53 protein-coding genes and 1 tRNA gene (1 of these 54 only partly in view) are annotated in these 56,355 nt (G+C 65.2%); 32 read left to right on the top strand and 22 right to left on the bottom strand.

What is annotated here, in order from left to right; all coding sequences use genetic code 11:
• The 7 genes from fghA to AC3WN8_RS08470 form a co-directional block, all read left to right on the top strand.
• Positions 1–720, top strand: partial view of an S-formylglutathione hydrolase gene (gene fghA / locus AC3WN8_RS08500; protein WP_492668969.1) — the 3' portion only. It extends 129 nt beyond the left edge of the window; the window shows 720 of its 849 coding nt (coding positions 130–849); its start codon lies beyond the left edge, outside the window; its stop codon occupies positions 718–720.
• Between the two features lie 161 nt (positions 721–881).
• Positions 882–1,787, top strand: coding sequence for a LysR family transcriptional regulator (locus AC3WN8_RS08495; protein WP_492668968.1), 906 nt, complete (start codon positions 882–884; stop codon positions 1,785–1,787).
• A 70-nt stretch (positions 1,788–1,857) separates the two neighbouring features.
• The gene (locus tag AC3WN8_RS08490) at positions 1,858–2,301 is read left to right on the top strand and encodes an NAD(P)H-dependent oxidoreductase subunit E (RefSeq protein ID WP_492668967.1); all 444 of its coding nucleotides are present in this window, start codon (positions 1,858–1,860) and stop codon (positions 2,299–2,301) included.
• A complete protein-coding gene (locus AC3WN8_RS08485) occupies positions 2,301–3,785 on the top strand; it encodes a formate dehydrogenase beta subunit (RefSeq protein ID WP_492668966.1) in 1,485 nt (494 codons plus the stop codon). The genes AC3WN8_RS08490 and AC3WN8_RS08485 overlap by 1 nt, the downstream gene beginning before the upstream one ends.
• Positions 3,782–4,324, top strand: coding sequence for a molybdenum cofactor guanylyltransferase (gene mobA, locus AC3WN8_RS08480; RefSeq protein ID WP_492668965.1), 543 nt, complete (start codon positions 3,782–3,784; stop codon positions 4,322–4,324). Before AC3WN8_RS08485 ends, mobA begins: the two co-directional genes overlap by 4 nt.
• Complete coding sequence (gene fdhF / locus AC3WN8_RS08475; protein ID WP_492668964.1) at positions 4,321–7,167, top strand: formate dehydrogenase subunit alpha; 2,847 nt, start codon at positions 4,321–4,323, stop codon at positions 7,165–7,167. The genes mobA and fdhF overlap by 4 nt, the downstream gene beginning before the upstream one ends.
• Positions 7,164–7,439, top strand: coding sequence for a formate dehydrogenase subunit delta (locus tag AC3WN8_RS08470; protein ID WP_492668963.1), 276 nt, complete (start codon positions 7,164–7,166; stop codon positions 7,437–7,439). Before fdhF ends, AC3WN8_RS08470 begins: the two co-directional genes overlap by 4 nt.
• A gap of 1 nt (position 7,440) precedes the next feature.
• On the opposite strand, the gene AC3WN8_RS08465 is transcribed toward AC3WN8_RS08470, so the two are convergent.
• The 6 genes from AC3WN8_RS08465 to sdhC form a co-directional block, all read right to left on the bottom strand.
• Complete coding sequence (locus AC3WN8_RS08465) at positions 7,441–7,770, bottom strand: type II toxin-antitoxin system RelE/ParE family toxin (protein WP_492668962.1); 330 nt, start codon at positions 7,768–7,770, stop codon at positions 7,441–7,443.
• Positions 7,767–7,997, bottom strand: coding sequence for a type II toxin-antitoxin system ParD family antitoxin (locus AC3WN8_RS08460; protein ID WP_492668998.1), 231 nt, complete (start codon positions 7,995–7,997; stop codon positions 7,767–7,769). The genes AC3WN8_RS08465 and AC3WN8_RS08460 overlap by 4 nt, the downstream gene beginning before the upstream one ends.
• Positions 7,998–8,079: 82 nt before the next feature.
• The gene (locus tag AC3WN8_RS08455; protein WP_492668961.1) at positions 8,080–8,631 is read right to left on the bottom strand and encodes a glutathione peroxidase; all 552 of its coding nucleotides are present in this window, start codon (positions 8,629–8,631) and stop codon (positions 8,080–8,082) included.
• Positions 8,632–8,695: 64 nt separating this feature from the next.
• Entirely contained in the window at positions 8,696–10,483 is a 1,788-nt protein-coding gene (gene sdhA / locus AC3WN8_RS08450; RefSeq protein ID WP_492668960.1) for a succinate dehydrogenase flavoprotein subunit, read from the bottom strand.
• Complete coding sequence (gene sdhD, locus AC3WN8_RS08445; RefSeq protein ID WP_492668959.1) at positions 10,483–10,872, bottom strand: succinate dehydrogenase, hydrophobic membrane anchor protein; 390 nt, start codon at positions 10,870–10,872, stop codon at positions 10,483–10,485. The genes sdhA and sdhD overlap by 1 nt, the downstream gene beginning before the upstream one ends.
• Entirely contained in the window at positions 10,872–11,267 is a 396-nt protein-coding gene (gene sdhC, locus AC3WN8_RS08440) for a succinate dehydrogenase, cytochrome b556 subunit (protein WP_492668958.1), read from the bottom strand. Before sdhC ends, sdhD begins: the two co-directional genes overlap by 1 nt.
• A gap of 145 nt (positions 11,268–11,412) precedes the next feature.
• Here sdhC and AC3WN8_RS08435 point away from each other — a divergent pair, with 145 nt between their 5' ends.
• The 3 genes from AC3WN8_RS08435 to AC3WN8_RS08425 all read left to right on the top strand — a co-directional run bounded on the left by AC3WN8_RS08435 (position 11,413) and on the right by AC3WN8_RS08425 (position 14,507).
• Positions 11,413–12,759 carry a methyl-accepting chemotaxis protein gene (locus AC3WN8_RS08435; RefSeq protein WP_492668957.1) on the top strand — a complete coding sequence of 449 codons (1,347 nt, stop codon included), beginning with the start codon at positions 11,413–11,415 and terminating at the stop codon, positions 12,757–12,759.
• 154 nt (positions 12,760–12,913) lie between these two features.
• A complete protein-coding gene (locus AC3WN8_RS08430) occupies positions 12,914–13,603 on the top strand; it encodes an SDR family NAD(P)-dependent oxidoreductase (protein WP_492668956.1) in 690 nt (229 codons plus the stop codon).
• Positions 13,593–14,507 (top strand): 50S ribosomal protein L11 methyltransferase, encoded by a 915-nt coding sequence (locus AC3WN8_RS08425; RefSeq protein WP_492668955.1) that lies wholly within the window; start codon positions 13,593–13,595, stop codon positions 14,505–14,507. The genes AC3WN8_RS08430 and AC3WN8_RS08425 overlap by 11 nt, the downstream gene beginning before the upstream one ends.
• Before the next feature lie 166 nt (positions 14,508–14,673).
• Here the strand turns inward: AC3WN8_RS08425 and AC3WN8_RS08420 are convergent, their stop codons facing one another.
• From AC3WN8_RS08420 to AC3WN8_RS08395, 6 genes are all read right to left on the bottom strand, one after another.
• Positions 14,674–15,849: a low temperature requirement protein A gene (locus AC3WN8_RS08420; RefSeq protein ID WP_492668954.1), complete on the bottom strand. Its 1,176-nt coding sequence runs from the start codon at positions 15,847–15,849 to the stop codon at positions 14,674–14,676.
• Position 15,850: 1 nt separating this feature from the next.
• A complete protein-coding gene (locus AC3WN8_RS08415; protein ID WP_492668953.1) occupies positions 15,851–16,228 on the bottom strand; it encodes a hypothetical protein in 378 nt (125 codons plus the stop codon).
• A 66-nt stretch (positions 16,229–16,294) separates the two neighbouring features.
• A complete protein-coding gene (locus AC3WN8_RS08410) occupies positions 16,295–16,921 on the bottom strand; it encodes a PilZ domain-containing protein (protein WP_492668952.1) in 627 nt (208 codons plus the stop codon).
• A gap of 183 nt (positions 16,922–17,104) precedes the next feature.
• Positions 17,105–19,213 (bottom strand): NAD-dependent DNA ligase LigA, encoded by a 2,109-nt coding sequence (gene ligA / locus AC3WN8_RS08405; RefSeq protein WP_492668951.1) that lies wholly within the window; start codon positions 19,211–19,213, stop codon positions 17,105–17,107.
• Positions 19,210–20,874 (bottom strand): DNA repair protein RecN, encoded by a 1,665-nt coding sequence (gene recN, locus AC3WN8_RS08400; protein ID WP_492668950.1) that lies wholly within the window; start codon positions 20,872–20,874, stop codon positions 19,210–19,212. The genes ligA and recN overlap by 4 nt, the downstream gene beginning before the upstream one ends.
• A gap of 82 nt (positions 20,875–20,956) precedes the next feature.
• The gene (locus AC3WN8_RS08395; protein WP_492668949.1) at positions 20,957–21,739 is read right to left on the bottom strand and encodes an outer membrane protein assembly factor BamD; all 783 of its coding nucleotides are present in this window, start codon (positions 21,737–21,739) and stop codon (positions 20,957–20,959) included.
• A gap of 154 nt (positions 21,740–21,893) precedes the next feature.
• On the opposite strand from AC3WN8_RS08395, the gene AC3WN8_RS08390 reads away from it, so the two are divergent.
• The gene (locus AC3WN8_RS08390) at positions 21,894–22,730 is read left to right on the top strand and encodes a class I mannose-6-phosphate isomerase (protein WP_492668948.1); all 837 of its coding nucleotides are present in this window, start codon (positions 21,894–21,896) and stop codon (positions 22,728–22,730) included.
• A gap of 35 nt (positions 22,731–22,765) precedes the next feature.
• The gene (locus tag AC3WN8_RS08385) at positions 22,766–23,935 is read left to right on the top strand and encodes a glycosyltransferase (protein ID WP_492668947.1); all 1,170 of its coding nucleotides are present in this window, start codon (positions 22,766–22,768) and stop codon (positions 23,933–23,935) included.
• Positions 23,936–23,947: 12 nt separating this feature from the next.
• Here AC3WN8_RS08385 and AC3WN8_RS08380 read toward each other — a convergent pair whose 3' ends face one another.
• From AC3WN8_RS08380 to yajC, 4 genes are all read right to left on the bottom strand, one after another.
• A complete protein-coding gene (locus tag AC3WN8_RS08380; protein WP_492668946.1) occupies positions 23,948–24,325 on the bottom strand; it encodes an Mth938-like domain-containing protein in 378 nt (125 codons plus the stop codon).
• Positions 24,322–25,299 (bottom strand): protein translocase subunit SecF, encoded by a 978-nt coding sequence (gene secF / locus AC3WN8_RS08375; protein WP_492668945.1) that lies wholly within the window; start codon positions 25,297–25,299, stop codon positions 24,322–24,324. Before secF ends, AC3WN8_RS08380 begins: the two co-directional genes overlap by 4 nt.
• Before the next feature lie 91 nt (positions 25,300–25,390).
• A complete protein-coding gene (secD, locus tag AC3WN8_RS08370) occupies positions 25,391–26,980 on the bottom strand; it encodes a protein translocase subunit SecD (protein ID WP_492668944.1) in 1,590 nt (529 codons plus the stop codon).
• A gap of 7 nt (positions 26,981–26,987) precedes the next feature.
• On the bottom strand, positions 26,988–27,332 hold the full coding sequence (yajC, locus tag AC3WN8_RS08365) for a preprotein translocase subunit YajC (RefSeq protein ID WP_492668943.1): 345 nt from the start codon (positions 27,330–27,332) through the stop codon (positions 26,988–26,990).
• A gap of 161 nt (positions 27,333–27,493) precedes the next feature.
• On the opposite strand from yajC, the gene AC3WN8_RS08360 reads away from it, so the two are divergent.
• A tRNA-Pro gene (locus AC3WN8_RS08360) sits at positions 27,494–27,570 on the top strand.
• Positions 27,571–27,670: 100 nt separating this feature from the next.
• The gene (locus AC3WN8_RS08355) at positions 27,671–29,557 is read left to right on the top strand and encodes an ABC-F family ATP-binding cassette domain-containing protein (RefSeq protein ID WP_492668942.1); all 1,887 of its coding nucleotides are present in this window, start codon (positions 27,671–27,673) and stop codon (positions 29,555–29,557) included.
• 50 nt (positions 29,558–29,607) lie between these two features.
• On the opposite strand, the gene AC3WN8_RS08350 is transcribed toward AC3WN8_RS08355, so the two are convergent.
• The gene (locus tag AC3WN8_RS08350; protein WP_492668941.1) at positions 29,608–30,024 is read right to left on the bottom strand and encodes a response regulator; all 417 of its coding nucleotides are present in this window, start codon (positions 30,022–30,024) and stop codon (positions 29,608–29,610) included.
• A gap of 186 nt (positions 30,025–30,210) precedes the next feature.
• Here AC3WN8_RS08350 and hslV point away from each other — a divergent pair, with 186 nt between their 5' ends.
• The 5 genes from hslV to AC3WN8_RS08325 all read left to right on the top strand — a co-directional run bounded on the left by hslV (position 30,211) and on the right by AC3WN8_RS08325 (position 33,778).
• A complete protein-coding gene (gene hslV / locus AC3WN8_RS08345) occupies positions 30,211–30,762 on the top strand; it encodes an ATP-dependent protease subunit HslV (protein WP_492668940.1) in 552 nt (183 codons plus the stop codon).
• 76 nt (positions 30,763–30,838) lie between these two features.
• The gene (gene hslU / locus AC3WN8_RS08340; RefSeq protein ID WP_492668939.1) at positions 30,839–32,140 is read left to right on the top strand and encodes an ATP-dependent protease ATPase subunit HslU; all 1,302 of its coding nucleotides are present in this window, start codon (positions 30,839–30,841) and stop codon (positions 32,138–32,140) included.
• Positions 32,141–32,312: 172 nt separating this feature from the next.
• The gene (locus tag AC3WN8_RS08335; protein ID WP_492668938.1) at positions 32,313–32,708 is read left to right on the top strand and encodes a nuclear transport factor 2 family protein; all 396 of its coding nucleotides are present in this window, start codon (positions 32,313–32,315) and stop codon (positions 32,706–32,708) included.
• A gap of 49 nt (positions 32,709–32,757) precedes the next feature.
• Entirely contained in the window at positions 32,758–33,366 is a 609-nt protein-coding gene (locus AC3WN8_RS08330; RefSeq protein WP_492668937.1) for a hypothetical protein, read from the top strand.
• 10 nt (positions 33,367–33,376) lie between these two features.
• Positions 33,377–33,778, top strand: coding sequence for a GFA family protein (locus tag AC3WN8_RS08325; RefSeq protein ID WP_492668936.1), 402 nt, complete (start codon positions 33,377–33,379; stop codon positions 33,776–33,778).
• Between the two features lie 138 nt (positions 33,779–33,916).
• Here the strand turns inward: AC3WN8_RS08325 and AC3WN8_RS08320 are convergent, their stop codons facing one another.
• Complete coding sequence (locus tag AC3WN8_RS08320) at positions 33,917–36,838, bottom strand: M16 family metallopeptidase (RefSeq protein ID WP_492668935.1); 2,922 nt, start codon at positions 36,836–36,838, stop codon at positions 33,917–33,919.
• Positions 36,839–36,924: 86 nt separating this feature from the next.
• Entirely contained in the window at positions 36,925–38,259 is a 1,335-nt protein-coding gene (locus AC3WN8_RS08315) for a DEAD/DEAH box helicase (protein ID WP_492668934.1), read from the bottom strand.
• A 412-nt stretch (positions 38,260–38,671) separates the two neighbouring features.
• On the opposite strand from AC3WN8_RS08315, the gene AC3WN8_RS08310 reads away from it, so the two are divergent.
• From AC3WN8_RS08310 to AC3WN8_RS08250, 13 genes are all read left to right on the top strand, one after another.
• Positions 38,672–39,973, top strand: a complete 1,302-nt coding sequence (locus tag AC3WN8_RS08310) for a M20/M25/M40 family metallo-hydrolase (RefSeq protein ID WP_492668933.1) — start codon at positions 38,672–38,674, stop codon at positions 39,971–39,973.
• Positions 39,974–40,038: 65 nt separating this feature from the next.
• Positions 40,039–40,740 carry a glutamine amidotransferase gene (locus AC3WN8_RS08305; protein ID WP_492668932.1) on the top strand — a complete coding sequence of 234 codons (702 nt, stop codon included), beginning with the start codon at positions 40,039–40,041 and terminating at the stop codon, positions 40,738–40,740.
• 71 nt (positions 40,741–40,811) lie between these two features.
• Positions 40,812–41,384, top strand: a complete 573-nt coding sequence (locus AC3WN8_RS08300) for a NifU family protein (protein WP_492668997.1) — start codon at positions 40,812–40,814, stop codon at positions 41,382–41,384.
• Positions 41,385–41,425: 41 nt separating this feature from the next.
• Complete coding sequence (locus tag AC3WN8_RS08295) at positions 41,426–42,019, top strand: malonic semialdehyde reductase (protein ID WP_492668931.1); 594 nt, start codon at positions 41,426–41,428, stop codon at positions 42,017–42,019.
• A gap of 15 nt (positions 42,020–42,034) precedes the next feature.
• Positions 42,035–42,646, top strand: a complete 612-nt coding sequence (tsaB, locus tag AC3WN8_RS08290) for a tRNA (adenosine(37)-N6)-threonylcarbamoyltransferase complex dimerization subunit type 1 TsaB (protein WP_492668930.1) — start codon at positions 42,035–42,037, stop codon at positions 42,644–42,646.
• Positions 42,643–43,128, top strand: a complete 486-nt coding sequence (gene rimI, locus AC3WN8_RS08285; protein WP_492668929.1) for a ribosomal protein S18-alanine N-acetyltransferase — start codon at positions 42,643–42,645, stop codon at positions 43,126–43,128. The genes tsaB and rimI overlap by 4 nt, the downstream gene beginning before the upstream one ends.
• 107 nt (positions 43,129–43,235) lie before the next feature.
• The gene (locus AC3WN8_RS08280; protein WP_492668928.1) at positions 43,236–43,649 is read left to right on the top strand and encodes a Ros/MucR family transcriptional regulator; all 414 of its coding nucleotides are present in this window, start codon (positions 43,236–43,238) and stop codon (positions 43,647–43,649) included.
• Between the two features lie 112 nt (positions 43,650–43,761).
• A complete protein-coding gene (locus AC3WN8_RS08275; protein WP_492668927.1) occupies positions 43,762–44,184 on the top strand; it encodes a Fur family transcriptional regulator in 423 nt (140 codons plus the stop codon).
• Complete coding sequence (locus AC3WN8_RS08270) at positions 44,156–44,917, top strand: lysophospholipid acyltransferase family protein (protein WP_492668926.1); 762 nt, start codon at positions 44,156–44,158, stop codon at positions 44,915–44,917. The genes AC3WN8_RS08275 and AC3WN8_RS08270 overlap by 29 nt, the downstream gene beginning before the upstream one ends.
• A 23-nt stretch (positions 44,918–44,940) precedes the next feature.
• Positions 44,941–46,272 carry a tRNA (N6-isopentenyl adenosine(37)-C2)-methylthiotransferase MiaB gene (gene miaB / locus AC3WN8_RS08265; protein ID WP_492668925.1) on the top strand — a complete coding sequence of 444 codons (1,332 nt, stop codon included), beginning with the start codon at positions 44,941–44,943 and terminating at the stop codon, positions 46,270–46,272.
• A 160-nt stretch (positions 46,273–46,432) separates the two neighbouring features.
• Positions 46,433–47,428, top strand: a complete 996-nt coding sequence (locus AC3WN8_RS08260; RefSeq protein ID WP_492668924.1) for a PhoH family protein — start codon at positions 46,433–46,435, stop codon at positions 47,426–47,428.
• The gene (gene ybeY / locus AC3WN8_RS08255; RefSeq protein ID WP_492668923.1) at positions 47,428–47,931 is read left to right on the top strand and encodes an rRNA maturation RNase YbeY; all 504 of its coding nucleotides are present in this window, start codon (positions 47,428–47,430) and stop codon (positions 47,929–47,931) included. The genes AC3WN8_RS08260 and ybeY overlap by 1 nt, the downstream gene beginning before the upstream one ends.
• Before the next feature lie 12 nt (positions 47,932–47,943).
• The gene (locus tag AC3WN8_RS08250; RefSeq protein WP_492668922.1) at positions 47,944–48,846 is read left to right on the top strand and encodes a hemolysin family protein; all 903 of its coding nucleotides are present in this window, start codon (positions 47,944–47,946) and stop codon (positions 48,844–48,846) included.
• 149 nt (positions 48,847–48,995) lie between these two features.
• Here AC3WN8_RS08250 and AC3WN8_RS08245 read toward each other — a convergent pair whose 3' ends face one another.
• The 3 genes from AC3WN8_RS08245 to AC3WN8_RS08235 all read right to left on the bottom strand — a co-directional run bounded on the left by AC3WN8_RS08245 (position 48,996) and on the right by AC3WN8_RS08235 (position 56,336).
• Positions 48,996–51,719 (bottom strand): TonB-dependent receptor domain-containing protein, encoded by a 2,724-nt coding sequence (locus tag AC3WN8_RS08245; protein WP_492668921.1) that lies wholly within the window; start codon positions 51,717–51,719, stop codon positions 48,996–48,998.
• A gap of 629 nt (positions 51,720–52,348) precedes the next feature.
• Entirely contained in the window at positions 52,349–54,085 is a 1,737-nt protein-coding gene (locus AC3WN8_RS08240) for a tetratricopeptide repeat-containing sulfotransferase family protein (protein WP_492668920.1), read from the bottom strand.
• Between the two features lie 19 nt (positions 54,086–54,104).
• The gene (locus AC3WN8_RS08235) at positions 54,105–56,336 is read right to left on the bottom strand and encodes a TonB-dependent siderophore receptor (protein ID WP_492668919.1); all 2,232 of its coding nucleotides are present in this window, start codon (positions 56,334–56,336) and stop codon (positions 54,105–54,107) included.
• Between the last annotated feature and the right edge of the window lie 19 nt (positions 56,337–56,355).

The following is a 56,355-nucleotide window of genomic DNA, read 5'->3' as shown; positions in this document are numbered from 1 at the left end:
GGCGCGAAGCTGCCGGTGCTCTGGTATCTCTCGGGACTCACCTGCACCCATGCCAATGTCATGGAGAAGGGCGAGTATCGCCGGGCGGCGGCGGAGCTCGGCGTCATCATCGTCTGTCCGGACACCTCGCCGCGCGGCGACGACGTGCCCGACGACGAAGGCTATGATTTCGGCAAGGGCGCCGGCTTCTACGTCGACGCCACCGCCGAGCCGTGGCGGACCAATTACCGCATGTATTCCTATGTCACCGAGGAGCTTCCCGCGATCATCGCGGCGAATTTCCCCGCCGATATGGCGCGTCAGGCGATCACCGGCCATTCGATGGGCGGGCATGGCGCGCTGACCATCGCGCTCAAGCATCCCGATCGCTATCGCAGCGTCTCCGCCTTCGCGCCGATCAGCGCGCCGCTAGACTGTCCCTGGGGGCACAAGGCGCTGGGCGGTTATCTGGGCGACGACCGCACAAGCTGGCGCGCCTATGATGCGACCGCGCTGATCGCGGATGGCGCGCGCATATCCGAGATCCTCGTCGATCAGGGTGCCGCCGACACTTTCCTCGTCGAGCAGCTGAAGCCCGAACTGCTGCAGGCCGCGTGCGAAAAGGCGGGAATCCCGCTGACGCTGCGCATGCAGCCGGGTTACGACCACAGCTATTATTTCATCTCGACCTTCATGGACGATCATATCCGCTGGCATGCGGAGCGGCTGTTCGCGGGATAGCTTCAACCCACACCGCGTCATTCCGGCGAAAGCCGGAATCTCGTTTTTCCGATCACCGCGGCAAAAGAAGAAGTGAGATTCCGGCTTTCGCCGGAATGACGAAATATATGGTCTGCGTTCGCGGGAATGACATGGGGTGGGCGTTGGTCTAGTCCCCGGTCATGCAGCTTCGCTTCCTCGACTATTTCGTCGCGCTTGCCCGCGAGAAGCATTTCGCGCGGGCGGCGGAAAGCTGTCATGTCACCCAGCCGACACTCTCGGCCGGCATTGCTTCGCTGGAGGAAATGCTCGGCAAGCGGCTGGTGGTGCGCGACCGGCGCTTTATCGACCTGACGCCGGAGGGGCATGCGATCCTGCCCTTTGCGCGTCAGCTGCTCGCCGATCATGAAGGACTGCGCCGCGCGATCGACGCGCCGGCCGGGCCGTTACGCGGCGAGCTCCGGATCGGATCGATCCCGGCAGCGATGCCGTGCATCGGCCATCTGATGCGTGCGCTCCACGCCCAGCATCCCCGGCTGCAGGTGACGATCCGATCGCTCACCTCGCGAGAAATCGAGCGCGCCCTGCTCGACTATGAGCTGGAAGCGGGGCTCACCTATCTCCACGACGAGCCGCCGACCCAGGTGCGCGCGGTGCCGCTCTATTCGGAGCGCTACATGTTCGCGACACGCACCGATTCGCCGCTCGGCGCCAAACAGGCGGTAACGTGGCGCGAAGTCGCGGCGGCGCCGCTCTGCCTGCTTCATCAGGGCATGCAGAATCGCCGCATCCTCGACGCGCATCTCGCCCGGCTCGGCCTTGGCATCGCGCCGATCGCGACCGCCGATTCCTATGTCGCGCTGCTGTCGATGGTCGCGCACGGCGGATTGTCGAGCATCGTCACCGACAGCCATGCCGAATTCGTCGCGGGCGATCCCGAGCTCCGCGTGATAGAGATCGTCGATCCGGCACCCCCCAACAGCATCGGCCTGATCGTGCTCGACCGCGAGCCGCTTTCGCCGCTGGCGAGAGCCGCGCTGGCCGTCGCGGAATCGATCGAGTTGCTGACGCCGTTGCGCACGGTTTGATAGACATGATCTATCAAGGATAGCAGCTCTCGATTTGACCTTTGCCGCGATATGCGTGACCGCTTGAGCCATGAAACTGCCAAGCAACGCAGCCACGCCAGAGGATGTCAGAACGATCGTGCGCCGCCACGCGCATCGCGAAGGCGCGCTGCTGCCGATCCTGCATGCCATCCAGGCCGATCATGGCTGGATCGACGAAACCGCGATCCGCACGGTCGCGCATGAAATGAACCTGACCCGAGCCGAAGTGCATGGTGTGGTCAGCTTCTATCATGATTTCCGCACCCGTCCCGAGCCGCGCCCCGTGCTCAAATTATGCCGCGCCGAGGCCTGCCAGGCGCGCGGATCCGAACCGCTCGCCAGCTGGGCCGAAACCATGGCGGGCGATCGCATCGCGATCGAGCCCGTCTATTGCCTGGGTCTGTGCAGCGTCGGCCCCAATGCGATGCTGGACGGCGATGTCCATGCCCGGCTCGACCAGGCATCGCTCGGCGCGCTGATCGAGGCATTGTGATGCGGATCCTGATCTCCGACGACGCGCTTGCGATCGCCTGTGGCGCCGATCGCGTCGCCACCGCCTTTTCGCGCGCCGCCCCCGATGCCGAGATCGTCCGGGTCTCGAGCTGGGGCATGCATTGGCTCGAACCGCTGGTCGAGATCGAGATCGACGGGGTGCGGACCGGCTACGGCCCCGTCGCACCGGCCGATGTCCAGGCGATCCTGGATGGCGGCGCCGACACGATCCGGATCGGCGACGTCGCGGCGCATCCCTTCATCGCCGGCCAGACCCGGCTGACCTTCGCGCGCGCGGGCAGGACACGGCCGCTTTCGCTCGACGATTATGAAGCGACGGGCGGATGGGCCGGGCTGCGCGCCGCACAGGCGATGACGCCGGGCGAGATCGTCGAGACCGTCACGGCATCGGGGCTGCGCGGGCGCGGCGGCGCGGGTTTCCCCGCGGGGATCAAATGGAAGACGGTGCTCGATGCGCCGGGTGACCGGAAATATATCGTCTGCAATGCCGATGAAGGCGATAGCGGCACCTTTGCCGATCGCATGCTGATCGAGGGCGATCCCTATGTGCTGATCGAGGGCATGGCGATCGCCGGGCTTGCGACCGGCGCGGACACCGGCTTCGTCTATCTCCGTTCCGAATATCCGCATGCCATCGCCAAGCTCGAGGCGGCCGTGGCGCGCAGCCGGTCGATCGTCGCGCCGTTTACGATCGAAGTCCGCGTCGGCGCGGGCGCCTATGTCTGCGGCGAGGAAACATCCTTGCTCAATTCGCTGGAAGGCAAGCGCGGCGAGGTCCGCGCCAAGCCGCCGCTGCCGGCGCATGAAGGGCTGTTCGGGCGCCCGACCGTCATCAACAACGTCCTGACGCTTGCCGCCGTGCCTTTCGTGCTTGCCGAAGGGCCGCAGGCCTATGCCGATTACGGCATGGGGCGCTCGCGCGGGACCATGCCGATCCAGCTTGCCGGCAATATCCGCCATGGCGGCCTGTTCGAGACCGCATTCGGCATCACGCTCGGCGAATTGGTCGATACGATCGGCGGCGGCACCGCAAGCGGCCGGCCGGTACGCGCGGTACAAGTCGGCGGTCCGCTCGGCGCCTATTTCCCGCCGGCCTTGTTCGATACCCCATTCGACTATGAGGCCTTTGCGGCACGCGACGGGCTGATCGGCCATGGCGGAGTGACCGTGTTCGACGACAGTGTCGACATGGCGGCGCAGGCGCGCTTTGCAATGGCGTTCTGCGCGGTCGAAAGCTGCGGCAAATGCACGCCCTGTCGCCTGGGCTCGACGCGCGGAGTCGAGACGATCGACCGGATCGTCGCGAACGAGAACAGGCTGGCCAATATCGCGCTGGTCGAGGAATTGTGCGAGACGATGAAGTTCGGTTCGCTCTGCGCGCTCGGCGGTTTCACGCCCTATCCCGTGCTCAGCGCACTCCATCATTTCCCCGAGGATTTCGGATTGAAGGAAGCGGCCGAATGACGCGTGGCCGGACCCTGGGCGCAATCATCGCCGGCGGCCAATCGCGCCGGTTCGGCAGCGACAAGGCGCTCGCCGCGCTCGACGGCACGCCCCTGCTCGATCATGTCGCCGGCGCACTGGGTGCGCAGACCGACGCGCTGGTCGTGGTCGGGCGCGACTGGCCGGGGCTGTGCGCGATACCCGACCGGCCCGAACCCGATCAGGGCCCGCTGGGCGGGCTGTGCGCCGCGCTCCACCATGCGCGCGACCATGGCTTCGAAACCGTGCTGACCGCGGGATGCGACATATTGCCGCTGCCGACGAACCTGCCGGCGCTGCTTGGCGCGGCCAATGCCGTGGCGAAAGGCCAGCCGCTGATCGGGCTGTGGCAGGCGAGCCTTGCCGACGCGCTCCACCAGTATCTCGCCACGCAGGACGACCGCACGATGCGTGGCTGGATCGCGATATCGGGTGCGCGAACCGTCGCGCTCGATACCGCCTTCCACAATTTCAATACACCCGAGGATCTCGCCTCCTACCGTCAGGATCGGGCAGCATGACCTATTCTCGCCAGACCGATTTCGGCACGCCCGAATCCCACTCAGACCGGACGGTGACGCTCACCATCGACGGCCGCGCCGTCACCGTGCCCGCGGGCACCACGGTGATGCGCGCCGCCGCCGAGATCGGCACCGCGATCCCCAAGCTGTGCGCGACCGATTCGCTCAAGCAGTTCGGATCCTGCCGGCTCTGCCTGGTCGAGATCGACGGCGCGCGCGGCACCCCGGCATCGTGCACCACGCCGGCGGCGGAGGGCATGACCGTCCATACCCAGACGCCCAGGCTGCAGAAGCTGCGCAAGGGCGTGATGGAGCTCTATATCTCCGATCACCCGCTCGATTGCCTGACCTGCGCGGCCAATGGCGATTGCGAGCTTCAGGATCAGGCGGGCGCGGTGGGCTTGCGCGACGTGCGCTACGGCTATCAGGGCGAGAATCACCTTGGCCAGACCAAGGATCATTCAAATCCTTATTTCGACTTCGATTCCTCGAAATGCATCGTCTGTTCGCGCTGCGTGCGCGCCTGCGAAGAGGTGCAGGGCACCTTCGCGCTGACCATCCAGGGCCGCGGCTTCGGATCGCAGGTTTCGGCGGGAACCGCGGCCGACGATTTCCTCTCCTCCGAATGCGTTTCCTGCGGCGCCTGCGTCCAGGCCTGCCCGACCGCGACGCTGAGCGAGAAGATGCTGGTCGAGATCGGCACGCCCGAACGCTCGGTCGTCACCACCTGCGCCTATTGCGGCGTCGGCTGCACCTTCCGCGCCGAGATGCGCGGCGAGCAGCTCGTCCGCATGGTGCCGTGGAAGGACGGCAAGGCCAATCGCGGCCATAGCTGCGTCAAGGGGCGCTTCGCCTGGGGCTATGCCCAGCATGAGGAGCGCATCACCAAGCCCATGATCCGCGCCAGCATCGACCAGCCCTGGCAGGAAGTGAGCTGGGAACAGGCCTTTGCCCATGCCGCATCCGAACTGAAGCGAATCCAGGCCAAATATGGCCAGCGTTCGATCGGCGGCATCACCTCCAGCCGCTGCACCAATGAGGAGACCTTCCTCGTCCAGAAGCTGATCCGCGCCGGATTCGGCAACAACAATGTCGATACCTGCGCCCGCGTCTGCCACTCGCCGACCGGCTATGGTCTCAAGACCACGTTCGGCACCTCCGCCGGCACGCAGGATTTCGACAGCGTCGAACATACCGATGTGATGCTGGTGATCGGCGCGAACCCGACCGACGCGCATCCCGTATTCGGCAGCCGGATGAAGAAAAGGCTGCGCGAAGGCGCGAAGCTGATCGTCATCGATCCGCGCCGGATCGACCTTGTCCGCTCGCCGCATGTCGAGGCCGCGCATCATCTGCCGCTGCGGCCCGGCACCAATGTCGCGGTGCTGACCGCGCTGGCGCACGTCATCGTCACCGAGGGGCTGGCCGACGAAGCCTTTATCCGCGAGCGCTGCGACTGGGACGAATATCGGGACTGGGCCGATTTCGTCTCGAACGAGAAGAACAGCCCCGAAACGCTGGCGCCGGTCACGCTGGTCGACCCCGCAGAGCTGCGCGCAGCGGCCCGGCTCTACGCCACGGGCGGCAACGGCGCGATCTATTACGGACTGGGCGTCACCGAGCACAGCCAGGGTTCTTCCACCGTGATGGCGATCGCCAATCTCGCCATGGCGACGGGCAATATCGGCCGGCCCGGCGTGGGCGTGAATCCCCTGCGCGGACAGAACAACGTCCAGGGCGCATGCGACATGGGCAGCTTCCCGCACGAATTGTCGGGCTATCGCCACATCTCCGACGGCGCGACGCGGGCACTGTTCGAAGACGACTGGGGCGTCAGCCTCGATGCGGAGCCTGGCCTGCGCATCCCCAACATGCTCGATGCCGCCGTCGATGGCAGTTTCAAGGCGATCTATATCCAGGGCGAAGACATCCTCCAGTCCGACCCCGATACGCGCCACGTCTCCGCCGGCCTCGCCGCGATGGAATGCGTCATCGTCCAGGACCTGTTCCTCAACGAGACCGCCAATTACGCGCATATCTTCCTGCCGGGCTCCACCTTCCTCGAAAAGGACGGCACCTTCACCAATGCCGAGCGCCGCATCCAGCCGGTCCGCAAGGTGATGTCGCCATTGAACGGCTATGCCGACTGGGAAGTGACCCAGGAACTGGCGCGGGCCATGGGGCTCGACTGGAACTACACCCATCCCAGCGAGATCATGGACGAGGTCGCGCGGCTGACGCCGAGCTTCGCGGGGGTCAGCTTCAAACGGCTCGACGAAGCCGGATCGCTGCAATGGCCGGTCAACGAAGCGGCGCCCGAGGGCACGCCGACGATGCACATCGACGGTTTCGTGCGCGGCAAGGGCAAGTTCGTCGTCACCGACTATGTGCCGACCGACGAGAAGACCGGCCCGCGTTTCCCCCTGCTGCTCACCACCGGCCGCATCCTCAGCCATTACAATGTCGGCGCACAGACGCGGCGGACCGCGAACACCGCCTGGCACCCCGAGGACCGGCTGGAGATCCATCCGGTCGATGCCGAGGATCGTGGGCTCACCGACGGCGCCTGGGTGCGGCTCGCCAGCCGTTCGGGCGAAACCACCCTGCGCACGCAGGTGACCGACCGCGTCGCGCCGGGCGTGGTCTACACCACTTTCCACCACCCCGCGACGCAGGCGAATGTGGTCACGACCGACTTCTCCGACTGGGCGACCAATTGCCCGGAGTACAAGGTGACCGCGGTGCAGGTGACCCCGTCCAACGGCCCGACCGACTGGCAGGAGGGCTATGAGGCGCTGTCCGAACGCTCGCGCCGCATCGCCCCGCTGGAGGCCGCCGAGTGAACGGTCAGGAACGCCTGATCTACATGGCCAACCAGATCGCCCGGAATTTCGGCGCGATGCGTCACGAGCATGCGGTGGCCGCCGTGGCCGACCATATCCGAATGTTCTGGGACCCGCGCATGAAGGCGAAGGTGTTTGCGGACGGCGCCGGACTGGTGCCCGTCGCGGCTGCCGCGATCGACATGCTGAAGGCGGGGGTGGATCCGGGACACCAGACCCATGCCACCGAATTCAACGCAGTGGACGAAAGCGGCGGCTCGGACGCCGGGTAGATTATTCCGTCAAACCCACCAGCGCCCACCAATTACGTGCCGCATGAAGGACACGTATGATCGAAACCGCTCCCGCACCCTTGGGCTGGTAGAAGATCAGAATGTTCTGAAATCCGCGTATGCGCCATTTGCGCAGGCCCGATAATCTCGGGTGGCGAGACTCGACCGGCGTACCGATACCGCCCGATACGCCCAGGCCGGTAAAGTCGGCATCGATGGCGGTCAGGAAGCGTTCGGCAACGTCCAGCCCCGCCTCATCGCGCAGCCATCGATAATGTTCGGCAATATCGCGTCGCGCGGCGGCGCGTACGAAAATCGAAACCGCAGTCAAATGCGGCCCGCTGCCTCACGACGGATATCGTCCAGATCGGTGTGCGACCATTCGGTTTCGGGAGAGGCTAGTCCCTCGAGCAGCATGGTTTCAAGGCGATCGCTTGCCTTGCGCCGTTCGTCTTCGCGAATGAGTTCGCGAACATATTCGCTCACACTGCCATGCCGCCCCTCGGCGACCTGCGCTTCGACAAACGCTCTGAGCGGGCCCGGCAAAGAGATGTTCATGCTGTCCACTACCCAAAATTAGGTGCAGTGGCAGGAAATGGCAAGCCGGACACTGGCTTGCCATTTGCGTGTTGGGCCAGCGTTACTCGCTCTTCGCCAGCTCCGCCTCAATCGCCGCGACCAGCGCTGCATCGTCGGGGGCGGTCGTCGGGGCGAAGCGGGCGGCGACTTCGCCGTCGCGGCCGATCAGGAACTTCTCGAAATTCCACAGTATTTCGGGCTCGGGATTGGGCGTCATGCCATATCCGCGCAGCTTCTCGCGAAACGCCTCGGGATCGCCGGCGGCGCTCGGCGCCGCTTCGGTGAGCGCTGCGTAAAGCGGATGCTTGTCGGCGCCAGTCACCTGCATCTTGGCGAACATCGGGAAATCCACGCCGAAATTGGTCGTGCAGAAATCGGCGATCTCGTCGTTGGTCCCCGGCTCCTGCGCGCCGAAGTCGTTGGCGGGAAAGCCGGTCACGACCAGCCCCTGGTCGCGATATTTGGCGTAAAGCGCCTCCAGCCCCTCATATTGCGGGGTGAGCCCGCATTTGGACGCGACATTGACCGCGAGCACGACCCGCCCCGCATAATCGGCGAGCGACGCGTCGGCGCCGGCAATGGTCTTGAGCGGGATATCCTGAATTGCGGTCATACTGCTCTCCTTCGATGTGTCGGCGCGACAACGAAAAGGGGCTCCCGAAGGAGCCCCGATCCGATCAGTAAACCCGCGCCTTGGGTTTGATATATTCGGCCTCGTCGGTCAGCGTATATTCGTGGACCGGGCGATAATCGAGCGATACGGCGCCCTTGTCGAACCAGCTGATCGTGTGCTTCATCCAGTTGGCGTCGTCGCGATCGGGGTGATCCTCGTGCATGTGCGCGCCGCGGCTTTCCTTGCGGTTGGCGGCCGAATGCATCGTCACCACGGCCTGAGGCAGCATGTTGTCGAGCTCCAGCGTCTCGACCAGGTCGGTGTTCCAGATCAGCGAGCGATCGGTGACGCCGATATCCTGCAGATTGGCATAGACCTTGTCGATCAGGCCCTGGCCCTCGCGCAGCAATTCGGTGTCGCGGAACACCGCGCAATGCCGCTGCATGGTGTGCTGCATGTCGAGGCGGATCTTCGCCGTCGGCGTGCCGCCCGCGGCATTGCGATAGCGATCGAGGCGGCCCAGCGCCTTCTCGTCCGCCTCGGCATTGATCTTGCCGTGCGAGCTGTTCGGCTTGATCAGCTCCGCGATGCGGAAGCCGGTCGCGCGGCCAAACACCACCAGATCGATCAGCGAGTTGGAACCGAGGCGATTGGCGCCATGGACCGAAACGCACGCCGCTTCGCCCACCGCGAACAGGCCGGGGACGACGCTGTCGGGATTGCCGTCCTTCAGCGTCACGACCTCGCCGTGATAGTTACAGGGGATGCCGCCCATATTGTAGTGGACTGTCGGGGTCACAGGCAGCGGCTGGCGCGTCAGGTCGACGCCGGCGAAGATCTTGCCGGTCTCGGTGATGCCGGGCAGCCGTTCCGCCAGCACCGCGGGATCGATGTGATCCAGGTGCAGGAAGATATGGTCCTTGTTCTTGCCGACGCCGCGGCCTTCGCGCATCTCCATCGCCATCGAGCGCGCGACCACGTCGCGGCTGGCGAGATCCTTGGCGGAGGGGGCATAGCGCTCCATGAAGCGCTCGCCCTCGGAATTGGTGAGATAGCCGCCTTCGCCGCGCGCACCCTCGGTGATCAGCACGCCCGCGCCGTAGATGCCGGTCGGGTGGAACTGGACGAATTCCATGTCCTGGAGCGGCAGGCCGGCGCGCAGCACCATGCCGCCACCGTCGCCGGTGCAGGTGTGCGCCGAGGTCGCCGAGAAATAGGTGCGGCCCGAGCCGCCCGTCGCCAGCACGACGGCGTGGCTGCGGAAGCGGTGGATCGATCCGTCCTCCATGCAGAGCGCGATCACGCCCTTGCACTCGCCGCCCTCCATGATGAGGTCGAGCGCGAAATATTCGATGAAGAAGTCCGCGTCATACTTCAGGCTCTGCTGATAGAGCGCGTGGAGCATGGCGTGACCGGTCCGGTCGGCCGCGGCGCAAGTGCGCTGGACCGGCGGGCCGGCGCCCATATTCTGCATGTGGCCGCCGAACGGACGCTGATAGATCTTGCCCTCTTCGGTGCGGCTGAACGGCACGCCGGCATGTTCGAGCTCGATCACCGCGGCCGGCGCCTCACGCACCATATATTCGATCGCATCCTGGTCGCCGAGCCAGTCGGATCCCTTGACGGTGTCGTACATATGCCAGGTCCAGTGATCCGGACCCATATTGCCCAGGCTGGCGGCGATGCCGCCCTGTGCCGCCACGGTGTGCGACCGGGTCGGGAACACCTTGGTGATGCAGGCGGTCTTCAGGCCCTTTTCGGCGATGCCCATGGTGGCGCGCAGGCCGGAGCCGCCGGCGCCCACGACCACGGCGTCGTACACATGGTCGATGATCTTATAGGCTTGCGTCATCAGGCGGGGGCTCCACCGAAAGCGATGCGGGCAACGGAGAAGACGCCGAGCGCGGCGCCGCCGATCGCGTAGAAGTTGAGAAGAACGATGCTCAGGACCCTGAGCGCATCGTCATGGACATAATCCTCGATCATCACCTGCATGCCGATGCGCAGATGCCAGAAGACGCAGATGATCAGCAGAATCATCGGCACCGCCGCAAGCGGGCTGGACAGCCATGCGACGATCGCGCCGTAATCGAAGCCGGGAAGCCGGATCAGCGAGAAGATGAACCACAGGACGAGGACGAGATTGCCGAGCGCGGTCATGCGCTGGATCAGCCAGTGATGCGATCCGTGCCTTGCCGAGCCGAGGCCGCGAACGCGGCCGATTCCGGTGCCGCTACCCATTAGAGGCCCCTCCCGAGAATGATCATCCACAATCCGATCGTGGCGAGGACCGCACCGACGAAGACGCCGATCGACCACATCTTGTTCGACTGCAACTCATAGCCGGCACCGGTATCGAGTACGAAATGGCGCAGGCCCGAAAAGAGATGCTGGAAAAAGGCCCAGCTCAGGCCGATCGCGACGACATAGCCCGGCCACCAGGTCGCCCAGCTCATGAAGGTCTCATAGGCCTCCGGTCCGCTTGCGGCGGCGGCCAGCCACCAGACCAGGCCGATCGCGCCGACGACGGCCAGGCCGTTGCCCGTCACGCGGTGTATGATGGAGACCGTCATGGCCGGTCCCCATTTCCAGATGCCCAGATGCGGCGAGAGGGGCCGTTTGGGATTGCGAGTCATCATATCCCCCTTGGATTCCGGGACGCTGTTAGGACTAACCTTTCGCTCATGCAACACGGCGATGACAGCTGATCGACCGAACTTACAGCTCGTTAACCAAGTCAGGCTATTCCCGTCCCGCGCACAGTTTTCCGGGGATGCCATAGTGAGCAAGGCCGATCAGCAGATCTCGATTCCCATCGCCGAGCGACTGGCCGATTTCGATTGGGACGGTCAGCTCGCCCCCGCCTGCCGCGATGTCCATGCGCTGATCGGACCGTCGGCCGAGGCCATCGCCCGCGATTTCTGGGAACAGTTCCTGCGTTCGAAAGGCACGGCGCCGATCCGGCACCAATATGGCGAAGCCAAGCTGGCCGAAGCCGTTGCTGCCAGCCGCGACTATATCCTCACCAAATTCTCCGACCCGACCGGACAGACCTGGGCCGATCTCGCCATCGGCCATGCCGCCTATATCCGTGCCGCGGGCGTGCCGCTCTACAGCCTGCTCGGCGCGCTGTGCCACGCCGGCAATCGGGCCAACGAAGCCCTGTGGGAGGCAGTGGGCCACGAGCCCGACCGTTATCGCCGCGGCGCCGAAGCGATCCAGCGCATCGGCGTGATCGAGGCCGAGATCATGGCCGATTTCATCCGATCGCGGAACGCGCAACAGGCGCGCACCGAGCGCGTCGAACGCGCGGGCACCTTCAACGAACGGATCGCGAGCGAAGTCGAGGTCGCGTCCGAGCTCGGCCAGTCGCTGCGCAGCCAGGCGCATGGCGCGTCCGCCTCTGCGCGCGGCATGTTGAGCAAGGCATCCGAGGTCGCCGCCGCCGCCGAACAGTCGGCGCTGGCGATGCGCGAAGCCGCGCAGACTGCGGCCGGGCTGATCCGTGCGATCGAGGATGCACGCGCCGAAGTCGAGGTTGCCGCCGAGATCGCCACGCGGGCGTCGAGCCAGGCGGGCGAGGCGGTTGGTGTTTCCCAAATGCTCTCGTCGCACGCCGAATCGATCGAATCGATCCTGGGCCTGATCCGCGAGATCGCCGGCCAGACCAATTTGCTGGCGTTGAACGCCACGATCGAGGCGGCCCGTGCCGGCGATGCCGGGCGCGGCTTTGCGGTGGTGGCGCAGGAAGTGAAGTCGCTCGCCAACCAGACGGCGCGCGCGACCGACGAAATTGCGGGCAAGATCGATGCGATCCAGACCGCGACACGCACGACCGTCCAGACCAGCGTCTCGATCCGCCAGACGGTGAGCGAAGTGCAATCCTCCGCCGAGCGCATCCGCGACGCGATGGAGTTGCAGGCGCAGACCGTCACGATGATCACCGCCGCGGTCGACGAAACCGCGCTTGCCGCCGATTCGATGTCGGGCACGATCGCGTCGATTCGCGCGGACACCGAGAATGTCGCGACCGAGATCGATCAGCTCGAGACCGGTTTCGGCACCATGGCGCAACGGATCGGTACGTTGAAGCAGGCGGCCGGGAGCTATGTCGCGCGGATCGGCTGAGCGACGAGGAGAGCGCTTGAGGGATTTCGAGGCAGGTGGAATCACCTGCCGGCTCGGAAATCCCGGCAAACAAAGGGATCTCTAGAGTCGGCCCGGTTCAATCCGAACCGGATCGACTCTAGGCTCGACGCGTGTCCGCCGCTAAAGCGGCGCCATGACCAATATCCTCCTTACCGGCGCCACCCGCGGGATCGGTGCCGCGATAGCCACACGCCTGGAACAGGACGGCGTCCGCCTGATCGGCACCGGCAGCGCCGATGGCGATCTTTCGGACCCGGCGACCCCCGCCAGATTGTGGCACGACGCGCTCGAGCGGCTGGACGGGCGGATCGACATCCTCGTCAACAATGCCGGCATCTTCGAAGCGGCACCGCTCGATTCGACCCATGAGCAATGGGTCGCGGCGTGGGAACGGACGATGCGGATCAACCTGACCGCGTCTGCCGAACTCTGCCGTCTCGCCGTCCTTCATTTCCGCGAGCGCAGTACGGGTGGCCGGATCGTCAATATCGCCAGCCGCGCCGCCCATCGCGGCGACAGCCCGGCGCATTGGCATTATGCCGCCTCCAAGGCGGGCATGGTCGCGATGACGAAGACGATCGCGCGCGGTTATGCGAACGAAGGCATCTACGCTTTCGCCGTCTGCCCGGGCTTCACCATGACCGGCATGGCGGAGGACTATCTGGCCAGCCGCGACGGCAGCGCATTGCTCGCCGACATTCCGCTCGGCAAGGTCGCCGATCCCGAGGAAGTGGCCGAAGTCACCGCATTCTGCGCATTCGCCGCGCCCCCCTCGATGACGGGCGCGGTGCTCGACGTGAACGGAGCAAGCTATGTCCGATAGCTGGAAACTCACCTTGCCCTGCACGCTGGCCGAGGCGCAGGCGCTGAATGAAGATATCGCGCCGCTGGCGATGCTTGCTTCACCACCGGTGCTGATGACCAGCGAAGCGGAACCCGACAATCCCGACGCCTGGCGGCTCGACGCCTATTTCGACGCCGAGCCCGACGCCGCCGCGATCGCGCTCATCCGCGGACTCGTGCCGAGCGCCGGACGCAAGAAACCGAAGATCGAGAAGCTCGCCGCGCAGGACTGGCTGACGATGAGCCAGGCCGGCCTCGAGCCCGTCCATGCCGGCCGTTTCTTCGTCCATACCTCGGCCCATTCGGGGCTGGTTCCGCCGGGCACGCGGCCGTTCCTGATCGAGGCCGGCCTTGCCTTCGGCACCGGCCAGCACGAGACGACGACGGGCTGCCTGTTGATGCTCGATGCGCTCAAGCGCCGCGGCAGCGTGTTCCGCGACATGCTCGATCTCGGCACCGGCACCGGCCTGCTCGCCTTTGCCGCGATGCATCTCTGGCCGCGCGCCTATGCGACGGCATCGGACATCGATCCGATCGCGATCGACGTCACCCGCGAAAATGCAGGGATCAACGGCATTTCGCTTGGCAGCCGCGAAGGACGGCTGGCGCTCGCGGTGGCGCCCGGCATGGCGCATCGGCTGCTCCGCCATCGCGCGCCCTATGACCTGATCATCGCCAATATCCTGGCCGGCCCGCTGATCGAGATGGCGCCGCCGATCGCCAATGCCCTAGACGAAGGCGGTACGCTGATCCTTGCCGGGCTGCTCGACAGCCAGGCCGCGCGCGTCGCAAGCGCCTATCGCCGCCACGGCCTGCGGCTTGCCGGCCGCATCGATCGCGGCGACTGGCCGACACTCCGCCTGGTCAAGCGCCGCGGGCGATAAGGGGGGTACACACGTCACCAAAACCCGTTCGTGTCGAGCGAAGTCGAGACACGCAGCGCGGTCCCCAACGTCCCTCGACTTCTCCGCACAGCGGAGAAGCCTGTCCTGAGCGCCTGCCTTGGCAGGCAGTCGAAGGGCTCGGGACAAACGGTATGGGCGCAAGAAATTAACCCGACTGCCTGAAGGACAGCGTTTCCCACACCGCGACCAGCAGCAGGATCGCGGTGGTGGCGAGCGACAGCATCACCGGCTGCAGATGCGCGGCGGCGAGCGCCAGCGCCGTGATCAGCACCACCCCGACGATATGGGATAGTGGCAGATGCACGGCGGTGGTGCGCTTGAACGCCATGTTGCCGACCAGATAGAGTGCAGGCCCGCCAAGGATCGCGGCAACCGTCATCGGATCGGCATGGCCGACCGGATGCGCCAGCACCAGTTCGTCGGCGGCCGCGGTCACGATGATGCCCGCGACGATGGGGATATGGAGATAGGTATAGGCCAGCCGCGCCATCCGGCCGGGATCGTCGTGATGCGCGATCCTGTCGCTGCCGCGGGCGGCGCCGATGTTGAAATAGATCCACCACATCGCGATCGTACCGAGAAAGGCACTGACGAAGCCGGCGATCTCGGCGGCGTTCCACGGCACGTCCGCGAAGGTGGCGCCGGTGATCAGCACCGATTCGCCCAGCGCGATGATGACGAACAGGCCGCAGCGCTCGGCCAGATGATGCCCCTCGACATTCCATGTGCCCGTCGACGTCTTCCCCAGCCCGGGCACGATGAAGCCGACAAACGGGCCGGTGTAATCGAGCGCCAGCGCCGCGATCCACCAGCCGATGCGCGCAGGGCCGTCCGCCAGCGCACCGGCGATCCAGAGCGGTGCCGAAGCGACGGCCCAGATCAGGATACGCTGGAAATTGCGGTGATTGTCAGGGCTGTGCCCTCTGAGCGCGCCGAGCATGAACAGCGGACGCCCGATCTGGATCGCAAGGAATGCCGCCACGAACACGCCGCCGCGCGCGTCGAATGCCTGGGGGATCGAGAGCGACATCAGCAGCCCGAGCCCCATCAGCACGAACAGCAGCAGGCGCACCGCCATGCGCTCGACATCGAGCCAGTTGGTGACCCAGGCGGTGTAGATCCATACCCACCAGATCGCGAGCAGCAGCATGCCGGTCTGGACCGCGCCAACCGGCGTCAGATGCGCAAGCAGCCCGTGGCTGAGCTGGGTGATCGCAAAGACGAAGACGAGATCGAAGAACAGTTCGACATAGCCGACCCTGGCATCGGCATGCGCGTCGGTGCGGGGGCGCAGCAGCCCGTGCGTCGCTGGCTCCGCCATGTTAGACGGCCGCTCGCGATCGCGACACGAGCGCGAGCAGAAGCAGCCCGCCGATCGCGCTGATATTCTTGAGGAAATGCAGCCACTGCCCGTGGAAATCCGCGGCCGACACCGCCCAGAACGGGTGGGAGAGCAGTGCGTCGACGAGCAGGAACGCCGCCATCACGGGCGCCACGATCGCAACCCGCCACCCGATCATGATCGCAAGCCCTGCCGCCGCCTCGAAAGCGGAAAAGCCCAGGGGGCCGATCGCCGCAGGTGCGGCCCCACCCAATATCATCATGATCCGTTCTAAGCCGAGCCCGACAAAGACGCTGGCGATCAGCACGCGCGTCATCACGAAAAGGGCATCATGCCCCGTCAGCCCTGTCCGATCCATTGCCGCCCTCCTGCCTGCCACATCCCGACTATTCCGTCCGGGATGCGCCATGGCAAGGTGCGGAATTCAGCCCTCGCGTTCCTCGCGCTCGCGCCGCAAGCCGAGCCACTGGACCAGTTCCTCGAGCGGAATGATCGGCAGGAATTCGAGGCCGACATAATCGCCCTCCTGCCAGCGGATCACGGCCTTGACGGGACGCAACCCATCTATGGTGACCACCGCATCTTCGTCGACGGGCAGATAATCCGCGACCTTCACCTTGGCACCGCCCTGGGACAGGTCGCTCACTTCGACCCGCCACGTCTCCGAACCGATGCGCAGCCGCGCATAGCCGCGCACTTCCAGTCGCGGCGCCCGCGGCTTGCGCCCATCCCCGACGCCGCGATTGCGGAGAACCTCGGACACGTCGACGCGCTCGTCGAAGACGATGCCGACATTGTCGCCCTGAACCCAGCGGATCGTGCCGGCGACACAATGGTCGGATTTGAGTTCGATGACGACGCGATCGCCCACCTCATGCGGTGAATAGACATGCGCCATCAATCCGCCTTCGGAGATATTGCGGATCAGGCAGAGTTCCTGGTTTCGCGCGCAGATCATCTTGCCGACCCTGAGGATCGTGATCAGGCGCTGATCGTGACGCCGATCGGGTTGCGGAATGAACGCGCCCGGAATCGGCGCATCGTCATCCACGCGCGGAATCTTACCTGTGATTACATTGCCTTGGGCCATGGGGGTGTCCAGCCTTTTGCTCGAAAATGCTTTGGACGGAAACGCACCATTTCCATCCCCCCACAGCATCGGAAAATGACGATCAAGAGTTAAAACTCTCTAAAGATCGCCCGGTTCGTAAACATTTTGTCTAACCGTGCCAGATTATTGAGCTTCGGCAACGATCCGGGCCCATGCAGCCTCGTCTATGACGGAAATCCCAAGTTCCGCCGCTTTCTTAAGCTTGGATCCCGCGCCCGGACCTGCGACGATTATATCCGTTTTGGATGAAACTGACCCCGAAACCTTGGCACCGAGTGATTCCGCCTGTGCCTTCGCTTCATCGCGACTCATCGATTCGAGCGTACCGGTGAACACGACGGTCTTGCCGCTGACTTCCGACGCCTTGGTCTCATGGATCACGTCGGAGGGGGAAAGCTGGCCGAGCAGATCGTCGACAGCGTCGACATTGTGCGGCTCCGCAAAGAAATCGACCAGTGCCAGTGCGACCTCCGGCCCGACGCCGGGAGTCTCGATGATCGCCGCGAGTTCCTTCGCCTCACGCGCCAGGAATTTCTCGTCGGTTTCCCCGACCGCCTGGACGAGTTCGCCGCGCCTGGCGAGCGCGCGATCGATCAATGCGCGGAATTCGGACCAGCTGCGATAGCGCCGCGCCAGATCGCGCGCCGTCACTTCGCCGACGTGACGAATGCCCAGCGCGAACAGGAAACGGTCGAGCGGCGGATTGCGGCGCGCATCGATCGCCGAGAGCAGATTCGCTGCCCAGACATCGCCCTTCTTCTTGCGCGCGAGCAATTGCTCCTCACCAAGCTTGAAGATGTCGGCGGGGCTGGCGATCAACCCGTCACGGAAGAACTGCACGATCTGCGTCAGCCCCAGCCCCTCGATATCGAGCGCATGGCGCGACACGAAATGGCGCAATCGCTCGACGCGCTGCGCGGGGCAGATCAGTCCGCCGGTGCAGCGATAATCGACCTCGCCCGGCTCACGTTCCGCCGCGGAGCCGCATTCCGGACAGGTGAGGGGGAATGGCCATGTCCCACGCGCCTCGTCGCGCGCGAGATTCTCCGCGATCTGCGGAATGACGTCGCCGGCGCGCTGCACGACGACGCGATCGCCCGGCCAGACATTCAGTCGACCGATCTCGTCGGCATTATGGAGCGTCGCATTGGTCACCACCACGCCGCCCACGGTCACCGGCTCCAGCCGCGCGACCGGCGTGAGCTTGCCCGTGCGGCCGACCTGGATGTCGATGGCATTGAGAACGGTCTGCGCGCGCTCGGCGGGAAATTTGTGCGCGATCGCCCAGCGCGGTGCCTTGGCGACGAAGCCCAGTCGCTGCTGCCAGTCCAGCCGATCGACCTTGTAGACCACGCCATCGATGTCGAACGGCAGATCGGCACGCATCTGCTCGATCCGGCGATATTGGGCGAGCGCGGCTTCGACCACATCGGCGCGGACCAGCATGTCGCTGACCGGCAGCCCCCAGCCTGCGATCGCCTGCATCACGCCATATTGCGTGTCGGCCGGCACGGCCGAGGCCTCGCCCCAGCCATGCGCGAGGAAGCGCAGCGGGCGCGACGCGGTGATCGCCGGATCCTTCTGGCGCAGCGACCCGGCGGCGGCGTTGCGCGGATTGGCGAATTGCCGTGCCTTGTCGGGGTCGTCGGCCTCGGCCAGGAGGCGCGCATTGAGCGCCGCAAAATCGGCCTTGGCCATATAGACCTCACCGCGCACCTCGAATATTTCGGGCACATCGCCCGTCAGCCGTTGCGGGATATCGCCGATCGTCCGCACATTGGCGGTCACGTCCTCGCCCGTCGTTCCGTCGCCGCGCGTCGCCGCGAGGACGAGCATGCCCTTTTCATAACGCAGCGAACATGAAAGCCCGTCGATCTTGGGCTCGGCGGTCAGGGCCACGCGATCATCCGCACCAAGCGCCAGGAAGCGCCGCGCACGGATCACGAACTCGATCACCTCGTCATCGGCAAAGGCATTGTCGAGACTGAGCATCGCCCGCGCATGCGCCACCTTGGCGAGATGCCCCGCCGGCGCCGCGCCGACCGCCCGGCTGGGCGAATCGCTGCGGACGAGATGCGGGAACTCGGCCTCCAGCGCGGTATTGCGCCGCACAAGCGCGTCATAGTCCGCATCCGACAGTTCGGGCGCGTCGTCGGTATGGTAGAGCCGGTTGTGCCGCGCGATTTCGGCCGCGAGCCGTTCGAGTTCGGCAGTGGCGTCTTCTTCGGTCACGCAGCCTCCAGCAGCTTGCCCGCCTGCGCGCGGGCCTCATCGGTGATATTCGCGCCCGACAGCATGCGCGCGATCTCCTCGCGGCGCTCCGCTTCGTCGAGCGCCGTCACGCCGGTGCGCGTGACGATGCCGTCATGGCTCTTGGCGATCAGCAGATGTGCGGCGCCCCGCGCCGCGACCTGCGGGCTGTGGGTCACGACCAGGAGCTGCGCCTTGCCCGCCAGCCGCGCCAGACGCTCGCCGATCGCCGACGCCACCGCGCCGCCGACACCGCGATCGATCTCGTCGAAGATCATCGTGGCGGCTCCGCCCTCTTCGGCAAGCGCGACCTTGAGCGCCAGGATGAAGCGCGACAATTCGCCGCCGCTGGCGATCTTGACCAATGGCGCGAAGGGCGCGCCGGGATTGGTCGAAATCTCGAATTCGATCCGGTCGCGCCCTTCCGCGCCCCATTGCCCCTCCGGCAGGGTCTCGACGACGGTGCGGAACCGTGCGGAATCGAGCTTCAGCGGCGCAAGTTCGGTCGCGACGGCCGCGTCGAGCCGCGCCGCCGCCGCCTTGCGCACCATACTCAGCGCCTCGGCGGCGCGGGCGTAGATCGCGGCCTTTTCCGCGCACTCGGCCTCGAGCTCCGCAAGCCCCTCGGCACCGGCCGCGATTCGCGCGTGCCGATCCTGAAGCTCGCGCAGCAATGCGCCCAGCGCATCGGGCGCGACACGGTGCTTGCGCGCCAGCCCGCGCAGTTCGAACAGCCGCGTCTCGATCAGTTCCAGCCGCTCGGGGTCATGGCGCAGCGCTTCTGCCGCCTGCCGCAGCCGATCCTCGGCATCGGAAGCCTCGATCATCGCGCGATCGAGCGCGGCCAATGCCTCGGCGAGCAGCGCATGCTCACCCGCCATCCGGTCGAGCCGACGCGCCGCCTGACGAAGCTGCGCAAGGCCGCCGTCCGACCCGTCGAACGCGTCCATCACCGCGACCATATCCTCCGACAGGCGCGCCCCCTTCTGCATGTCGGCGCGCTCGGTGGCGAGCATATCCTCTTCACCATCCTCGGGCGCGAAACGCGACAATTCGTCGATCGCATGTTCGAGCCATTCGCGATCCTGCGCCGCGGTCTCGATATCCGCCCGCGCCCGCGCCAATGCCTGTTCGGCGGCGCGCCATGCGCCATGCGCGGCGGCGACCGCACGGACATCCGCACGCGCGAAACTATCGAGCAACGCGCGGTGACCACGCGGATTGAGCAAGCCGCGATCGTCATGCTGGCCGTGGATCTCAACGAACATGCTGCCGAGTTCGCGCAGCAATCCGGCGGATACCGGCTGGTCATTGACGAAAGCGCGACTGCCGCCATCCGCCTTCACCACGCGGCGGACGACCACCGGCTCACCGGGTGCCGCTTCGAGCCCATTCTCCGCCAGCATCACGCGCGCCGGATGTGCCGGATCGTCGATCTCGAAGCTTGCGCTGACCACCGCCTGCCCCTGGCCCTGGCGCACCAGTCCGCTTTCGGCGCGCGCGCCGAGCGCCAGACCGAGCGAATCGAGCAGGATCGACTTGCCGGCGCCAGTTTCGCCGGTCAGCACACCGAGCCCCCGCCCGAACTCAAGGTCGAGCGCCTCGATCAGCACGACATCGCGGATGGACAAGACGGTCAGCATCGCGGGATGATTAGGCGATCTTTCGAGCCGCGTCATTCCCCCGCCGCGTGCAATCCCCGCAGCGAGAAAACCGATTGCGCGTTCAGACGGGGTTCTTCTGCATCAGCTCGAAGGAGCGGCTGTACCATTTCGTGCCGCGATAATTCGCCGCGAGCACGGCCGCCGATTTCTTCGCTTCCTCGCGCATGCCGATCGCAAGATAGGATTCGGTGAGCCGCATCAGCGCCTCGGGCGTGTGCGTCGTCGTCTGATACTGGTCGATCACCGTCCGGAAACGCGATGCCGCGGCCAGCCATTGCGAGCGGCGCTGGTAGAAACGGCCGATCTCCATCTCCTTGCCGGCAAGATGGTCGTTGACCAGATCGATCTTGAGCCGGGCATCGGAGGCATAGCGCGTATTGGGATAGCGGCGGGTGAGTTCACCAAGCGATGCCAGCGCCTGCTGCGTGATCTTCTGGTCGCGCGTCACGTCGGTGATCTGCTCGTAATAGTCGATCGCGATCAGATAATAGGCGTAGGGCGCATCCTTGTTGCCCGGATGGATCGCCAGAAAGCGCTGCGCCGACTGGATCGATTCGGTATAATCCTTCGCCGCATAATAGCAGAACGCGCTCATCAGCTGCGCGCGGCGCGCCCAGGGCGAATAGGGATGCTGCCGCTCGACTTCGTCGAACAACGCCGCCGCCAGCTTGTACTGGCCACGATCGAGCCGGTCCTTGCCCGCATTGTAGAGCGTGTTGACGTCGCGTGCGACATAGTTGGTGTCCGCACGCGTCTGAGCGTTCTTGTTGGCGCAACCGGCCAGCACGAGGACGGAGACGGCGGCCGCGGCAAGGGCAAGCGGCTTCAGGGAAAGGCTACGCATGGCGCGGGTTCTAGCCGAGCCGTCCGGCTTCGCCAAGCGGTTTGCCATGCGATCGGGCGCATGGCCAAAGCCCGCGTGGAACCGTTGCGTGCACCGCAGCATTGAGCCAGATTGACAAGCTTGGGCCCGGAACCCCGGACGAGGATAGAAACTGATGACCGCCAAGCGGCTGACCACCCGTCGCGTCGAGAAACCCTGGGGGCGTCATTCGCTATGGCCGGGCTTTTCCGATCCGCCCGCCAATGGCGCGCCGGTGGGCGAGATCTGGTTCCAGGACGAGAGTGGCGCCACGCCGGAACTGCTCGTCAAATATATCTTCACCGCCGAGAAGCTGTCGATCCAGGTCCATCCCGACGACGCTGCGGCGCGGGCGTCGGGCCATAAGCGCGGCAAGGACGAGGCCTGGGTGATCCTGGACGCCGAGCCCGATTCGACGATCGCCATCGGCACCCGCGCGCCGATCGACCATGACGCGCTCCGCGCCGCGGCGCTCGACGGCAGCATCGAGACGCTGGTCGACTGGAAACCGGTGAAGCCCGGCGACGTCTATTATTCGCCCGCCGGTACCGTCCATGCGATCGGCGCGGGAATCACGCTGGTCGAGGTCCAGCAGAATGTCGACCTGACCTATCGGCTCTACGATTATGGCCGCCCGCGCGAACTCCATCTCGACGCGGGCGTCGCCGTGTCCGACGCGGTTCCCTTCATTCCCAATTTCACGCCCGAAACGGAAGCGCCGGGGCGAATCATCCTGGCCGAAGGGCCAAAATTCGTGCTCGAACGCTGGCGCGACGTGCAGGGCCTGATCACGCTTCCGCAGGGAGTGCCGGGATGGTTCGCGCCGCTCGCGGGCGCGGGCAGCATCGGGGATCAATGCTGGCAGGCCGGCGAATGCTGGATTGTCGAGGGCGAGACGCCGCTCGACGCGACGGAGGGCAGCGACATATTGTTCGCCTATCCGCTGCCAAAACGGGTCGATATCCTGCGCTGAGAGGAATTTAACCCTCGCAGGACTATGCTCGAACGATGCTGCGCGTCCTCACCATCGCCTCGCTCTTTCCCGACGAGAGCAGGCCCGTGTTCGGCGTGTTCGTCGAGCGGCAGACATTGGGCCTTGCCGCACGCGATGACGTTTCGCTCGACGTGATCGCACCGATCGGCATTCCGCCATGGCCGCTCTCCCGTCACGCACGCTATCGCCCCCTTGCCCGCCTGCCGCGACATGAAGGCTGGAAGGGGCTGAGCGTCCACCGCCCGCGCTTTCCGGTGATTCCCGGCGCCAATGGCCGAGCCAGCGGCGCGCTGATGGCACGTGCGATCCTGCCGATCGCGCGCCGGCTGCATGCCGAACGGCCGTTCGATGTGGTCGATGCCCAATTCTTCTTTCCCGACGGCCCCGCGGCGATGCGCGTGGCACAGGCGCTTGGCCTGCCCTATTCGATCAAGGCGCGCGGCGCCGACATCCATTATTGGGGTCATCAGCCGGCAACCGCCGATGCGGTGCGCATAGCCGGCACCAATGCCGCCGGGCTGCTTGCGGTCAGCGCCGCGATGAAGCGCGACATGGCGGCGCTCGGCATGGATGAAGCGCGGATCCGCGTCCATCATACCGGCGTCGACCTGGATCGTTTCGCGCCCGGCGACCGCGCCGGACTGAAGGCGCGGCTCGGCGTCTCCGGACCGCTCGTCGCCAGCATCGGCGCGCTGATCCCGCGCAAGGGCCAGTCGATCCTGATCGACGCGCTGGCGGGGTTCCCCGACGCCACGCTGATGCTGGTCGGTCATGGCCCCGACCGGGCGGCGCTCGAAGTCCAGGCGCGCGCGCGCGGAATGGCCGAACGCGTCCGCTTCACCGGCAATCTGCCGCATGAGGAGATTGCGCATATCCTGGCCGCCGCCGACGTGATGGCGATGCCATCCGCATCCGAAGGGCTTGCCAATGCCTGGGTCGAGGCGCTCGCCTGCGGCACGCCGATCGTGATCACCGACACGGGCGGCGCGCGCGAGGTGGTGGAGAATGCGGAGACCGGCAGGATCGTCGCGAGGACATCGGGTGCGATCGCGGGCGCGATCGCGGCGCTGCTGGCCGATCCGCCGCCGACACCGATCGTCCGGGCGGCCGCCGAACGCTTTACCTGGGACGCCAATAGCCAGTCATTGTTCGAACATCTGTCGGCGATCGCACGCCCAGCCTGACGCGCAGCGCGGCTATCCGTTCAGCGGCAGCAAAGCGGCAGCGATCCAGCGATCCTCACCGCGCAATATGCCCCAGGCGCGCGCCGCGGCGCGGCTGTCCATCGCCTCCACGCCGATCCCCTGCGCCTCGATCGCGTCGACCAGCGCGCGCGGCGGGCGGGCCATGACGGCACCCGTGCCGATCAGGATGAATTCGGGCTTCGCATCGAGCAAGACCGCCAGCGCCCCGACATCAAGTGCGTCGAGCGACGGTGCGTCCCACGCCTCGGCATGCTGCGGCGTCAGCAGCGCGGCCGCCATCACGCGGCCGTCGATGCGGAAGCCACCATCGGCGAAGCCGGAGATGCGCGGCCCCGGCCCGGCCGCATCGGGCCGGACCTGGATACTCACGGAACCGCGCCGTCGTTCGCGTCGGTCGAACGGACACGCTCGGCGGCATTCGCCGCGGCTTCCTTGGGAACGAAGCTGTCGGGCTTCAATTTGAGCCACAACAGGATCGCCGCCGAGACATAGACCGACGAGAAGGTGCCGATGCCGATGCCGAGCAGCATCGATGCGGTGAAGCCGAAGATCACGTCGGGGCCGAGCAGGAGCAGAATCGACAGCGCGATGATCAGCGACAGCGAGGTGACCAGGGTACGCGACAGCGTCTCGTTCACCGAGAGGTCGAGCAGGCCCATCATGTCCATCTTGCGGTATTTCCGCATATTCTCGCGGATGCGGTCATAGACGACGATGGTGTCGTTGAGCGAATAGCCGATGATCGTCAGGATCGCCGCGACCACGTCGAGGTCGAATTCGAGCTGGGTCAGCGCGAAGAAGCCCAGGGTCAGCGCGACATCGTGGAACAGCGCGAACAGCGCGCCGACGCCGAACTGCCATTCGAAGCGGAACCAGATGTAGAGCGCGATCGCAAGCATTGCGAGGCCGAGTGCCCAGGCGCCGGTGCGGAACAATTCCTGGCTGACCTTGCCCGACACGCTTTCGGTGCCGCCGAGATGCGCGCCCGGATACGCCTTTTGCACCGTCGCGCGGATCTCTTCGGCCGCACGGTTCGCCGCGGTTTCGTCGCCATCGGGCAAGGGCGTGCGGATCGCGACTTCCTTGGGCCCGAACTGCTGGATCGACGCCTCGCCCTGACCGAGCGATTCCACGGTTCCGCGCAATTTCTCGATATTCACCGGCTGATCGAAGGTGACGCGCACCATCTGGCCACCGACGAAATCGATGCCCAGATTGAACCCGCGTATGGCGACCAGCGCCAGCGATCCGATGATCAGCAGCATCGAGAATGCCATCGCGACGTTCCGGTATTTCAGGAACGGGATGTTGGTGTTGTCGGGAACGAGCTTTAGCGGACGCATGGGTCGATGCCTTTTCCCTGTGCCATCCCCGCGAAAGCGGGACGCCAGGAACACGGAGTTTTCCGGAAGAAGCGGTGCAGCTGGCAATCCATCAGATCGCGAGCTCCTTCGGCCGGTTGCGCTTCAGATATTGCGCGACCAGCAGGCGCGTGAAGGTGACGCCGGTGAACACCGACGTGATGATGCCGATGGTGAGCACCACCGCGAAGCCGCGGATCGGCCCCTGGCCGAAGGCAAACATGATCGCCGCCGAGATGACGTTGGTGATGTTGGCGTCGAAAATCGCGCGGCTGGCTTCCTTGTAGCCGAACTCGACCGCCTGCAGCGTATGCCGTCCTCGTCGCTGTTCCTCGCGGATACGTTCGTTGATCAGCACGTTGGCGTCGACCGCCGCACCGATCGTCAGCACGAAACCGGCGATTCCCGGCAAGGTCAGCGTCGCATTGAAGATCGCCATGACGCCGAGGATCATGAAGGCGTTCACCACCAGCGCCGCCGTCGTATAGACGCCGAACCGGACATAGGTGATGATCATGAACAGGATCACCGCCAGCGTCGCGACGATGCCCGCGATCGCGCCCTTCTGGATCGAATCGGCGCCAAGCTCGGGGCTGACGGTCCGTTCCTCGATCACCTTCAGCGCCACGGGCAGCTTGCCCGAACGGAGCTGGACCGCGAGCTCATTGGCGCTCTCGACCGTGAAATTGCCCGAAATCTGCGCCTGACCGCCCAGGATCGGCTCGTTGATATTGGGTGCCGAAAGCACCCTGTCATCGAGGATCATGGCGAAGGGCTTGCCGGTATTCTCCTGCGTCACGCGCGCAAAGCGCCTGGCGCCCTGGCTGTCGAAACGGATCGAGACGACCGGCTCGTTGGTCTGCTGGTCATAGGTCTGGTTGGCGTCGATCAGCTGATCGCCGCTCACCATCACCTGGCGCTTGACCGCGATGAAGCCGCCTTCGACCCGAGGCAGCACCTGGCTGCCCACCGGCGCACGGCCCTGCGCGACCTCGTTGGGATTGGCGTTGAGATCGACCAGCTTGAAATCGAGCTTTGCGGTCTTGCCGACCAGTTCCTTGAGCGATTCGGGATCTTCGACGCCGGGCACCTGGACGACCAGGCGGTTGGCACCCTGGCGGACGACCGACACTTCCTTGGTGCCGTCGGGATCGATGCGCCGCGACACGACTTCGCGCGCCGTGGCCATCGCGTCGTCGAGCGACTTGGCGATTCCCGCCTGGGTGGGTTTCAGCACGATGCGTGTCGCATCGACCACGTTCACGTCCCAGTCGCGCTGGCCGGTCATGCCGGCGCCCTGGGTCTGCGCACGCATCAGCTCGACCGCCGCGTCGACACGGCTCGGATCGCGGACCATGAAGGACAGCTGTCCGCCCTGCGACGAGATGTCGCCGATCTCGATGCGCGGGCTGGCCCGGCGCGTCTCGGTGCGGACGATATCTTCCATGGTCTCGAGCCGCTGCTTGGCGACGTCGCTGGTGTCCGCCTCGAACATCAGATGGCTGCCGCCGGCGAGATCGAGACCCAGGTTGAAGCGCACCTGAGCAAAGCTCGGCCAGGTCGCGACCTGGGCCTTGGGGAAGAAGCTCGGGATCGAATAGGCGCAGCTGATGATGATGGTCAGCCAGACCAGCCAGACCTTCCAGCGCGGGAAATCAAGCATCGTCAGCTCAGTCGTTGGCCGGCCGCGCGCCGCCGATCGGCATCACGTCGCTCAGCGTGGACTTGATGACCTTCACCTTGACGCCGGTCGCGATCTCGACCTCGACATGGGTGTCGTCGACCTTAGTCACCTTGCCGACCAGGCCACCGCCGGTCACGACCTGATCGTTCTTCTGCACCGCGTTGATCCGGGCTGCATGCTCCTTCATCCGCTTTTGCTGCGGGCGGATCATGAGGAACCAGAAGATCACGAAAATCAGGATCAGCGGCGCAACCTGAACAAAAAAGGCGGACATGCCGCCGCTTGAGGATGCTGCGCCAGCGGCCTGGGCGTAAGCGGGAGTGAAGATCATCAATGTCACCCGAGACGAGGACGAGGACGCGTGCTGCATCCTCCATGAAAGGCGGGCGCCTAACATGCCCGGACACGGCGGGCAACTTTTGCTTGTTGCGCAGACGGCCCGACGGACACTTGCCAGACGGGGGACTTCCCCGTAAAGCGCCCGCCTTCGGTCGGGACGTAGCGCAGCCTGGTAGCGCATCACACTGGGGGTGTGGGGGTCGGAGGTTCGAATCCTCTCGTCCCGACCAAGATTCTCCTCGCGAGAAACCATCATGCGATTTTCGCGATCGGCGGGAATCGCCGCGAACGCGGGATGACGGCCCGCATCCTCCCTGCTATCGGGCCGCCATGCTTTCAATTTCCGGTATCATCGTGCGCCTTGGCGGGCGCCTCATCCTCGACGGCGCCACCGCGTCTCTGCCGCCGCGCAGCCGCGTCGGGCTGATCGGCCGCAACGGCGCCGGCAAATCGACGCTGATGAAGATCATCGCCGGCACGGGCGAACCCGATTCGGGATCGGTCGAGATGCCGCGCGGCAGCCGCATCGGCTATATCGCGCAGGAAGCCCCGGGGGGCAGCGCGACGCCGTTCGAAACCGTCCTCGCCGCGGATATCGAACGCGCGGCGCTGATGGCCGAGTCCGAAACCGCGCACGATCCGCACCGCATCGGCGAAATCCATGAGCGGCTGATCGCGATCGACGCGCATGCCGCCCCGGCGCGCGCCGCGCGCATCCTGGTCGGGCTGGGCTTCGACGAGGCCGCCCAGCATCAGCCGCTCGACAGCTTTTCCGGCGGCTGGCGGATGCGCGTCGCGCTGGCGGCGCTGCTGTTCTCCGAACCCGACCTGCTGCTGCTCGACGAGCCCAGCAACCACCTGGACCTCGAAGCCACGCTCTGGCTCGAGAATTTCCTCAAATCCTATCGCGCAACGATGGTGGTGATCAGCCATGAGCGCGACCTGCTCAACAATGTCGTCGATCATATCCTCCACCTCGAAGGCGGCCGGACGACATTATACCCCGGCGGCTACGACGCGTTCGAGAAGCAGCGCGCCGAACGGATGGCCCAGCTCGAATCGGCCCGCGCCGCCCAGGCCGCGCAGCGCGCCAAGCTGCAGGATTATATCGCGCGCAACAGTGCGCGGGCGAGTACCGCGAAACAGGCGCAGTCGCGCGCCAAGGCGCTGGCCAGGATGGCACCGATCGCGTCGATGGCCGAAGATCCCTCGCTGAGCTTCGATTTCCCGAGCCCCGACGAGCTGCGCCCGCCGCTGGTGACGCTCGACCTCGCGAGCGTCGGCTATACCGAGGGCAAGCCGATCCTGGAGCGGCTCAACCTGCGCCTCGATCCGACCGACCGCATCGCCCTGCTCGGCCGCAACGGCAACGGCAAGACCACGCTGGCACGGCTGCTGGCGGCGCAGCTGGCGCCGATGGCGGGCGAGATCACGGCGTCGGGCAAGATGCGCGTCGGTTATTTCACCCAGTATCAGGTCGAGGAGCTCGACGCGCGCGACACGCCGATCGAGCATATGACCCGGCTGATGAAGGGCGCCACACCCGGCGCGGTGCGCGCGCAATTGGGCCGTTTCGGCTTTTCCGGCGACAAGGCGACGACATTGGTCGGCAAATTGTCGGGCGGCGAGCGCGCCCGGCTGGCGCTGGCGCTGATCACCCGCGATGCGCCGCATATGCTGATCCTCGACGAGCCGACCAACCACCTCGACGTCGATTCGCGCGAGGCGCTGGTCCAGGCGCTCAACGAATATTCGGGCGCGGTGGTGCTGGTCAGCCATGACCGGCACATGCTGGAACTGACCGCCGACCGGCTGGTGCTGGTCGATGGCGGCACCGCCCGGGAATATTCGGGCTCGCTCGACGACTATACCGATCTTATCCTCGGCAAGGGGCCGTCGGCGTCCAGCCAGGACAAAGGTTCGGCGCCGAAGACCTCTGCCAAGGATGCGCGCAAGGCGGCCGCGGAAGCTCGCGAACGCAACAAGGCGATTCGCGACGCGGTGAAGACGGCCGAGACGGAGATCAAGCGCCTGACCACAAGACGGTCGGAGATCGATCGGGCGATGTTCGATCCCGCGTCGGCCACTCCGCAGGATGCTAAGCGCACGATGAGCGAGCTGATGCAGCTCCGCGGCAAGATCGAGCAGGAACTGGAAGACGTCGAGGCGCGCTGGCTGGAAGCGAGCGAGGCGCTGGAAAGCCAGGAAGCGGCTTAGTCGCGTCCCCCTCACTGTCGCTCCAGCAAAAGCTGGAGCGACAGTGAGGATCAGGCGTTCAGCACAGGCCGGGCCGGCTGCGCCGCGATGCTGCAGATCTCGGCGGCGATCTCGTCGCTGCGCCAGGGCTTGCCGATCACCCGATAATGCCGGCTCTGCTCGTCGACCAGGGCGGCGCCATAGCCGGTGGTCAGCAGCACGCGGATATCGGGATGACGACCGCTCAGATGGATCGCCAGCGCGACGCCGTTCATGCCGGGCATCACGATATCGGCAAAGAGCAGGTCGATCTTGCCGCCACCCTCGACCCAGGCGATCGCGGCCTCCGCATCGGGCGCGATATGCGCCACCGTGCAGCCGATCGATTCGAGCTGGTCGGACGCGACCCGGGCCAGCAGCGGATCATCCTCCACCAGCAATATCCTGTAGCCGGGTGGAATGCCCGTTTCGCCAAATGCGCTCGCCATACGTCACCTCCCTCGTTCGGGGTCGATGCCAGCCGGTCGCCTCCCCTGCGCCCGGAATTGCCAGAATAGCCGAATCACCCCGGCATGCGCCAGCTTTTCGATGAACGGAGCCGATGCTTGCGGTGATGCGGATGCCAACCCATATCGCGGCCATCGATCAAGCGGGGAACGCAGGAACATATTTGAATGAGCGAAATGCCCAAATGGCACGGCACCACGATCCTGTCGGTGCGCAAGAACGGCAAGGTCGTGATCGCCGGTGACGGTCAGGTCTCGATGGGCCAGACCGTGATGAAACCCAATGCCCGCAAGGTCCGCCGGCTGGGCGACGGCAGCGTGATCGGCGGTTTCGCCGGCGCGACCGCCGACGCCTTCACGCTGTTCGAGCGGCTGGAGGCAAAGCTGGAGCGCGCCAACGGCCAGCTGATGCGCGCCGCAGTCGAGCTCGCCAAGGACTGGCGGACCGACAAATATCTGCGCAACCTGGAAGCGATGATGATCGTCGCCGACAAGGAGACCACGCTGATCCTGACCGGCAATGGCGATGTGCTCGAGCCGCTGGCCGGCATCGCCGCGATCGGATCGGGCGGCAATTACGCGCTCGCCGCCGCCCGCGCGCTGGTGGAATATGAGGGCGACGCCGAAACCATCTGCCGCAAGGCGATGGGCATCGCGGCCGACCTGTGCGTCTACACCAACGACCAGCTCACCATCGAGTCGATGGATTCGGCCGCCTGATCCGGCCACCCATCCGATCGACAATCGACCCAGTCTATGCGCCCCGCGGCTTCACGCGGGGCCAATGGAAGATGACATGAACGACGACCTTACCCCCAAAGCCATTGTCGCCGCGCTCGACGCGCACATCATCGGCCAGAAAGAGGCCAAGCGCGCGGTCGCGGTCGCGATGCGCAACCGCTGGCGCCGCCAGCAGCTCGGCCCCGAGCTGCGCGACGAGGTGACGCCCAAGAACATCCTGATGATCGGGCCCACCGGCTGCGGCAAGACCGAGATCAGCCGCCGCCTGGCGAAGCTGGCCGACGCGCCCTTCGTCAAGGTGGAAGCGACCAAGTTCACCGAGGTCGGCTATGTCGGCCGCGATGTCGAGCAGATCGCCCGCGACCTGGTCGAGGAAGCGATCCGGCTGGAAAAGGAGCGCCGCCGCAACGCGGTGAAAGACAAGGCCGAGGAAGCCGCGATGAGCCGGCTGCTCGACGCGCTGACCGGCAAGGATGCCAGCGAGGCGACGCGCTCCGCATTCCGCCAGCGTTTCCATGACGGCCATCTCGACAATACCGAGATCGAGATTGAGCTGGAGGCAGCGCCGTCCATGCCCTTCGAAATGCCCGGCCAAGGCGGCCAGATCGGCATGATCAACCTGTCCGACATGATGGGCAAGGCGTTCGGCGGCCAGCAGCTCAAGCGCCGCAAGATCAATGTCCGCTCCGCCTGGACCAAGCTGGTCGAGGAAGAGGCCGACAAGCGGCTGGACCAGGATGAGGTCAGCCGCACCGCATTGGCCGATGCCGAGGCCAATGGCATCGTCTTCCTCGACGAGATCGACAAGATCGCGGTCTCCGACGTGCGCGGCGGATCGGTCAGCCGCGAAGGCGTGCAGCGCGACCTGCTGCCGCTGATCGAGGGTACGACGGTCGCGACCAAATACGGCCCGATGAAGACCGACCATATCCTGTTCATCGCCAGCGGCGCATTCCATGTCGCCAAGCCCAGCGACCTGCTGCCCGAACTGCAGGGCCGCCTGCCGATCCGCGTCGAACTGCAGGCGCTGACCGAGGAGGATTTCGTCCGCATCCTGTCGGACACCAAGGCCTCGCTGCCCGAGCAGTACAAGGCGCTGATCGCGACCGAGGGCGTCGAGATCGAATTCACCGAGGACGGCATCAAGGCAGTCGCCCGGATCGCGGCCGAAGTGAACGGCCAGATCGAGAATATCGGCGCCCGCCGGCTGCAGACGGTGATGGAGAAATTGCTCGAGGATGTGAGCTTCGAAGCCGAGGATCGCAAGGAGACGAAGCTCAAGGTCGATGCGGCCTATGTCGATCAGCAGCTTGCCGCCATCGCACGCAACACCGATCTGTCGAAATACGTATTGTAGAAGCAAGCCTTTTCGGCTGGCTGTCGGAGACCCATTTTATCGTCATCCCGGCGAAAGCCGGGATCTCACTTCTTCTTGTGGTGGTGGACAGGAAGAGAGATTCCGGCTTTCGCCGGAATGACGGTTTTCTATAACCGCGGCGCGTAGCGCGGCCGCAACGGAGGAGCGATCGATGACCGGAATTATCGAATCCTACTATGCCGCGTTCAACCATGGCGATGTGGAAGCGATGCTGTCGCTGCTCGACGAGCATGTCGTCCATGAGCCCTGCCAGGGCAGCCCGCGCGAAGGGATCGGCACCTTCCGCGAATTCCTCGAGCATATGAACCGATGCTACAAGGAACGCGTGATCGATCCGGTCATCCTCTATTCGCCCGCCGGCAATCGCGCATCGGCCGAATTCTTCCTCGAGGGCAAATATCTCAAGACCGACAGCGACCTGCCCGCGGCGCGCGGCCAGCATTATCATCTGCGTGTCGGCGCATTCTTCGAGATCGGCGGCAACCGCATCACCCGCGTCACCAATCATTACAACCTCCAGGACTGGATCGATCAGGTCTCGGCTTGACGCCTCGCCTTCCCGGGGCTGACAACAAGCCCCGGGGGAGGAACCAATCATGTCGGTTCGTTCGCATCGCGCAACGCCGATCCTGATCGCCTTTGCCGCTTCGGCGACGGCGATCGCGGCTGCCGCCTTGTCTGGCGGCGACTTTGTCGAACAATCGCGGCTCGCCGCGCGCTGGACGGCGCGGGCGAGCTTCCTGATCTTTCTGGTCGCCTATTCGGCCGCTGCACTCGACACGCTGTTCCCATCGGCACTGACGCGGCGAATCCGCCAGCGGCGGCGTCAATGGGGTTTGGGTTTCGCGCTGGCGCATTCCATACATTTCGTGGCGCTCGTCCACGCCCTGACGCTGACCGGCGAAGAGCGGCCATTATTCACCCTGATCGGCGGCGGCTTCGCCTATGCGCTGATGCTGGCAATGGCGCTGACCTCGAACGATGCGAGCCAGCGCGCGCTGGGCGCGGCGTGGAAGCGGCTGCACGGTTTCGGCATCCAGTATATCTGGTTCATCTTCTTCTTCAGCTATGCCGGGCGGCTCGCCGATCCCGAGCGGATGGCGACGGGGCTGATCTTCGCGCCGCTCGCCGTCGCGGCGCTTGGCTTGCGCATGCTGGCATGGGTAAAGAAGCGACGGGCCAGGACGATGGCGTCGGCTGGATGAGGAGAGCGACATGACCAATAGCGGTGGATGCCATTGCGGAGCCGTCCGTTACGAGCTGAACGGCGCCCCCATGCACCATGCCCTGTGCCATTGCACCGATTGCCGCCGTGCATCGGGCGCGCCGATGGTCGGTTGGACCATGTATCCGGAAAGCGCGCTCACCATGATCCAGGGGAGCCCGCGCGAATATGCCTCGTCGGAGAATGGTCGCCGCTTCTTCTGCGGCGATTGCGGCACCGGGCTATTCTATCGCAACGCCGAGATATTGCCGGATATCGTCGACGTGCAGAGCGCGACCTATGACGATCCCGACGCCATCCCGGCACAGGCGCAGATCCAGGTCGCAGACCGTATCGGCTGGATGGCGGATGTGCATACGCTGCCGGTGTTCGAGCGCTATCCGGCGCAATAGCCGGAGCGCATCTTCCCATATGAGATGAAAGACCGTTCGGGCTGAGCTTGTCGAAGCCCTTGTCCTTTCCTTCGGCTTGGCTGCCAGGAAGAACAGGACTTCGACAAGCTCAGTCCGAACGGATCATATTTCTCAAGCTCAGCGCGCTGCCGTCTTCTTCGCCGGCGCCTTCTGTGCCGCTTGGGGCAGCACCACCATCGACCAATCCTTGCCGGGCGCCAGATAGCGTTTGGCGGTTTCCTGGATCTGTTCCGGCGTGATCTGGATGAAATCGCGCGCCAGGCTTGCCATTGCCGCGATCCGGCGCGGATCGCGCGACGAGCCCGCGGTCTGGCGCAGCCAGAACTGGTTGGCCGTTCCGGCCCGCGCATAATATTGCTTGATCGGCCCCAGCGTGCGCGCCAGTTCGTCGGCATCGACCGGCTTTGCCGCGAGGTCGGCCGCAATCTCGCGGCTGAGCTTGAAGAACAGGTCGACGCCCTCGGGCTTCAACTGGCCCAGCACGATCATATAGCCGCCATTGTCCATGCCGGTCGGCCACTGGCTGGCGACCGTCGGGCTGTAGCTGGCGCCCGCCGCGTTGCGCAGCTGGTCGAACAGCCGATCGTTGAAGATCGCGGCGAGCACTTCGAGCTTGCGCGATTCGACGACGGCATCGAGGCCGCCGCCCGTCGGCCAGGCGATCACCGCCGCGGCCTGCTCGGCCGGGCCGCTATGCGTGCGCATCACGGGCTTGGCGACATGGACGGGCACGCCCGTCCGCGCATTGCCGGGCTCGATCGGCGCGGCACCGCGCGGCTTCATCGCCCCGAAGGTCGCGAGCGCGGCATTGACGGCATCCTCGGTCTTGAAATCGCCGAAGATCTGCACCTCGATCGGGCCGGTCGCGAGCAAAGGCGTCCACAGTGCGCGGAAGCTCTCAGGCGTCAGCGACTCGATCTCCTTGCGGTCGGGCGTCGTCCAGCGCGGATCGCCGCCGCGCACCAGCGCGTCGAGATCGCGGGTCAGCACATTGCCCGGCGAAGCGCTCATGATCTCGTAGCTCGCGAGCAATTGCGCGCGGGCGCGGACGATCGGCGCGGGATCCCAGCCCGGCGTCTCCAGCTTCGCGGCAAGCAGCTTCAGCTGATCCGACAGATCGGGCGCGCGCGTCTCGGCGCTCAGCACGAACGCGTCCTCGGTGATCGCAACACCCATGTTGATCTTGCGGCCATTGGTCAGCCGGTCGAGCTCTTCCAGCCCGAGATCGCCGATGCCGGTGCCGACAAGCGCCATCGGCCCCGACCAGGCCAGGGTCTCGCGCTTGGCGGGCAAGGCCTTGTAACCATTGCCGAAGCGGACCGAGACGTAGATCTTGCCGGGCTCACCCTGATTGGGAAACAGGATCAGGTTGACGCCGTTGGACAGCTTGACCGTCTCGATCGGCAATTGGGTGAGCGAGGAACGGCTCAGCACCGTCCCGGGCGTGCCCAGCTTGGGCACGTCGTCGAAGGTCACGGCGCGCGCATTGGCACCGAGCGTCGACGCGGTCACGGTTTCGGACAGCGCGGCGCTGGCAAGCTGCGTCGCATTGGGCAGCGCCTTGGGCGTGATCAGCAGGATGCGCGGGCCCGCCCCCGCGAACAGCCGCTTGGTGGAATCGCGGATCCGTTCGGGCGTGAACAGCCGCTTGGCACTGCGGAAAATGTCGAGGGCGCCCTGCGGCGTGGTCACCGTCTCGCGGATATCGACCGCGCGCACGAGATCGTCCGCCTGTTTCGAGCCCGGCTCGGCACCCGCATTCTCGACCTGGCCGAGCAGTGCGAGATCGAATTCGCTCACCTCGCGCTCGATATCGGCGGCACCGGGGGGTGTCGTCGTCGCTTCCGCGATCACCGCACGCACGTCGCGCAGCGCCGCGCGCCAGTCGTCGCCGATCGGCACCAGCGAGACCGTGGTGGTGTCCGCCGAGCGCGACACGTCTTCCTGATCGACCTGTGCCTGGAGGAAGCTGCCGCCGGCGCGCGCGCGCGTTTCCAGCCGGCGATTGATGATGCGCAGCGCCACCGCGTCGACCATTAGCCCCTCATTATAGGCGATGGTGTCTTCCACCTGTTCCCAGGGCCGGAGCACGGCCATCTGGATCATCGTGGGAAAGCTGGGCTCGACCACCGCGGCCGCGGCGGGCGCCTTCATGTCGGGCGTACCGAAATCGGGGTCGGCGGGTGCGGTGCCGTCGCCCTTCCAGCCGCTGAAGCGGCTTCGTACCATCGCCTCCATCGCCGCCGGATCCAGATCGCCCGAAATCACCACCACTGCGCGTTCGGGGCGGTACCAGCGGTCGTGAAAGGCCTTCAGCCCCGCCGCCGTCGCGCCGGTCAGCGTCGCGGTGGTTCCGATCGGCGAGCGCTTGGCAAGTTTTTGCCCGCTGAAGAAATGCGCACGCAAGGCATCGCCGACCTTCACCGCCGCGCCGAATTGCTCGCGCTGTTCGGCCAGCACAACGGCGCGTTCCGAACTGACGCTCTGGTCGCTGATATTGGGCGAATCCATCATGCCGGAGAGGATGCGCAGGCTTTCATCGACGCTGGCGGCGCTCGCCTGGGGCAAGTCGAGCTTGTAGACGGTCTCGGTCGGCGTGGTCGACGCATTGCTGTCCGACCCGAAGGTCGCGCCCAGCCGCTGCCAGATCCGCTTGGCCTCCAGCTCGGGCACATCCTTGGACCCGCGAAAGGAAAGATGTTCGAGGAAATGCGCGAAACCGAGTTCGCTGTCGTTTTCCATCAGCGACCCGGCATCGATGCGCACACGGATCGAGACCTGCCCCGGCGGCACCGCATTGCGGCGGATCGCGTAGCGCAGGCCATTGTCGAGCGTGCCGAACAGCCATGCCTTTTCCTGGGGTACGTCGCTGTTGACGTACAGCCAGGGCGCGGGCCGCGGCGCGGGTGCGACGGGCGCCGCGCTGGCGACGCCGCGCTTCGCGGGATCCTGCGCGAACAGGTTCGCCGCGGAGAAGCCGAGCACGGCAATGAGGGGAAGGACGGCGAGGCGCGTCATGCGCCGGTACTGGAACGTCATGGGCGCGATCCTACCGGTCAAAGATGAACCTTGCCAACACGGATTATGAAAAGGGCCCTCTCCGCCAAGGAGAGAGCCCCGATTGTTCAGCGACCGCCCATCTTGGTCACAGCGCCCTTGTGCGCGCCGACGCCGCTGCGGCGGCGGCGGAACGGCCGCTTGGGCCGATCGCCCGCAGGCTGGTCGCGGCGCTCGTCATGGCGGCGCGGCTGTTGACCGCGTCCGCCGCGCGGCGGCTGCTCCGACCGCGTCGAGGGTGCCGCCTTGGGCAGCTTCGCGGCTTCGGCGAGGAAATTCTCGGGCAGCGGGATCGTGTCGAGCTTGACGCCGGTGAGACGCTCGATCTGGCGCAGCCAGCCCTTTTCCTCGCCATCGACGAAGCTGATCGAAACGCCCTCTGCCCCGGCGCGCGCGGTGCGGCCGATGCGGTGGACATATTGTTCCGGCACGTTGGGCATCTCGAAGTTGAAGACATGGCTCACGCCCGGCACGTCGATGCCGCGCGCGGCGATATCGGTCGCGACGAGGAACTTGATCTCACCCTTGCGGAACGCGCCGAGTGCGGCGGTGCGCTGAGGCTGGCTCTTGTTGCCGTGGATCGCCGCCGCGCCGATGTCCGCCGCATGGAGATGCTTCACGACACGGTCGGCGCCATGCTTGGTGCGCGTGAAGATCAGCGCGCGCTCGATCTTCTCGTTCTGCAACGTCAGGGTGAGCAGCGCCTGCTTCTCCTTGCCGTTGACGAAGGTGACGTACTGGCGGACGCGCTCGGCGGTCGACGATTGCGGCGCGACCGACACCTTGACCGGATCGGTCAGGAAACGGTCACCGAGCTCGGAGATCGCCTTGGGCATCGTCGCCGAGAAGAACAGGCTCTGCCGCTTGCGGGGCAGCATCTTGTCGATCTTCTTGATCGGCACAATGAAGCCGAGGTCCATCATCTGGTCGGCTTCGTCGAGCACGAAGATCTCGACATCCTTGAGCGTCAGCGCACGCTGGTCGATCAGGTCGAGCAGGCGGCCGGGGGTAGCGACGAGAATGTCGACGCCCGCGCGCATACGCTGGATCTGCTTGCCGACGGGCACGCCGCCGAACACGGTTTCGACCGACAGGCGCATGAAGCGCGCATAGTCGCGGAACGAGGCGGCGATCTGGCTGGCCAGCTCACGCGTCGGCGAAAGCACGAGCATCCGGCATCCGCCGAGCGGGGTCGGCTTCGGATTCTTGTGGAAATAGTCGAGGCTGGGCAGTGCGAAGGCTGCGGTCTTGCCGGTGCCGGTCTGCGCGATGCCGCACAGGTCGCGACCTTCGAGCAAGGACGGGATCGCCTTTGCCTGGATCGGCGTGGGCTGGTCATAGCCCTTGGCAGCAAGCGCCTTCAGAATGGGCTCGGCAAGGCCGAGCTGGGTGAAATTGGTCAAATCTGTAACTCACAATCTATGCGAGGCGCGCGTCATCGCTGGCGCACGAACCGCGGGGTTCGATGACGACCCGCGTGAAAAGGGAAGCCTTTGGCAAAAGCGCATCTGGTTCGGCCGGCCCCGGGAAACCGGGCGTTCACGCTGCCGAATATGGTCAGGGCCGGTCCACCGGCCTTGTGCGCTGCGGCGCATATGGTCGAAGACCGTGGCAAAAGCAAGGCAGGCGGCCGGGGCCGAGCTGATTTCGCCCCCCTTCCCCCTTTGTCATCCCCGCGAAAGCGGGGATCCAGCTATTCCGTGAAGCGTCCGGAAAAGAAGAAGAAGCACGACCAAGCGCCCTGATGCCGCCCATGCATGATTCCATGCGCCCTGACCGCTTGCCCGTCGGCACGACTTCCAGCACAACCGCCGCATGAAGATCCTTCTCGCGCCCCTGGCCGCCGCATTGCTCGCCATTCCCGCCCATGCGGCCCTCGCCCCCGCCGAACGCAAGATGGCGGCCGCCGTCGACGCCGATCAGGACCGGTCGATCGCGCTGCTCGAAAAGCTGGTCAACCAGAACTCCGGCTCGCTCAATCCCGAAGGCGTCACCAAGGTCGGCGAGATGATGCGCGCCGAACTCGAGCCCTTGGGCTTCGCCGTCCGCTGGGTGCCGATGACCGAGACCAAGCGCGCCGGCCATCTGATCGCCGTCCACAAGGGCAATGGCCGCGGCAAGAGGATGCTGCTGATCGGCCATCTCGACACGGTGTTCGAGCCGTCCTCGCCGTTCCAGACCTTCACGCGCAAGGGTGATATCGGCGAAGGCCCCGGTGCCGGCGACGACAAGGGCGGCATCGTCGTGATGGTGATGGCGTTGCGCGCCATGCACGCCGCCGGCACGCTCAAGGACGCCGATATCGAAGTGGTGCTGACCGGCGACGAGGAGGATGCGGGCGATCCGATCGACGTGGCGCGCCGCGACCTGATCGAAGCGGGCAAGCGCGCCGACGCCGCACTCGATTTCGAAGGGCTGAACATCGAGGACGGCAAGGACATGGGCTCGATCGCCCGGCGCAGCAGCGACAGCTGGAGCGTGACGGTGACCGCCAAGAGCGGCCATTCGAGCGCGATCTTCGCACCCGGCGTCGGCGACGGTGCGATTTATGGCCTGGCGAAGATCGTCACCGCGTTCCGCACCGAGCTGCCCGAACCCAATCTGACGTTCAACGTCGGATTGATCGCGGGCGGCAGCGACGTGACGCTCAATGACGGCAAGATCGCCGGCACCGTTGCCGGCAAATCCAACATCATCGCCGCCACCGCGATCGCGCGCGGCGACCTGCGCGCCTTGTCGAACGACCAGATCGATCGCGTGAAGGGCAAGATGCAGGCGATCGTCGCGCGCCCGCTGGCCGGCGCGACCGCCCAGATCAGCTTCGATCCCGGCGGCTATCCCGCCATGGCGCCGACCGAGGGCAATCGCGCGCTGCTCGGCAAGCTCAACGGCATCAACCGCGACCTCGGCCTGGCCGAAATGCAGCCGCTCGACCCGCTCAAGCGCGGCGCGGGCGATATCGGCTTCGTCGCGGCCGACCTGCCCGGCCTGGTCGGGCTGGGCCCGTCGGGCGGCGGCAGCCATGCGCCGGGCGAGACCGTCGATCTGTCGAGCTTCCCACGCCAGGCCAAGCGCGCCGCGATCCTGATGACGCGGCTCAGCCGCGAGCCGCGATAGCTTTTTCCAGCCGGGGAATAGCAAAAGCACTTTGCCATTCCCCGCGCCGCCCGGCATGGAGCGGCGTGACCAAGACCGCATTGATCGTCCGGCATGTGCCTTATGAGGGCATAGCCGGCTTCCGCGAGCCGATCGAACAGGCGGGCTATGTGCTCGACCGCATCGACGTGGCCGATCCCGCCTTTCCGGAGGCCGATCTGGTCTCACCCGATCTGGTGCTGCTCATGGGCGGGCCGATGGGCGTGTATGAACGCGACGCGCATCCCTGGATCGATCATGAGATCGAACGGCTGCGATGCCGGCTCGATGCCGATCGGCCGACGCTCGGCGTCTGCCTGGGCGCGCAGATCATCGCCGCGACATTGGGTGCCGACGTTTATCCCGGCCCCTCGCAGGAAATCGGTTTCCACCCGATCGAAGTCACCGAGGCCGGCAATGGCTCTCCGCTGGACGCGCTCGGCGATACGCCGGTCCTCCACTGGCATGGAGACACGTTCGACCTGCCCGAGGGCACCGAATGGCTGGCACGCAGCCCGCTTTATCCACATCAGGCATTCCGGCGCGGCAACACGCTGCTCGCGCTGCAATTCCATGCCGAGATGGGCATCGACCCCCGGATCGATCACTGGATCGCCAATTCGGCCGACAGCCTGGCCGTACTGGGCCTCGAAGGCCCCGCGCTGCGCGCCGATTATGACCGGATCGGGCCCGACTGCGTGGCGGCGGGCCGCGCGATGATCGACCGCTGGCTCGCGACGCTGGCATAAAGCGGGCCGGCTATGCCGGGATAAAGGAGAATTGGCTTGATCGGCCAGGTCTCCAGCCCCACATGGGCATCATGCTGATCGAGACCGAAACCACGCCCAATCCGGCGACGCTCAAATTCCTGCCCGGCCGCGCCGTGATGGACGCCGGCACACGCGACTTCGCGTCTCCGGAAGAGGCCGAGGCATCGCCGCTGGCGGAAGCCCTGTTCTCGCTGGGCGACGTCGTCGGCGTCTTTTTCGGCAGCGACTTCGTGTCGGTCACGGCAGCCCCCGGTGTGGGCTGGAACGACCTGAAACCACAGGTCCTGTCGGTCCTGCTCGACCATTTCTCGGCAGAAATGCCGCTGTTCCGCCCCGGCAGCGCCGCGGGCATCACCGTTCCGGCGGAAGATGTCTTCGACGATGATCCCGCGGATGCCGACATCGTCGCGCAGATCCGCGAGTTGATCGATACGCGCGTTCGCCCGGCCGTCGCCAATGACGGCGGCGACATCATCTATCGCGGTTTCGACAAGGGTACCGTCTATCTCAAGATGCAGGGCGCCTGTTCGGGTTGCCCATCGTCGACCGCGACGCTGAAGCACGGCATCGAGTCGCTGCTGAAGCATTACGTGCCCGAAGTGACGAGCGTCCAGGCGGTCTGATCCGCCGCATTCCGAATATCAGCAACAAGGGGAAGACACATATGGGCCAGCCGCTCTCGTCGGACGCGCTCGACACGCTGTTTCGCGCCGCGCGCACCTATAACGGCTATCTCGACAAGCCGGTGAGCGAGGGCCAGCTCCACGAGATCTGGGAGCTCATGAAGATGGGCCCGACCTCTGCCAACATGCTGCCGGCGCGCTTGATCTGGTGCGTCAGCCAGGACGCCAAGGACAAGCTCGCCGACCTTTCCAGCGGGACCAATGGCGCGAAGATCCGTATCGCGCCCGTCACGGTGATCATCGGCATGGACGTGGATTTCCACGAGCAGCTGATCGACCTGTTTCCGCACGCGCCCGACGCGCGCAACTGGTTCGGCGACACCGCGGCGCGCGAAGTCGCCGCGCTGCGCAACAGCTCGCTCCAGGGCGCCTATTTCATCCTGGCCGCGCGCGCGCTGGGCCTCGATACCGGACCGATGTCGGGTTTCGACAACGCCGCGGTCGATGCGGCGTTTTTCGGCGACACGCCCAATGTGAAATCCAACTTCATCTCCACGCTCGGTTATGGCGATCCGGCAACGATCTTCGGCCGCCTGCCCCGTCCCGCTTTCGAGCGGTTCAACACGATCGCCTGAAGCCGTTCGGCCGGCATGCGCACGCTCGTCATCGAGACCGCGACCGGCGCGTGTTCGGTCGCGCTGATCGAGCAGGGCGCCGTGATCGCCCGGGCACATGAGGAGGTCGGCCGCGGCCATGCCGAACGGTTGATCCCGATGATCGCGGCGCTGCCCGACAAGGGACGCGCCGGCGTGATCCTGGTCGATTGCGGACCGGGCAGCTTCACCGGCGTGCGCGTCGGCCTGGCCGCTGCCCGCGCGCTCGGCCTCGCCTGGGGGGCGGAAGTCCGCGGCTATTCCTCGCTCGCGCTGATCGCGGCCGGTGCCGACTGGACCGGCGTCGATACGCTTGCGGTCGCGATCGACGGCGGGCATGGTCAGATCTTCGTCCAGCGCTTCGCGAAGGAGCCGATGAAGCCCCTGTCCGATCTTGCCTCGCTCGTTCCCGATGACGCCGCCCGCTTCGCGCCCGATGCGCGGATCGTCGGCAATGCCGCCGAGACGCTGGTCGCGGCCCGCGGCTCCGGACAGGCCATGGCGGCCGGTCTCGACGCCGCGCATGTCGTCACCCTTCCCGCCGAACTCCGCATGTTGGCGGCGGCGCCGATCTATGGCCGCGCACCCGACGCGAAACCGATGGCATGACGATGACCGAGACCGGACGACGCGGCGTGGTGCGGGTGGCCAGCGCGGATGCGACCTTCCTCGCGCCGGTGATGGAGATCATGCGCACGGCATTCGATCCGGCTTATGGCGAGGCCTGGACCTCGGCGCAGTGCGCCGGAATCCTGGCCAGCCCCACCGCCTGGCTGCTGATCGCCGAACTCGACGGTCGTCCGGCCGGCTTCGCACTCACCCGCGCCGTCGTCGACGAAGCGGAATTGCTGCTGATCGCGGTCCATCCCGAAGCACGTCGCCAGGGTGTCGGCGCAAAGCTGATCGCCGCCGTTGCACAGACGGCCCGACGTCGCGGCGTGACGCGACTGTTCCTCGAAGTGCGATCCAACAATCCGGCGATCGCTCTCTACACCGCGAACGGCTTTTCCAAAGTCGGAGAGCGCCCCAATTATTATCGCGGCGCCAACAGCGATTTATTCGATGCGCATACTTATAGTCTCTCGCTCTGATACCTGAAAATCCGCCGCTCCTTTATTGTCAGCCGCAAGCCCGGCGTCTATGCAGCGCGCGCGCCGCGACCCCCTTGCGCCGCGATCCGACCCAGAAGAGAGAGACTATGGACGAGCATAATGAGCTTGCAGAAACGCTGATCACATTAACAGCCGACATTGTCGCGGCGCACGTCAGCAACAACAGCGTCGCAGTTTCCGATCTTCCTCTCCTCATCCAGAATGTTCACGGTGCGCTCGCCGGTCTCGGCACGCCCGAAGTCGCGCCCGAAGTGAAGCAGGAACCCGCGGTCTCGATCCGCGCTTCGGTGAAACCCGACTTCATCGTCTGTCTCGAGGACGGCAAGAAGCTGAAGATGCTCAAACGGCACCTGATGACCCATTATCAGATGACGCCCGAGCAGTATCGCGCCAAGTGGAACCTGCCGGCCGACTATCCGATGGTCGCCCCCAACTATGCCGAGCAGCGCCGTTCGCTTGCCAAGAAGATCGGCCTCGGCACCAAGCGCCGCAAGCGCTGAGCCTCTAAAAAAGAGTGGCGGCGTGTCCCTTTGCGCCGCCGCCCTTTTCCACACCTTCAAAAGCGGCTAGGATCCCCCATATGGGGATTTCGGGGCGAGAAGAGCGAGAATCATGAGCCGCAAGATCGATGTCGAAGCCCTGTGCCATGAGAATGGCCTGAGGATCACCGAGCAGCGGCGCGTGATCGCCCGCGTCATTTCCGAAGCCGAGGACCATCCCGACGTCGAGAAGCTCCACGAGCGCGCGGCCACGATCGATCCCGGCATCTCGATCGCCACCGTCTATCGCACCGTCCGCCTGTTCGAAGAGGCCGGAATCCTGGAGCGGCACGATTTCGGCGACGGCCGGGCGCGCTATGAAGCGGCACCCGAAGCGCATCACGACCATCTGATCGACGTCGAGACCGGCAAGGTGATCGAATTCGTCGATCCCGAACTGGAAGCGCTGCAGAAGCAGATCGCCGAAAAGCTCGGCTATCGCCTCGTCGACCACCGCATGGAGCTCTATGGCGTCGCTCTCGATCGCAAGAGCTGACGCGCTCGGCCCCATCCGCCTGTCCGCGCGGCTGGCCGCGGCACTGCTCCTGCTGATCTTCCTGCTGCCGGCCCATTATCTCTGGCGCATCGTGCGCCAGCCATCCCCCTGGCCCAGGCTGTTCCTCGGCGGAGTCGCGCGCATCTTCGGCGCCGCAGTCGAGATTCGGGGCCGGCCACTCAAACGCGACGTCTTCTTCATCGCCAATCATCTGAGCTGGATGGACATATTGGTGATGGCGGGCGCCACCGGCACCGCCTTCGTCGCCAAGGACGATGTCTCGCGAACCCCCATTGTCGGCTGGCTGTCGACGCTCAACAACACCGTCTTCGTCGCGCGCACCGATCGGCGATCGGTCGCGGCGCAGGTCGATGCGGTGCGCGCCGCGGTAGAGGCGCATCAGCCGATCACCATCTTTCCCGAAGGCACCACCGGCGACGGCAACGGCATCCTTCCCTTCAAGGCATCGCTGCTCGCGGTCCTGTCTCCACCCCCGCGCGCGATGCAGGTCCAGCCGGTGCTGATCGACTATGGCGTCGCGATGGCCGACATCGCCTGGGTCGGCGACGAGCCCGGCGGCGAGAATGCGACGCGCATCCTGAAGCGCGCGGGACGTTTCGCGGCCCGGCTCACTTTCCTCGATCCGTTCGATCCGGCCGGCTGCGCCGACCGCAAGGCGATCGCCGCCGAAGCACGCAACCGGATCGCTGACGCGCTCGCTTCCGCATCCTGAGCCATCGCTGTATAGGCGCGGCCATGACCGATCCCGAAACCTCCGCGCCGAAGACTTTTCACGTCAAGTCGTTCGGCTGCCAGATGAACGTCTATGACGGCGAACGCATGGGCGAGATGCTCGGCGCGCAGGGCCTGACCGCCGCCGATGCCGACAGCGCCGACCTGGTCGTGCTCAACACCTGCCATATCCGCGAGCGGGCGGCGGAAAAGGTCTATTCGGACATCGGCCGCCTGGTGCGGCGCGAACAGGGCCCGCGCCCGATGATCGCGGTGGCCGGTTGCGTCGCGCAGGCCGAAGGCGCGGAAATCAACCGCCGCGCGCCACAGGTCGACATCGTCGTGGGTCCGCAGGCCTATCATCGCCTGCCCGCGCTGGTGGCGCAGGCAGCGAAGGGCGGCCATGCCCTGGATACCGACATGCCGGCCGCGTCCAAATTCGACGTACTGCCGCGCCGCGCACGCCGCCAGGGGCCGAGCGCGTTCCTGACGGTGCAGGAGGGGTGCGACAAATTCTGCACCTATTGCGTGGTCCCCTATACGCGCGGCGCCGAGATCAGCCGCCCCTGGGCCCAGATCGTCGACGAGGCCAAGGCGCTGGCCGATGGCGGCGCGCGCGAGATCACTTTGCTCGGCCAGAACGTCAATGCCTGGCTGGACGAGGACGGACGCGGTCTCCACGACCTGATCGAAGCGATCGCGCTCATCCCCGGCATCGCCCGGATCCGCTACACCACCAGCCATCCCAACGACATGAGCGACGGGCTGATCGCCGCGCATCGCGACATCGACGCGCTGATGCCGTTCCTGCATCTGCCCGTCCAGTCGGGCAGCGACACGATCCTGAAGGCCATGAACCGCAGCCATTCCACGGCAAGTTATCTGAAGATCATCGAGCGCGTCCGCGCCGTCCGGCCCGATATCGCGGTGTCGGGCGATTTCATCGTCGGTTTCCCCGGTGAAAGCGATGCCGATTTCGAAGCGACGCTCCAGATCGTCCGCGACGTCGATTATGCGATGGCCTATTCCTTCAAATATTCGCCGCGCCCCGGCACGCCCGCCGCGAGCATGGACGCCCAGATCACACCCGAGGTGATGGACGAGCGCCTCCAGGCGCTCCAGGCACTGCTCAACGAGCAGCAGCATCGCTTCAACCTGGCCAGTGTCGGCCGCTTCACCGACATATTGATCGAGCGCGACGGCAAGCGCCCGGGCCAGAAGCTCGGCAAGTCGCCCTGGCTCCAGTCGGTGATCGTCGAGAACGGCCCCGAGGCCGGATCGCTGCTGCCGGTCGAGATCGTTTCGGCCGCGCCGAACAGCGTCGTCGGCGTCGCGGCGGAGCGCCGCGCGGCCTGACGATCGACGCCGATCGCCGAGGCGCCATTGTGCCCTTTGTGCGACAGCCGCCGGAAATTTGCGGCGGCGCGCATGTGGCGATGGACACAATGTCGTCACCGCATCATTGTAGTGCCGTCCGCTGCGGGCACCGCGCCCGCGGACGTGCTCAAGGAGCCTTATGTCGCGCAAGCCAGTGCAAGCCCAGATCGGCGATCGCTCGCGTCTCGAGATCGTCTTCGAAAAGCCCCAGCTCCTCGGCCGGTTGTTCGGCGAATATGACCAGAATCTGGTCGCCATCGAAAACCGGCTCGGCGTCTATATCGCCGCACGCGGCAACAAGCTGCAGATCGAGGGCGAAGCGGCCGCCGCCGCCCGCGCCCGCGATGTCCTCACCGGCCTCTATAATCGCATCGTCCATGGCGAGGATGTCGATTCGGGCATGGTCGAGGCGGTGATCGCCATGTCTTCCGAACCGACGCTGGACGGCATCATCCGCCATGACGTGGCCGAGCCGCCGAGCGTGATGATCCGAACGCGCAAGAAGACGATCGTGCCGCGATCGGCGACGCAGATCACCTATATGCACGCGCTGGCGCGCGACGAGATCATCTTCGCATTGGGGCCCGCGGGCACCGGCAAGACCTATCTGGCGGTGGCGCAGGCGGTGAGCCAGCTCATCACCGGATCGATCGACCGGCTGATCCTGTCGCGCCCCGCGGTCGAGGCGGGCGAACGATTGGGCTTCCTGCCCGGCGACATGAAGGAGAAGGTCGATCCCTATCTCCGCCCGCTTTACGACGCGCTCTACGACACGCTCCCCGCCGAGCAGGTCGAGCGGCGCATCGCATCGGGCGAGATCGAGATCGCGCCGATCGCCTTCATGCGCGGCCGCACGCTGGCCAATGCCTTCATCATCCTCGACGAGGCGCAGAACACGACGCCCGCGCAGATGAAGATGTTCCTCACCCGTTTCGGCGAAGGCAGCCGCATGGTCGTCTGCGGCGATCCGCGCCAGGTCGATCTGCCCGACCCCGGGAAATCGGGCCTGGCCGACGCGGTGGGCAAGCTCACCGACATCAAGGGCATTTCGGTGATCCGCTTCAACGCGGCCGATGTCGTCCGCCATCCGATCGTCGGCAAGATCGTCCAGGCCTATGAGGGGCCCGATGCCTGATGCTTGACGTCGCCGTTCAGACAGAGCCGGATTGGGACGACGGCGCCGACTGGGATTCGCTGGCCGATGCCGCGGTGCGCCTCGCGATCGAGCATAGCGCCCATACCGACTGGCTGACCCGCACGCTCTGCGTCGAAGTGACCGTCCGCCTGACCGACGACGAGGAAGTGCGCCAGCTCAACGCCCAATATCGGGGCAAGGACAAGGCGACCAACGTCCTGTCCTTCCCGATGGTCCAGCCCGACCTGCTCGAAGTGCTGGCCAATACCGATGACGGCGAGGCGATTCTGGGCGATATCGTGCTCGCGCGCGGCGTGTGCGTGCGCGAAGCGGCGGAAAAGGACGTCAGCGTCGTGGATCATGCCACGCACCTCATTGTCCATGGCACCTTCCATTTGCTAGGCTATGATCATCAGGGCGAGGCCGAGGCCGAAGCGATGGAGGCGCTGGAGACACGCGCACTTGCGTCGATCGGGCTGGCGGACCCCTATAACAGGGACTGACACGTAAACGCGATGCCAGACGATTCCGGGAACGGCGACAGTAGCAGCGGCCGATTGTGGAAGGGACTGCGGTCCCTGATCTTCGGAAACGAGAGCGAGCCGACTCTCCGCGACCAGATCGAAGAGGCGATCGAGGAGCATGAGGACGACAATGGCCGCAAGGCCGCTGGCGACCTGTCCCCCATCGAACGCCAGATGTTGCGCAACCTGCTTCATTTCGGCGAGCGCGATGCCGGCGATGTCGCGGTGCCGCGCGCCGACATCATCGCCATTCCCGAAACCGCGAGTTTCGCCGAGCTGGTCGCCCTGTTCACCGAGCATGGCCATAGCCGGGTGCCCGTCTATCGCGAGACCCTCGACCAGATCATCGGCATGATCCACATCAAGGACGTGTTCGTGATCCTGGCGGAGGGCCGCGAGACCCCGACCGACATCACGACATTGCTGCGCCAGCCGCGCTTCGTGCCGGAAACGATGGGCGTGCTCGACCTGCTCGCCGAGATGCGCACCACACGCACCCATCTGGCGGTGGTGTTCGACGAATATGACGGCACCGAAGGCCTGGTGACGATCGAGGATCTGGTCGAGGAGATCGTCGGCGACATCGAGGACGAGCATGACGACGAACCCGAGGAAATGATCGTTGCGCGCGGCGACGGCAATTGGGATGCCGATGCGCGCGCCGAACTCGAGGATATAGCGGAGCGGATCGATCCGCGGCTGGCCGAAGTCGAGGAGGATGTCGACACGATCGGCGGCCTGGCCGTGGTGCTGGCCGGCCATGTCCCGCAGCCCGGCGAAAGCGTCGAGCATCATAGCGGCTGGACGATCGAGATCACCGAAGGCGACGAACGGCGCGTGCTGCGCGTCCGCCTGCTGCCACCACCGCAACCGATCGCGGTCGACGATATCTAGAGCGATTTGTAGTTCGATGGAATCATCGAACGACTCGAAAATCGCGACAAAACAAAAGCCTAGGGCACGAGATCCGCTTCCGGCGGATCGCGTGCCCTAGAGCGGTCGGGGCGGAAGCGCTCCGCGTTTTCGCCCCGAGGAGCCAAGCTCTAGAAATTGACCTTCACGCCCATCTGAAACATGCGGCCGAGCACGTCGTAGATCGGCGAGCCATAGGCGACGAAGGGCGGATCGCGGTCGAACACGTTGTTCACGGTCGCAGAAAGGGTGAAGCCCTCGACTTTGACCTGCGCACCCAGATCCATATAGGTCCGGCTCTTCACCTGGTTGTTCAAAATGGCCTGCTGGCTGTTATAGTTGCCGCCGCCGACATAGCGAACGCGCAGGTCGACGCCCAAATCCTCGCTTTGATATGTGATGCTGCCGGTGCCGCGCCATTTCGGCGTCGTGAACGCCGACTCGCCGACATCGCCCGCGCGGTCGTAGACATTGACGCCATCATTGATGCGCAGCGAGTCGACATAGGTCGCGAGGGCACGGAAACGCAGCGTCCCCGGCAGGGTATCGCCCAGCCTATCCATCGGCATGACATAGGATGCCTCGAAGTCGATGCCCCGGGTCTTGTAGCTGGCGAGGTTGAGGAAGGTCGCGAATATCGTCGTGATCGTGCTGCTGCTGTCACGGACGATCGAGGCGCAGAGCGCCTGATTGCCCTTGAAGCATTGGGTGACGATATCCTGACCGCTGAGCGATCCGATCACGTCGTCGATGCGGATCTTGTAATAGTCGACCGAGAGATTGAAGCCGGGCGCGAAGGACGGCGAATAGGAGCCGCCGATCGTCGTGGTGTGCGCGATTTCAGGCACCAGATTGGCATTGCCGCCGCCATAGCGGATGATCGAGACGATCGCATTTCCGTTGAAGGGGTCGGAGATGTTCTGACCGTTGGTGATCCGGGTGGCGAACAGTTCATTGATGCTGGGCGAGCGGATGTCGCGCGAATGTGTGCCGCGCAGCAATATGTCGCCGAACAATCGCGCGGTGCCGCCCACCTTCCATGACCAGATACCGCCGCTGTTGCTATAGTCGCTGTAGCGCGCGGCGCCGTTCAGCTTGAGATCGGCGACGCCCGCCACGTCGAGCAGCGGCACGACGATTTCGCCAAAGCCCTCCTTCACGTCGAAACCGCCGTTGAGCACGCTGAAGTTCAGCGCGGCGAGCGCACTGGCCTGCGACAGCGCATCGTTGGTGGTCTCCACGCTTTCCCAGCGCGCATCGACGCCGACCGCGATCGACACCGGACCCGCCCAGGTGGAGAAGAGATCGCCGCGCAGGCTGGCGCCTGCCGTATCCAGCTTGTTGGTCGAAATGCCCGATCCGGTTCCGAACGCATAGGCGATCGCCTCCGCCGAGGCGTTGCCGGTTCCGAACAGGTTGAGCGGGCGGCAGGCGGTGGTCGGATCGGTCAGCGCGATCCGGCAGATGGGCAGGCCGGTGGTCGGGTTGGCCACCGCATCGATCGCTTCGGCGAAGCGCGGGATGATACGCTGGTTCTTGAGCGCCTGATCGTTGCGCAACTCGCCATGGCCGTAATAGGCGCTGTATTTCCAGCCGCCGCCAATCTCGCCGTCCACGCCCGCTGCGACTTCGATATTCTCGCGGACATATTCGTACTTCATATAGCCCATCGGGCCGATATCGTCGAAGAAGCGGCCCATGCGGAAGATGTCCGGGCCAGAGGCAAGCTGGGCGCGAAGCGCCTGCGACAGGAACGGATTGTCCTTTGAAAAGGCGAGACCGCCGCTCGTCGCGGTCGCGCGCGCGACTTCGGGAAAGAATGCATAATCCGACGACATGCGCGTGTAGCCGGCATCGACCCAGATCGTGGCGGCCGGGCTCAGTTCGAAACTTGCGCGGCCGAACAGGTTGATGCGTTCATAGGGATTGGAGACGTAGAGATAGTCGTACTGGCTGCGCCCGCCGCCGCCGACCGTCGCGGTGGCGTTGGTCAGCGTGCCGTAGGGAAACGGGCTGAGCGTGCCGTCCGGATTGAAGGTGAGGCCGGCCAGCGCACCGCTCATGATGATGCCGCCCGGCGTGGCGTTGGTGAAATTCACGTCCCGTGCGAGCAGCAACTGCGTGCCCGACGTGTGGAGCGCGGCGTCGAGATTGGGGCGCGATCCGTCGTTGCGACCGCCGACGCCCTTTTCCCGGAGATATTCGGTCGCGATCATCACATGCCCGCGGCCATCCGCGAAGCTGGTGCCGTAGGAACCGTCGAAGCCGTAACGAAAGCCGTCGCCACGCGATGTGATCGCGGTGTCGGCACCCAGGGTCAGCCCCTTGAGCGCATCGTCGAGGATGATGTTGACGACGCCCGCGACCGCGCCCGACCCCCAGGCGGCCGACGCGCCGCCGGTGACGATGTCGACGCGCTTGATGACGCTGATCGGAATATTGTTGAGATCGGTACTGCCGGCGAAACGGCGGCCATTGATCAGGGTGAGCGTGCGGGTCGCGCCGAGCCCGCGAAGATCCGCGCTCGACGAGCTGGAGCCGGTATTTCCGATGGTGGTGGTCGGTGTGGACGTCGCGCGGAATTGCGGCTGGTCGTTGAGAATCTGGGCGATGCTCGGGCGATTGCCCTGACGCAGCTCGGTTTCGCCGATCATCGTCGTCGGTGTCGGCGCTTCGAAACCGGCGCGCTCGATGCGTGACCCGGTGACGACGATTGCTTCGCTCTCTTCATCCGGTACGGCCGCTTCCGGATCGGCGGCAACCTGCGCCCATGCCGGTGCGGCGAAGCTCATGGCGAGTGCGAGCAGGCTGCCTCCCCAGCCGATTGCCCGCGAACGTCCCTTGATCGAAAACATAGAGCCCCCTTCTGGCTATAAATTCGCTATTTCCGCCTTTCGCTCATCAAACTGATAGTTTTTTGTCAAAAATGACAAGCGAGAATGCCGCGTATATCACGGCAATTCCTGGATATCTGCCTTCTGATCGAAAGGCAGGAGGATTCTTCCAATGGGCGCAACATACGAATGATGAAATAAAACTGTCAACATGGACTTTGCTCCAAGCGAAAATAAATTGTCATTCTTGCAACAAAACCTGCGGATTTTGTCGTATTTCACAACGATAAAGGCACGATTGCGGGGTTTCCCATGGTGGGATACGGCAGAGGTTTCCGACGAGCGGAGATACCGTTTCGGTAGATCGATCCGCCCGATCCCGAGCGCATGATTCTGGCATTAATATTTGATATTACATCATTTTGTGAGAATATCGGGGCAGTCGAATTCGCCCCGCTCGCCCGACGATCGCCGGGCGAGCGGATAGTGAAATTAATGTTACATTATTCTGAGCAATGGCAGAAAGTGTTCACAGCCATCACACCGGTGGCCGACGCCGGCTTTCGCAAATTGGCTTGTGTCAGCGCCGGACGCCGCGTTTCAAACGGTTGAGCCGAACCTGGCGACGACGCAGTCGCCCGCGATCGCGATCACTTCAGCAGTGCGGGAATGAAATCGGCATAATGTTTCCATCGATCGATCGATGAGGAGTAGATTGGCTGCCGGACCTGCCAGCGGCTCGGCGTGCGGACGGTGCTGGTCTCGCGCCGCTTCACGCAGCGCTCGTCCCAGGCGATGCCGAGCCGTTCGAACAGCGATCGCGTCACGCCCTCCGGATCGGAAATCAGCGCTTCGTAGCGGATGGTGGCGATCCGGCCCGGCGCCGCCATCTGCCAATGGTCCATCAGCCGGCGGTAATCGGCGATATAGGCCGCGATATCCTCCACCCGCCAGGCGAACGGGAAAGCGTCGCTGAAGCTTTCGGCGAAGCAGGATATGCCGACATCGCGTGGATCCCGCTCGCAATGGATGATCCGCGCGCGCGGAAAGGCCGCCATGATTATCCCGACATGCAGGAAGTTGAAGGGCATCTTGTCCACGACATGCGCCGACCGGTCGTCGATGCGGTCGAGGATCGCGAGATAGCGGGTCGCCACGTCCGATATGGCGAGTGGCCGGTCGCCATGCAGCGCCTCGCCATTGCGATCGAGCGAAAGGAAGAAACCGATCTCTCCCCCGCTCCCGATTTCGGGATGGCCGGACAGTATCTGCTCGAGCAGCGTCGTGCCGCTGCGCGGCATGCCGATGATGAAGATCGGCCTGTCACTCTCGCTGCCGCCATGATCCCGGGCGAGCATCTCCGGGGAATAATGAGCGATGATCCCGTCGATATCGGCGCGGTGCGCGGCCGCGTCGAAGCGGCGGCCGGCCGAAGCGATCTCGTTCCCCTCGGCGAAACAGGCGAAGGCGGCCGCATAGTTGCCGGCGGTATCCAGCCTCTTGCCCAATGCCTTCAGCCCCTTTGCCCGGGTCGACGCACCGGCCCGCGCATTGTCGCACAGCGTTCGCAGCATCGCGGCATCGTCCGGACCGAAACCGACGTTCCTGAGCGCGGCAAGCCCGGCCATCGCCCCGATCGAAGCCGGATCGCGCGTAAGCACGTCGCGATAGATGCGCTCCGCCTGGACGAAATCGCCATCCTCTTCGGCCATTTCGGCCAAGTGGAGCAGCGCCTTGGGATAGGCTGGCGAAGCCTGATCGACCGTTTCGAATGCCGCCCGGGCCTCTCGCCAATATTCGGGCGCCTTGACCGCGCCATGCTGCCCCAGCAGCGCGCGGCCAAGCCCGATCAGCGCGTCGTCGCCATTCCCGCACCGATCGAGATGCGCCTGATAATGCCCATGCGCGATATCGAAGCGTTCCGCCGCAAGCGCGCATTGCCCCATGCGAAGCAGCAGCCCCACATTGTCCGGACATTGCCCGGAGAGTTCGGTGAACAGCGCCATCGCGGCGGAATAGTCGCCGCCCCGCTGAAGCGCGCCCGCGACGCGTTCGATCGTCTCGGGCGAAAGCGCCGCTTTCCAGTCCGGGCTCGCGGCCACGTTCCGGAGGTCGTCGGTAGCGTCGCGCGACGCCCAGATCCGGGCCAGGCTGTCGCGTGACGGCCGATGGCCACGATGGTGGCGCACGACCGTCAGCAGCAGATGCTCCGCCTCGTCGACCTCGCCCAGCGCATGCGCGGCCACGCCGGCATTGTGCAGGACATCGGCATGAAGCGGATAATGGACGAGAATGGCACGGTAGCCCGCCAGGGCGGCGGCGGCATCGCCGGATGCCTGAAGCGCCAGCGCGCGCCGCATCCTGTCCGTGGCTTCCGCCGGCCCCATCGCGGTTCAGACCCCTACGCTAGAATTTGTAATCCAGACTGACGCGGAACGAGCGCGGCGTGCCATAATCGAGGATGTAGCGGTTCTGGCCCGAGGTGAAATAGCGTTTGTCGAACAGGTTCATGATATTCAACTGAACCTGCAGCTGCCTGGTGATCGCATAGGATGTGCGCGCATCGACGACGACATAACTCGGCAACGTATAGGACTGGACCGGCCCGGGCGGATCGAGCATCGGCCGTGATCGTCCGACATAATTCACGCCGGCCCCAACTTCGAGCCCGCTCAGCGCGGATTCGGGCTGGAAGCTGTAATTGACCAGGGCGGACGCCGTGTGCTGGGGACCGACCGGCAGATTCTGCCCGATGAATGACGGCGTGTCGGATGCGCGGACCTTCGCCGTCACATAGGCATAGTTGGCGAGGATGGAGAGGCCGCGACCGAGCTGGCCGACGAGTTCGATCTCGCCACCCTTGAACCGATCCTTGCCGCCGCCGATCACGAACCTGTCGCCGGGCCCGTTCAGCGGGTCGGAAATCGCGGTGCCCGATCGGTCGAGCTGGAACAGCGCGGCCGACAAGCCCAGGCGCCGGTCGAGAAATTCGCCCTTCACCCCGATCTCATATTGCGTCCCATGCTCGCTGCCGACCGTGCCGCCGCCGCGCTTGATGCCGAGCTGAGGCGTGAAGCCGCGGGCATAATGGAGATACGCGTTCACATTGCCGGTCACGCTGTAGAGAATGCTGGCGCGGTATGAGAATTCCTCGGTGTTCAGGCTGGCCCTGGAGGCATCGGGCCGTCCGGGATAGAGGCTGTTCTCGAGCTTGAGCCAGTCGTACCGGCCGCCGATGAGGAGCTTGAGGCTGTCGGTCAGCCTCAGCAGGAGCTGCGAGCCGACATTATAGCCGGTCTGTTTCTGCGAGCCGACGCCGGTGTAGCAGAAATCGCCGTTCAGATAGTCCTGATGCGTCGGGAAAGGCCCGGTAAACTGGCTGAAATCCGCCTTGTAGAGATTGACGAAACCGATGCAGTTTCCGGATTCGTTGTTGGACGATTTGAAATAATCATATCCGGCGACCGTATAGATCTGATGTTCCTGGCCGAACGCCTCGAACTGGTCGAGATAGGACAGTTCGACAGAGGCGCTTTTGGCGTCTTCGTCATCGTCAATGGCATAGACCGTTGCCTCGCCGGTTTCGAACGACGCAGGGACATAGCCCGAATAGACGCTTTTCAGATCCTGGTCGGACGTCGTCCCATTGACGACCAGCTTCAGCGAACCGTCATCGAAGACCTGCTGCTTGAGCGCTACCACCGCCGATTTGACATCGAGCGTCGTCTTGCTGACGTCGGGATTGCCGTTGAACAGCTTGCGCGACACCGCCGTCGGCAGGTGAACATTCCGGTTCGCATCGACGAACACGGGCAGACCGCCACCCGTCACGCCGCTCGTCTTCTGATAATAGCCGAAGAATTCGAGCTGGGTGCGTTCGCCGAGATCGGCAACGAGCGACGGCGCGAGCACGCGCGTCTTGCTATATTCTCCCTTGCGGAAGGAATTGGTGTCCTCGTAACCGGCACCGATGCGGCCGCGAACCGCGCCATCGGCAAAGAGCGGACCGGTCAGATCGAGTTCGGCGCGCCGAAAATCATAGGAACCGAGCAGCAAGGTCGCCGAACCGCCAAATTCGCGCTGGGGCTTGCGCGTGATGATGTTCACGATGCCGCCATAATTGCCGAAGCCGTAGATGATCGACGTCGGCCCCTTGGGAAACTCGATGCGCTCCACCCCGACCGTGTCGGGAACGCCGGCGATGCCATAGGGATAGTCGTTGAGCTTGAACCCGCGATAGCGGCTGAGCAGGATGCCGCGCGCGCGGAAGGTGCCGATGAACAGTCCGGGCGACGCCTTACCCTGGCTGACGAACCCCGCCGCATAATCGGCCGCGCCGCCGATCGAGGTAAGGCCGAGGCTGGAGATCATGTCTTCGGTGATGACGCTGATCGCCTGGGGCGTTTCGACGAGCGAAAGATCGAACTTGGTCGAACTGCTCGCCTCGATCGGGCGATAGAAGGTGCGCCCGACGATGACGATGTCATCCGGCTGGTCCGCCGTCTTGCCGTCCGTCTGCCCGGCTTGCGGTTCCGCGGGCACCGCCGACTGCGCGATCGCCGCCGTGGCCGGAAATATGACGCTGCTTCCCGAAGCGCCGAGCAGCAACAGCAACCGCGATGTATGTGATCGCCTCATGATCCTCTCCCCTGTTCAA

The organism is Sphingobium sp. FW305-3-2-15-F-TSA7, from assembly GCF_058787155.1.
The sequence above is the reverse complement of the archived record's forward strand: the minus strand, read 5'-3'. Positions and strand labels throughout refer to the sequence as shown.

Excerpts from the sequence above, each read along its gene's own strand:
- AC3WN8_RS08415 (WP_492668953.1), bottom strand. The coding sequence starts at position 16,228 with ATGGATCGGACAGGGCTGACGGGGCATGATGCCCTTTTCGTGATGACG.
- tsaB (WP_492668930.1), top strand. The coding sequence starts at position 42,035 with ATGCGCACGCTCGTCATCGAGACCGCGACCGGCGCGTGTTCGGTCGCG.
- mobA (WP_492668965.1), top strand. The coding sequence starts at position 3,782 with ATGACGCGTGGCCGGACCCTGGGCGCAATCATCGCCGGCGGCCAATCG.
- AC3WN8_RS08350 (WP_492668941.1), bottom strand. The coding sequence starts at position 30,024 with ATGGCGAGCGCATTTGGCGAAACGGGCATTCCACCCGGCTACAGGATA.
- AC3WN8_RS08425 (WP_492668955.1), top strand. The coding sequence starts at position 13,593 with ATGTCCGATAGCTGGAAACTCACCTTGCCCTGCACGCTGGCCGAGGCG.
- AC3WN8_RS08355 (WP_492668942.1), top strand. The coding sequence starts at position 27,671 with ATGCTTTCAATTTCCGGTATCATCGTGCGCCTTGGCGGGCGCCTCATC.
- hslU (WP_492668939.1), top strand. The coding sequence starts at position 30,839 with ATGAACGACGACCTTACCCCCAAAGCCATTGTCGCCGCGCTCGACGCG.
- sdhA (WP_492668960.1), bottom strand. The coding sequence starts at position 10,483 with ATGACGCAAGCCTATAAGATCATCGACCATGTGTACGACGCCGTGGTC.
- AC3WN8_RS08490 (WP_492668967.1), top strand. The coding sequence starts at position 1,858 with ATGAAACTGCCAAGCAACGCAGCCACGCCAGAGGATGTCAGAACGATC.
- AC3WN8_RS08455 (WP_492668961.1), bottom strand. The coding sequence starts at position 8,631 with ATGACCGCAATTCAGGATATCCCGCTCAAGACCATTGCCGGCGCCGAC.
- secD (WP_492668944.1), bottom strand. The coding sequence starts at position 26,980 with ATGCTTGATTTCCCGCGCTGGAAGGTCTGGCTGGTCTGGCTGACCATC.
- AC3WN8_RS08235 (WP_492668919.1), bottom strand. The coding sequence starts at position 56,336 with ATGAGGCGATCACATACATCGCGGTTGCTGTTGCTGCTCGGCGCTTCG.
- AC3WN8_RS08395 (WP_492668949.1), bottom strand. The coding sequence starts at position 21,739 with ATGCGTAGCCTTTCCCTGAAGCCGCTTGCCCTTGCCGCGGCCGCCGTC.
- rimI (WP_492668929.1), top strand. The coding sequence starts at position 42,643 with ATGACGATGACCGAGACCGGACGACGCGGCGTGGTGCGGGTGGCCAGC.
- AC3WN8_RS08495 (WP_492668968.1), top strand. The coding sequence starts at position 882 with ATGCAGCTTCGCTTCCTCGACTATTTCGTCGCGCTTGCCCGCGAGAAG.
- AC3WN8_RS08250 (WP_492668922.1), top strand. The coding sequence starts at position 47,944 with ATGCCAGACGATTCCGGGAACGGCGACAGTAGCAGCGGCCGATTGTGG.
- sdhC (WP_492668958.1), bottom strand. The coding sequence starts at position 11,267 with ATGACTCGCAATCCCAAACGGCCCCTCTCGCCGCATCTGGGCATCTGG.
- AC3WN8_RS08280 (WP_492668928.1), top strand. The coding sequence starts at position 43,236 with ATGGACGAGCATAATGAGCTTGCAGAAACGCTGATCACATTAACAGCC.
- recN (WP_492668950.1), bottom strand. The coding sequence starts at position 20,874 with ATGCTGACCGTCTTGTCCATCCGCGATGTCGTGCTGATCGAGGCGCTC.
- AC3WN8_RS08335 (WP_492668938.1), top strand. The coding sequence starts at position 32,313 with ATGACCGGAATTATCGAATCCTACTATGCCGCGTTCAACCATGGCGAT.
- AC3WN8_RS08390 (WP_492668948.1), top strand. The coding sequence starts at position 21,894 with ATGACCGCCAAGCGGCTGACCACCCGTCGCGTCGAGAAACCCTGGGGG.
- sdhD (WP_492668959.1), bottom strand. The coding sequence starts at position 10,872 with ATGGGTAGCGGCACCGGAATCGGCCGCGTTCGCGGCCTCGGCTCGGCA.
- secF (WP_492668945.1), bottom strand. The coding sequence starts at position 25,299 with ATGCGTCCGCTAAAGCTCGTTCCCGACAACACCAACATCCCGTTCCTG.
- AC3WN8_RS08325 (WP_492668936.1), top strand. The coding sequence starts at position 33,377 with ATGACCAATAGCGGTGGATGCCATTGCGGAGCCGTCCGTTACGAGCTG.
- ybeY (WP_492668923.1), top strand. The coding sequence starts at position 47,428 with ATGCTTGACGTCGCCGTTCAGACAGAGCCGGATTGGGACGACGGCGCC.
- miaB (WP_492668925.1), top strand. The coding sequence starts at position 44,941 with ATGACCGATCCCGAAACCTCCGCGCCGAAGACTTTTCACGTCAAGTCG.
- AC3WN8_RS08460 (WP_492668998.1), bottom strand. The coding sequence starts at position 7,997 with ATGAACATCTCTTTGCCGGGCCCGCTCAGAGCGTTTGTCGAAGCGCAG.
- AC3WN8_RS08430 (WP_492668956.1), top strand. The coding sequence starts at position 12,914 with ATGACCAATATCCTCCTTACCGGCGCCACCCGCGGGATCGGTGCCGCG.
- AC3WN8_RS08275 (WP_492668927.1), top strand. The coding sequence starts at position 43,762 with ATGAGCCGCAAGATCGATGTCGAAGCCCTGTGCCATGAGAATGGCCTG.
- fdhF (WP_492668964.1), top strand. The coding sequence starts at position 4,321 with ATGACCTATTCTCGCCAGACCGATTTCGGCACGCCCGAATCCCACTCA.
- AC3WN8_RS08420 (WP_492668954.1), bottom strand. The coding sequence starts at position 15,849 with ATGGCGGAGCCAGCGACGCACGGGCTGCTGCGCCCCCGCACCGACGCG.
- AC3WN8_RS08320 (WP_492668935.1), bottom strand. The coding sequence starts at position 36,838 with ATGACGTTCCAGTACCGGCGCATGACGCGCCTCGCCGTCCTTCCCCTC.
- AC3WN8_RS08245 (WP_492668921.1), bottom strand. The coding sequence starts at position 51,719 with ATGTTTTCGATCAAGGGACGTTCGCGGGCAATCGGCTGGGGAGGCAGC.
- AC3WN8_RS08300 (WP_492668997.1), top strand. The coding sequence starts at position 40,812 with ATGCTGATCGAGACCGAAACCACGCCCAATCCGGCGACGCTCAAATTC.
- AC3WN8_RS08385 (WP_492668947.1), top strand. The coding sequence starts at position 22,766 with ATGCTGCGCGTCCTCACCATCGCCTCGCTCTTTCCCGACGAGAGCAGG.
- AC3WN8_RS08260 (WP_492668924.1), top strand. The coding sequence starts at position 46,433 with ATGTCGCGCAAGCCAGTGCAAGCCCAGATCGGCGATCGCTCGCGTCTC.
- AC3WN8_RS08295 (WP_492668931.1), top strand. The coding sequence starts at position 41,426 with ATGGGCCAGCCGCTCTCGTCGGACGCGCTCGACACGCTGTTTCGCGCC.
- AC3WN8_RS08310 (WP_492668933.1), top strand. The coding sequence starts at position 38,672 with ATGAAGATCCTTCTCGCGCCCCTGGCCGCCGCATTGCTCGCCATTCCC.
- yajC (WP_492668943.1), bottom strand. The coding sequence starts at position 27,332 with ATGATCTTCACTCCCGCTTACGCCCAGGCCGCTGGCGCAGCATCCTCA.
- AC3WN8_RS08270 (WP_492668926.1), top strand. The coding sequence starts at position 44,156 with ATGGCGTCGCTCTCGATCGCAAGAGCTGACGCGCTCGGCCCCATCCGC.
- hslV (WP_492668940.1), top strand. The coding sequence starts at position 30,211 with ATGAGCGAAATGCCCAAATGGCACGGCACCACGATCCTGTCGGTGCGC.
- AC3WN8_RS08240 (WP_492668920.1), bottom strand. The coding sequence starts at position 54,085 with ATGGGGCCGGCGGAAGCCACGGACAGGATGCGGCGCGCGCTGGCGCTT.
- AC3WN8_RS08485 (WP_492668966.1), top strand. The coding sequence starts at position 2,301 with ATGCGGATCCTGATCTCCGACGACGCGCTTGCGATCGCCTGTGGCGCC.
- AC3WN8_RS08330 (WP_492668937.1), top strand. The coding sequence starts at position 32,758 with ATGTCGGTTCGTTCGCATCGCGCAACGCCGATCCTGATCGCCTTTGCC.